Raw genomic sequence first — 57,671 nt, forward strand, 5'->3', positions numbered from 1 at the left:
CACCACCATGAAAAGGGGGGATGTTCAATGAACATTACACTCGAAAGAATTCCGTTAGAGAAGAAGCCTGTGCTCAGGCAGATGCTTGAGCTGTACCGCTACGACTTCAGCGAGTTTGATGGTTCGGATCTCAACAAAGAAGGCCGATATGGCTATACCTATCTGGATGCATACTGGGAAGAAGAGGGCCGTTATCCGTTCTTTATTAAAGCGGATGAACATTATGCAGGCTTTATCCTGGTCCGCAAAAACCAGGGCATCTACCACATGTCCGAATTCTTCATCCTGAAGAAATACCGCAAACAAGGACTCGGGAAAGCGGCGGCATTTGCCGTATTTTATCAGTTCCCAGGGGACTGGGACATCGCCCAGATTCCCCGGAACAAACCGGCGCAGGCCTTTTGGACAAGCATCATCCATGATTACACCAACGGCCATTTTACCGATCAGTTTTCAGATAAAGACAATGTGCGTTTTCAAACATTTACGTCAGTCCCGCAACAAACACGAATAAAGGAGGCAACACAATGAACGCGAAAGAACTTTTGCTGAACCAGCTTGATGCTTTTCAGAACAATCACTGGTTTGTTTCACTGGAAAACTCGCTCGTCGGCTTGACCGATGAACAGGCTGCCTGGAAAGAAACGCAGGAAAGCAACTCCATCCGTGAGATCGTCAACCATCTGATCTATTGGAATCAGCGCTACCTGGACCGTTTTACCGGAGCAAGTCCATCTACGGCCAAAGCAGAAAACGATCAAACGTTTGAGGACATGAACGGAGAATGGGACTGGAAGAAGACGGTCGACCGGTTAAAAGAGGTCATGGCCCAGTGGCGTAATGCAATTGAAGAAAGTGAAGAAGAACGCTTTGATGAAGGCGCTTATGAAGACAGGCATGAAGAGTGGGGAAGCGTCATCGCCAACCTCACGATCCATACCGCCTATCATACGGGCCAGATCCTTTACGCACGGAAAAAGCAAGGCAGCTGGAATGTGGAGAACGGCGTCCACTAAAAACGAAACTTTTTACGAAGTGTTATCGTATATAGAGTAAACGAAAACATAAGGAGAGTAAGAGGATATGTTAAAACGCTTAGCTTCAGATGCACTCGGATTAAGTGATGTAGGGAGCGTCATCAAGCCTGCAGACTATGACAAGGTGGATGCCGACGATTACGTGTTCCATGAAGATAACGAGAAAATCTACTTTCTTATTAAATCGAAAACCGATGAGTACTGCTTTACGAACCGTGCGCTGATCCATTTGGATGGAACGAGCGCGATCAGCAAAAAGCGCATGCTGCACCGATACAGCTACAGCGAGAACACCATTTCCAACGTTTCATTGGAAACCGCAGGAACCGTGGATCTCGATGTGGAAATCAAGTTTGTCATCGGCTCTGTACCTTTTTCCATCGATGTTCACAAAAAGCATATCGAGGAGCTGAAGGATCTCTACAAGTCTCTTAGCAAAATCGCTGAGATTGCTCACGAGAACGAATTCGCCCTGCAGTATGCCCAGCAGAGCATCAACCTTGCTTCGACCACACTCAGCCGTATCACAAGCAAGGAAGACCAGCTCGTGGATAACTTCAACCAGTTGAACGATGCTGCCTTCACATGGCTCATGGAAAGCAGAAAAGAGTATCATGTAAAAGATTATGGCAATGTTTTTGAGAAGTATATTAATAATTAATAGACCACTAAAGACAGGCTGCACCTTGCAGCCTGTCCTTTCTATGAAAAAAGACATAAAATATTTCAAAAATATGTTTTTTTTATTGTCAGAAGTGTGGATCTGATCTCGATGTTTTCGAAAAAACCTATTGACACTCCCTCAATAATTCAATAAAATGAAAACGATATTGATAATCATTTTCAATTATGTCGCTTATCAGCTTTATATAAATTGATTAAATGTTTAAAAGGAGGGTGAATGATGTCCAGGCTGTATGCTGAGAATTTGAAGATTGCTTATGGTGAGCGAGACATCGTCAAAAATCTGAACATCTCCATTCCGGATGGGAAAATTACGACGATTATCGGTCCAAATGGCTGCGGAAAATCAACGGTTTTGAAAACGTTGTCGCGTATATTGAATCCGAAATCCGGCGTTGTTTATCTTGATGGTAAAGGCATCAGTAAAGAATCAACGAAGAAAATCGCTCAAAAGATGGCAATTTTGCCGCAGTCTCCAGATTCACCAGAAGGACTTACGGTTGGTGAGCTCGTTTCTTACGGAAGATTTCCTTACCAAAAGGGTCTTGGAAAACTTACGAAAAGAGATTTTGAGGTGATCGACTGGGCTCTTGAGGTTACAGGAATTTATAAGTTTAAGGATCGCCCGGTAGATGCACTCTCAGGCGGCCAGCGCCAGCGTGTATGGATTGCAATGGCATTAGCCCAAGAAACAGATATTATTTTGCTGGATGAGCCGACTACATATTTGGATCTGTCACATCAGTTAGAGGTACTCGAGCTGTTAGAGCAGCTGAATCGTGATGAAAAGAGAACCATTGTGATGGTCATTCATGATTTGAATCATGCTGCACGGTTTGCTCACCATATGGTTGCGATGAAAGACGGTGCTATCCTAAAAGAGGGAACTGCTGAAGATGTAATGACACGTCAGGTCCTTCGAAATGTTTTTAATATCGATGCGGAGATTGGTGTGGATCCGAGAACAAGGAAGCCCGTATGTCTAACGTATGATCTCATCAAAAGTGTTCAATTAGTAGAGAATTTGGCGTAATGGATCGCCTTTCTTTTTTACAGTTAATTGAGAATGATTTTTATTGTCAAATATAGGGGGATACAAAATTGAATCAACATACAAAGAAACTTTTAGTTAGCTTTATGACAATGCTTTTAGTATTTGCACTTGCCGCATGTGGTAATAAATCAGAAGAAGCGAGCTCTGGAGAAAAAGATTCGAAAAAAGAAACAAGGATTTATAAAGGCGAAAAAGGTGACGTTGAAGTTCCTGCAAAGCCAAAACGCGTTGCAATGATGGCTGCCACCTATGCAGGTAACTTGCTGGAGTTAGGGATTACACCAATAGCAGTAAATGAATATCCGAAACAAAATAAATTTTACGGCAACAAACTGGACAAAGCAGAAGTTGTTACGGCTGATTCTTATGAAAAGCTTCTAGAACTAAATCCTGACCTGATCATTACATATTCTGATGATAAGAACATTAAGAAATATAAAGAAATTGCTCCAACTGTTACCATGACTTACGACAAGTACGACTACTTGGAACAGCATGTTGAAATCGGAAAAATGGTTGGGAAAGAAAAAGAAGCAAAAGCATGGGTAGAAGAGTGGAAGAAAAAAGCTGCAGATGCACGTGAAAAAGTTAAATCCGCTATCGGAGAAGACAAAACGTTTATGGTTATGGAAGCTTACGGTAAAGATATGTATGTCTATGGCAAAAACTGGGGTCGTGGAACAGAAGTCATCTACCAGGCTCTTCAACTAAAAGCGCCTGCGAAATTAGAAAAGGATGTTTTCGGACCTGGCTGGAAAGCGATCTCTACTGAAGTGATCCCAACATACGCTGGAGACTATATTTTTGTCGGAACAGGTGCAGGCAACCCGGACAACTCATTCATGAAGTCAAATGTATGGAAAGAGCTTCCAGCGGTTAAAAACGGTCATGCGATTAAGTTCGATTCTGAATCATTCTACTTCAATGACCCGATTTCTCTTGAAAAAGAACTGGACTTTATTGTTAACGAGTTAACGAAAAAGAAATAAGAAAGCTTTTATAAAAAAGGAAATCCGCCATGTTCAAAACAAAAATCAAGCAGATAAAAGATAATAAAGTGTATTCGAGGCCGGCAGTGGGTACAGCCATTTTACTTATGGGATTCGCTCTTCTGATGGTGAGTATTGGTCTTGCGATTTCAGTTGGTGCCGCTAAAATTAATTTTCTTACCGTATGGAATTCTATATTAAACTATGATCCTGGCAGGGAAGCTGATCGCATTATTGTCAGTCTCCGGTTACCAAGAGAGCTGGGTGCAGCTGTTGTTGGTGCGGCATTTGCTGTCAGCGGAGCAATCATGCAGGGGATGACACGAAATCCCCTTGCAGATCCTGGTTTATTGGGTTTGAACGCTGGTGCAAGCTTAGCTCTTGCTTGTGTGTTTGCTTTCGGCACAGGTGCAAACTATGTAACAGTGATGATTATTTCCTTTATCGGTGCGGGAATTGGTGCAGGACTTGTGTTCGGATTAGGCTCCATGAGCAGAGGGGGGCTATCCCCAATCCGAATTACGCTGGCAGGTGCCGCTGTTTCTGCACTGCTTTCTTCGTTAGGAGAAGGCATAGCTCTATACTTTAAGCTTTCTCAAGATCTTGCTTTTTGGACAGCAGGCGGGGTTTCAGGAACAAATTGGACTCAGCTGAAAATCATCGTACCGGTCGTCATAATTGGTATTGTGGTTGCTGTTATGTTTTCAAGGCAGTTAACCATTCTGAGCTTTGGTGAAGAAGTGGCGAGGGGTCTTGGACAGCGTACGCTGGTAACGAAGGTTGTACTGATGACTGTTGTACTGATCCTTGCTGGTGCAGCAGTATCGCTTGTAGGAGCAATAGCATTTGTCGGTTTGATGGTTCCACACATTGTACGCTTCTTGGTTGGAACGGATTATCGCTGGATCATACCATGCTCAGCAATATTTGGAAGTGTGCTGATGGTTTTGGCAGATACATTGGGCCGAACGGTAAATGCTCCATATGAAACGCCAGTTGGGGCGATCGTTGCTATGGTCGGCGTACCGTTCTTCCTTTACCTTGCGAGAAGGGGAGGAAGAAAGCTTTCATGATGAACGCGAGACAGATCAAGAAGATAAGAATGACGACGATTGCAGCGATTGTTTTATTAATAGCCATGTTTATCATCAGTGTCGCTTCAGGATTTGCGTCATTAACTCCTGCTGAACTCTTTCGGACAATCATCGGACAAGGTACACCGAGGGAGAACCTTATTTTGTTTGAGTTCAGGCTGCCGCGAATAGTTGTTGCTATCCTTGCGGGGATGGGACTCGCGGTGTCTGGTGCTATTCTGCAAAGTATTACAAAGAACCCGCTTTCAGATCCTGGTATCTTGGGTATTAATGCTGGTGCCGGTCTGATGGTCGTTGTCTATATCATGTTCTTTACGGTGGAAACATCGAGTTCCCTGTACATACTGCCTCTTTTTGCATTGGCGGGTGGAATGGCAACAGCAGCTGTCATCTATAGTATGTCTTACATAAAAGGTGAGGGCGTTGAACCAACAAGGCTAGTATTAGTGGGGGTTGGTTTGGCTGCGGCCCTTTATGGTGCGACGTTGACACTGTCGACGCGATTGGATATGGAAGACTACTCGTTCATGGCCAATTGGATGGCCGGCAGAATATGGGGTGATGATTGGACGTTTGTACTGTCATTACTGCCGTGGATTCTGATTCTCATTCCTCTCACGATGTATAAATCCAATGTGCTGAACATGCTGAACTTTCATGAGAATGTTTCAATTGGCGTTGGAGTTAACACGGGCAGAGAACGAATTGTCCTAATCTTGGTTGCTGTTTCGCTTGCTTCGGCATCCGTGGCTGTCAGCGGGGGAATTGCCTTTGTTGGGCTTTTGGCTCCTCATATTGCAAGATCACTCGTCGGGCCTCGCCATCAAGCCTTTCTTCCGGTTGCGGCATTGATCGGATCAATCTTGCTTCTTACGGCAGACACAATTGGCCGAGTAATACTGGATCCAAGTGGTATTCCAGCTGGAATTATCGTAACCATTATCGGTGCCCCATATTTCATGTATTTATTGGCGAAAAAATAGTAATAGGAGTATTGAAATAAAAAAGGAGCCTTGCTGGGCTCCTTTTTTAATGGATCATCTGTTTGACTAAATCACGGTTGCGTTTTTTGAATACTTCATTATGAGAAGAAACCATCGCCACTTTTTGAGCTTCAGGTTCGATGAATTGTTTTGCTTTGTTCACAGCGTTAGCTGCGTCTTGAAAGGCTCCGGAAATCAGGTTCAATTTACCGTCATGTTTGAGTATATCTCCAGCAGCATACAACCCCGGGACTGAGGATTCGCTGTTTGAATTGCCAGCGATATAAAAGTTTTCTTCAAGTTCAATATTCAGGCTGCTATTTCCAAGAAGTGATGTATCCTGTTCATAGCCATGATTGATGACCACTTCATCTATGGGCAGATAGGTAACTTCACCAGTTTCATGGTTTGTTAACTCGATCTGTTCAATTACTTCATGGTTCGGGCATGCGAATAGTTTAGAGATTGATGTGTTAAAGATGCAGTCTGCACAACTGTTCATAAGCTGTGTCACTTGAGCTTCATGGCCGGCAAGTGTTCCTTTTCTATACGTTAAGTATACTTTTTTAGCGATGTTCACTAATTCATTCGCCCAATCGATCGCTGTATTTCCTCCGCCAGAAATAATCACCGTTTTATCCTTAAAATGCTGAAGTGACTTCACCGTGTAGTTTAAGTTAGACACTTCAAATCTCTCGGCACCCTCAATCTCCAGCTTCTGCGGGTTTAAGATACCGCTCCCAACAGCAACGATTACCGTTTTGGAATAATGCACTGCACCATTAGCGCCTTTCAGGATAAAGATACCATCTTCATTCCGCGTAATCGATTCTACTTTTTCATTCAAAACGACTTCAGGGTCGAACGTCAGTCCTTGCTCAACAAGTTTTTCGATAAGCTTTGCTCCTGGAAGTGGTGTGTGGCCGCCTACATCCCAGATCATCTTCTCAGGATACACATGAATTTTTCCGCCTAACTGGGGCTGGAATTCAATGATCTTTGTCTTCATTTCCCGAAGTCCGCTATAAAAGGCAGAGTAAAGCCCTGCTGGCCCACCGCCAATAATCGTTACATCATAAATTTCTTTTTCCACATGCGTTCTCTCCTCAGAAAGAAATTAATATTGATTATCATTCTCAATTAAAATATATATCGAATCGCCCATTTTTACAATAAGTATTTTTCCTGAAGAAAGTAAAAAATTTTAAAATGCATGTTCTCAAGTTATAGGGTATTATGATTTCAGACCCATATACGAATCCTTGGAGGAGAGTATGATGAAGAACGATATACAGCTGCTAGGGGAATTATTGATTAAACGAAGACATAAGATTGCCGAATCGGTTCACGCTGATCGAATGGAAGGCGTGGCCATGACTCAAGCGGAGAAAAATGAATTCCAGAAAATTGAGCCGCGAATCATGGAAATACGAGCTGAATTTATCACCCTGTTTGGAGAAGCATTAACTGAGCACGATAATCGAAATAAAACCATTGAAAAGATGAAGCAATGGGGAAAAGAAACGGGTGACTATTTCTTTAAACTGGGAGCCCCCCTTGATGAGGCATTAAAAGATACAAGCTATTATCGTGATTACATTTGGAAATCCATCAAAGAAGAGGCGACCATTCAGGGAATGTCCGCTGAAACGATTTTTGATGTTATTGAGATCATCGATCCTCTGCTGGATCATGCAGTATATTATTTCAGTCTGACCTATGTTCAATCTCATCAAAATATGCTTGAACAGGCAAAATCGGCCTTTTTGGAGTTATCGGTTCCTATCGTTCCCTTGATTAAAGGGACAGGGGTGTTGCCGTTAATCGGGAACATTGATACAGAAAGAGCTCATTTACTAATGGAAGAAACATTGAGTCAGGCCGTAAAATTAAAATTGGAGCACTTAATCATGGATGTTTCAGGTGTAATGATAGTCGATACGATGGTGGCCGACCAGTTATTTAAAGTGATCGATGCTTTAACCTTGTTAGGAGTGACGACGATCCTTACAGGCATTCGCCCTGAGGTGGCACAAACGATGGTTGCCCTGGGATTAGACCTCGATAAAATAAAAGTTAAAGGTAATTTGCATCAAGCCTTTATGGATATACAAGCGTTGTAGATGAAAAGGGGCTGTCCAAGAAGTCTGTAAGCTGTTGATTTCCGTTCCAGGCTGCTCGCTTTCCGCGGGGCGTGCGGTGAGCCTCTTGGTGCAAGCACCGGCGCGAGTCTCACCTGTCACGCTAGTCCCGCAGGAGTCTCGCATCTTCCACTTCAATTAACTTTTCATTGAAGATTTTTCAAGCCAAGGGGCTGCCTGAAGGTCAATTTTCGACTTTCTGGACAGCCCCTTTTCTTGCTTATGAATCACATAGTGATGACAACTTTTCCTTGGGAGTGTCCTTCTGCAAAATACCTGAATGCTTCGGGAACTTCACTCAGCTTATAACTTCTATCAATAACTGGTTTTACTTTGCCGGACTCAAGAAGTTCTTTCATAAAAACCAGATCCTTTTGGTTTTGCCTTTGTAAGATGTTACCCATTTTCTTACTTCCGGCCATTGAAATCCAAGGCCCAAATGCCATGGCTTGGAACATTTGAGCACCGGAACCTCCAACCATAACATAATTTCCATTGGGACTTAATAAACGCTTATAAGCTGAAATCGGCTGATATCCGTTAGCGGCAAGAATCAGGTCATAACTTTCCGCTTTCCGGGTAAAATCCTCCTTTGTATAATCAATGGCATGGTCTGCGCCAATCGACCGGACAATCGTTAGATTTCTTGTACTGCACACAGCCGTTACCTCAGCCCCGAACGATTTGGCGATCTGTACTGCGAAAGTCCCCACACCACCAGAGGCACCATTAATCAAAATCTTTTGCCCCGGCTGAATCTTGCCTTTATCCCGCAGAGCCTGCAGGGCCGTTACTGCCGCCATAGGCACCGCAGCCGCTTCCTCGAAAGATAGATTGGCTGGTTTTAGTGCCAATGCATTTTCGGGAACAGAAACATATTCGGCAAAACCACCCCAGCCACAACGGGATAGATCACCGAACACCTCATCGCCAGGTTGAAACTGCTTAACATCTTTGCCAACCGCTTCAACCCGGCCTGCTATGTCACCACCGGGTATGGAGTATTTAGGTTTTAGAAGACCGAAAGCAAAGCGGGCCAAGAACGGCTCCCCTTTCAAAAGAACCAGGTTCCCATAATTCACAGACGCAGCATGAATTTTCACCAGTACTTGGTTGTCCTCAGGAATAGGCTTTTCCACCTCTGTTAATTCAAGAACATCCGGCGGACCATATTTGTGATAAACAATAGCTTTCATAACATTCCTCCCTACTAAACTTTGATTTGTTCATTTTTTCTCATGAATAAATAAAAATATCGCTTAAAAAACCTACAAAAGACCCATTAATCTAAAGATATTCGAACTAAGAAGAAGGCAGTCATGCGTGCCAAATTCTTTTGAGGTAAAATAAAAACGATTGTATGAAAAAAATTCAACGTTGTATTAAGTATAATCCTGAAAAATCGGTATTGAAGTACAATGCCGGAGATGCCATTCATTTAAATGAAAAAGATTTCGAATTATTATCGAAGGCTTTTTTTGCTGAAATGGAAAGTGCCTTTATTAATTAATGGACCAAAAATCAAGGAGTGTTCTTTTTCATGGAGATCAAAGCAGATAATCTAACAGGACCTGAAATAGCCAGATTAATAGGGGAGCATCTTCAGGGGATGGAGCTTCATTCTCCGCCAGAAAGCAGGCATGCCCTTAACCTTGAAGGACTAAGGAAACCGGATATTACGTTCTGGAGTGCTTGGGAGGATGGAGAATTATTGGGCTGCGGGGCACTGAAAGAACTAGACCGCCAGCATGGAGAGATCAAATCCATGAGAACTTCGTCTTTGCATCTAAGGAAGGGTGTTGCGAGGCGGATGCTGGAGCACATCCAGGAGGAAGCGAAGCAGCGCGGCTATCGGAGGCTCAGTCTGGAAACGGGCTCCATGGAAGCCTTCGAACCGGCCAGGAGGCTTTATGCCAGTTTCGGGTTTCAAACCTGTAAGCCGTTTGCAGAATACATAGAGGATCCCAATAGTGTATTTATGACAAAGGATCTATAAAACCATATCGTTTCTTAACGTTTGCTTCAATAAGGATTTATAAAGTCTCTTTATACTTTAAACGTAAACCAATTTAAAGTTTTGAGGAGATGAGCAAATGAAAAGGAAAAAGAAGAAGGCATTACTTGCTGCGATTGCAGCTGTCATAGTAAGCTCACTGAGTTTAGGGAATGGACCATCCGCTTCTGCAGCAGAACAAAATGCAAACCACTTTGGTCCAAAGGATTTTGATCTGCAGGCTCACCGCGGGGGAATGGGACTTACTGTTGAATCGACGATCGCATCGTTTTCCCATGCACTTGAGCTGGGAGTCAGCACACTTGAACTGGATGTCCAAATTACGCAGGATCATAAAGCGGTTGTTACGCATGACCGTAAAATTTCAAGCGGGAACTGTAAGGATACCAAGCCTGCGTATCCAGGAGATCCGGAGTATCCTTATGTCGGCAAATACATAAAAGATCTGACGCTCAAACAGATTCGTACCCTTGATTGCGGCTCAACCACCAAGCCGCAGTTTCCAGGGCAGGTGACAAGTCCGGGAGCGAAGATGCCATTGCTGACGGAAATCTTCGACCTGGTCAAACGCTATAAAGCAGATAACGTTTGGATGAACATCGAAACAAAGGTGGAGGCCGGTGCTCCCGAGGAGACCGCACCCCGCGAAGAATTTGTCCAAACGGTAGCCCGCCAAGTTCGTGAGGCAGGCATGCTGAATCGGGTATCGATCCAAAGCTTTGACTGGGGTTCACTCATGCGCATGCGTGAAATAGAGCCGAGATTGCCTTTAGTGGCACTTACCAATGGACCGCAGTTTCTTCAGCCTGGACAGCCGGGTGCCTCTCCGTGGTTAGGAGGAATCGACATTGACGACTTTAACGGAGATTTGGTTGCAGCTGCCCACTCTTTCGGTGCAAACGCAATATCTCCAGTACATGGCTTCCCGCAGGATGGCAAAGTAACCGATGACAACTATGAGCCTTACGTAACAAAACAAATGGTTGAAAAGGCACATAAAGCAGGGATGAAAGTTATTCCTTGGACGGTTGATGACAAGCCAACCATGAACAAACTCATGGACGATGGCGTTGACGGAATGATTACCGATTATCCGGACCGCCTGCGTGAAGTGATGGCAGAGCATGGCTTGGAGCTGCCTAAGCAATATCCTGCACCAACCAAATAGTTTGCTAGAAAGAAAGAGCGGCACTGCTGAAAAAGTATGCCGCTTTTTTGTTATGATCAAAAAGCCCATAGGGAGCTTGTATCGTTCTTACTTTAAGTTGAAAATACCCTTCCCAGTTTCCATATTTATTGGCAATGATGAATGTTCATGTGTGATGGTCCAGGATTCGTTTTCTTTTCTTAAACCGAATGTGAATCGATTTGTCAGCTGACGAAGTTTCTCTCCAGATTCGTTGTGAGCAGCGAACGTAACAGCACAATGAACGAAAGCGAGATTCGTATTTTCTTCAACTACTAAATCATTAAAATCTATTTTGAGTACAACACCTTCCTCACGTAAACTATTAAACCAGCCATTCACCATTTCCTTCCATTGGGAAATGCCGATACTCTCCCAGTTTTCCCAACAATCATACACATGTATGTCAGAATCGTATGCAGATAAAAATCTCTCAACATCTTTCTCATATACTGCAGACCGGTAATTTTCCAGAACGTCCTGAACTTTATTAAAACTTGCCCTCATGAATTCATCTCCTTTATAAATTTAAGTTTATTTATAACCATTACTATATTCGATATCCCCAACATTCTTCCTTCTTCAACGATCGAAGGACGCCATTCCCCCACATACTCTTTTACGTACATTCCTTTCAGTTTCTTTAATCCCCTGTAACTTGATTTTTACAATCAAAGAGTAACGTTGAATTGGTGCGGATTATGCATTAACGAGACTTAACAACAAAGGAAGGTATGTTTTTAAATGAATAGATTCATTGAAGGAACGATGAAACGGTCTATCCTTATTTTAACTTGTGTGGTCCTTATATTAGTGTGGGGCGGATTCTCCGCCTTTCAAATGCAGCGCGATTACCTTCCGCCGATAAACAATACAGCACTGATGGTCACCATCCAGGCAGATCACTATCAGGCCGATCAGGTCAAGCCTATTACGGGAAAAGTGGAAAAAGCCGTCCATTCCGTGGATGATCTGGATTACATGGAGATGAACTCGTTTGACGGAGGATTGATGGGAAGCTTTTATTTTCCCGGCCACACCGATATGGAAAAGGCAGAAAACGAAGTAAAGGCGGCTGTTGATAAAATCAGCCTGCCAGCAGGTGTAAAAACACCTTTGGTGACACGGGTCAGCACGAACTCCTTTCCTGTGATGCGATTAAGTTTGACCAGCGCTTCAAAAAACATCGATGAAAATGAGCTCCGTTCTTCGATTCAGAAAAAAGTAGCGACTGAAATTGAACGGATTCCAGGTGTTCGTGAAGTGCGTGTAACAGGTGGTGGAAACGATGGCTACATGCTGACGCTGAAACAAGGTGCCCTCGAAAAATACGGTGTAACTGCAAAAGATATCAAACAAGCTCTTTCTTCCATCCATCCCGTATGGCCACAAGGAACGATCGAACAAAACAATGGGGCAAACCGGCAAGTAACGATGGCCATCAGAGTAACAGATTGGACGATTGATAAGAGGGACCTCAGCAGCATAAAAATTCCTACAAAAGGGGGCAAGACGGTTGCCTTGCAGGAAGTGGCTAAGATCGATAAAGGCATTGTCGATCAGCAGTCCCTTTCCCGGACGAAAGGGGACCCCAGTGTCCTTCTGGACGTTTTGAAAACCCCTTCGTCCAACATTACCGATATAACACAACGAATAAACAGTCGGATGGGAACCATTCCGGAAATACAGTCCAAAAAGGCTCATCTCACCGTTTTATCCGATCAGGGGAAAGAGATTGACTCCGCCTTGCAAGGATTGATCAAAGAAGGACTGTTAGGCATTCTATTTACGGTTTTATGTGTCTTCTTCTTTTTCAGGAATGTCCGGTCCACATTGATCATCGCATTGTCATTGCCAATCTGTCTTCTTACCGCTACAGCTATATTGAAAGCCATGGGCATCAGTTTGAATCTTTTAACGATATCCGGTTTGATTGTTGCGATGGGCCGTGTGGTCGATGATTCGATCGTTGTCATCGATAATATGTACCGAAAACAGATGAAAAAGAACGGACAACCGTTACGGACCACACAACTGGCGAGCGGTGTGGTGGAAATGATTCCGGCCATCGTGTCGTCCACGGCGACAACCGTTGCTGTGTTCATTCCCATCTCCATTATCGGGGGAATGATCAGTTCTGCCTTTTCAGGATTCGCATGGTCGGTCGTTATTGCCCTTATCACATCACTTGCAGTGTCCATCCTGGTCGTTCCAGCCCTAGCTCATATGCTATGGAGCAAACAGGACATGGGCAAGACACCTGAGATCGAAAGGCCGGCACGTAACATTCTGCAATGGGCCTTTCATAAGAAAAAATGGGTGGTGAGCGCAGCACTTGTTCTCTTAAGCATTACCATTGCCGTTGCTGCCTTCCTTCCTGTCAACTTTTTTCCTAGAGGAAATTCGAAGGACGTGGCGATCCAGATTGAACTTCCCGAGGACGCACAGCTTACTGATGTTGACGCAGAGGTAAAAAATGTTGAATCGATCTTAAAGAACAACTCAAACGTAGAAACGTATTCTTCAACCCTTGGATCGAACTTTACACCCATGTTTGATGATGTATTTGATGAAGGCGGAGGGTGGATGCAAAAACATAACATCGCCAATGTTACTGTTGGAATTAAGCCGGAAACCGATCCAGATGCTTTCATAAAGCAATTGCGGCAGCAGTTTACTTTGTTATCAACATCTGCCGTTTATACCGTTTCCAATCAGGCCATTTCGGGGGATGATTCGAGATTAAAGGTCATCTTAACTGGTGCTGATCACAAGGATTTGAATAAAGCGGCGATTCTGGTGCGAAACAAACTCCAGATGATTCCAGGTCTGAGCGTGGAAGGAACGACGAGTGATTCAGATGAATCGATGAAATATCAGCTGTCACTGAATCAGGCAAAAATCGAGCAGCTGGGCATCAACGTTGACAATGTCCTGAACCGGATCAATCAATATCTCCCGCAGGACGATAAGGTGACCTTGTCAGCAGGCGATAAGAAAATACCGATTGAGATTCATTCCAGTGCTGAAGAAATCCCGATACAAAAGAACGATCCGGATCCGCAAAAAACGATTCTTTCCAAAATTGGCCATGAAATGTTCACGGCAAAAGACGGTTCAAAGGTATCCCTTGCGGAAATCACCACCTTGAAAATGGACACCCAGTCGGTGATCAGCGAAAAGGATGGACGCCCATTCACTGCGGTTTCCGGAAATATCGTGACGAGAGACATCGGCAGTGTCACGAAGCAGGTAAAAGAAACCATGAACAGTCTCGATCTTCCTGCAGGAATGGAGTATTCGATCGGGGGAATCTCTAAACAGGTGAAGCAAATGATAGTGGAGATGGGAATGGCATTATCTCTTTCTGTCCTCCTCGTCCTGCTGATCGTAAGTGCCGTTTTCCGCGGCTGGTACGCGCCGGCTGCTGTGATCCTATGTATCCCGCTGGCGCTGATCGGTTCGGTTTGGAGCATGGTCATATTTAAGCTTGAATGGAACCTTGCTGCATTGATCGGCATGCTCATGCTCGGAGGGATCGTCGTCACAAACGGAATTGTGCTCGTCGATAAAATTGAACGAAACCTTGCAGAAGGGTTGGAGACGAAACAAGCCATTCTGCAAGGAACGGCAACAAGAGTAAGGCCGGTGTTGATGACGGCGGGAGCGACCATATTCACTCTTCTCCCATTGGCACTTTCTGGCGGCGGCAATGTCATTATTTCAAAAACGCTGGGAGCCGTCGTCATCGGCGGGATGATCAGTTCAACGCTCATCAGCCTTCTGGTTATACCTATCATGTATCAATGGCTCTTTTCGAAAGCGAAAAAAACAAAAATGGACCAACGAAAGAAACTGCCGGCATAATACTGAACAGAAAAAAGAGCTGTCCAACAAGCAAAGAGGGACAGCTCTTTTTTTACGTGCTTTTATTAGTTTTGAGGCTTTACGGTTGGATAATATCCTTTAATCTTCTTCCAGTTTTCCTTGTTCAGGCGCTGCCTGTCCACGGTATCTGGCTTCGAGAAGTCCATATCTTTCGGATAAAGGCTTTCTCCTGAAGTTGAAGCAGTACTTGCAGTGCCCGTGTTTTTCAACTGGCCATCTGAAGTCCAATACTTCGTTTCCTGAAAGTTATATGGAGCGAAATTTGGGCGCGATGTAAAGGAATTGAACATCGGGATCGCGGCCGATTCGTTTTGTGTCATCGGCTGTAAGCCAAGGATCAGCTCCATCGTTCGGAGTACGGCCGGTGTGTCATAGAATGTGCTGTCCACTTTTCCGAGCTGCGTATACGGGCTTATCGCAAGTGCAACACTTCGATGGGCATCCACATGGTCAACACCGCCCTGGGCATCATCTTCAACCACAAAAATCGCCGTGTCTTTCCAATACTTCGAATGGCTGATAGTGTCAACCAGCTTTCCTAGGGCATGGTCATTCTGGGCAACGATTTCCTGAGGGCCCCACTTCGATCCGCCCGTGTGGTCATTCGGCAAATAGACGGTTTCAAAATTAGGGAGATTACCTTTCTGTTCATATTGTTTGAATTCCTTATTCCATTCGTCGTAACGCGTAATATCCGAAATGTCCAGATCCCAGCTCGGATAGTGCGGATCGTAGTTCCCTCCGAAATCGGTCGTATCCGGATTGTTCGGCAAATAGGTTTTCGTCTCGGGATCGTACCGGTAGGCGAACTCGCCGTAGTTTCTAAACGACTTACCTGCTTTCATGGCCACATCCCAAATATAACCTTCTTTTGAACGGGTATAAGGAGCTTCATCCAATTGGCTGCCACCGCCGCCGCCATCAAAGTCGTAATCGCGGTTTTTGCCGGAGTAGTTGGCCAGCCAGTTTTTTTGTACATAATCATTGGCTTTTCCTTGCGTCGTCCAGTTGTGGCCGTCAGCACTTACCTCCGCATCCGCATAAAAATTGTCCAGCGTCACAAACTGTTTCGCAAGCTTATGGTGGTTTGGCGTCACATCCTTGCCATAGATCGCCAAGCTTGGATCGCCATTGGTATTCTCTGCGTCTCCAAATACCTGATCGTATGTTTGATTCTCTTTAATAACATATATGACATGCTTGATCGGAGATTTTCCTTCCCCCGGATAGCGGGGAATAGGGAAGGCTTCGCTATTATCCTTATTCATATCCCACCAGCTGTTTTGGGATGCCTGAGGAACATTGTTGTTTTTGTTCGTCTGATCGGTATACTTCTTCAACTGCTCCTGATCCGGAACGTCCAGGATGGACAGCGATCCATTAATCATATTTCCGAGCCATTGTTTTGATTTGTTATTTGGTCCGGCTCCGAGTCCCTTTGCATTGATTGCGTAAATCTCCCTATCATCCTTGCCCAGGTAAACACCTGTTGGATACCAGCCTGTTGGAATCAAGCCTTTGACCCGAGCGTCATCCTGTTTTTCCACATCGATTACGGCAACATCATTGTTTCCTGCGTTCGCGGCGAGCAGTGTTTTTCCGTCTTTGCTAACTGTTAAGGCATCAGGCTGGCTCCCGGTCGGTGCACCTTTATACGGAGCGAGGGCGACCTTATTCGTTACCTTTAACTGTTTTGGATCAATGATGGAAATGTCATCGCTGTCTGAATTCGCGGCATAAATAGAGCCGTTCACGGGGTTCACGGCGATCGCATTCGGATGGAGTCCTACCGGAATGGTCTTTTTAACCGACAAATCCTTCGTATTCAACGCTGTAATGCTGCTTTCTCCCCAATTACTCACATAGAGCGTGCTTCCGTCTTTGCTCAACTCAGCGGCATAGGGGCTCTTACCAACAGCAGCAGTGGCCGTGATCTGGTTGTTTGCAAGATTGATTCGGGATACAGAGTGATTCACATTATTCGCAACATAAAGAGACTTGCCATCAGGTGATACCGATATTCCCGCAGGATAAAATTCCGAGTTTTTATCATCATTCATAAGAATCGGATCTTTTTCCGCCAATTTGCCGCTGTTGAAATCAAACACACGCACTTTGTTGTTGCCGCCGGCAGATGCGTACATTTTTTTGCCGTCAGGACTGAAGGCTACACCAAAATACAAAGCTTCAGACCCTTCATACGGGATTGTCTGTACCACTGTTTTAGTTGCGGTATCAATCACCTGGAGGGACTGTGTTCCCGCACCGGCATTCAATACGACGAGATGTTTTCCATCTGGAGAAAGGGCGCCCCCTATTGGGAAACTCCCCAAATTCACCTGTTTTCCCGCCGGAGTCAGCTTCCATCCACTAGGTGTAACAGAAGTGCCGTCAGCTTTTGGTCCAGCCAAAAGGGTATAGGCTGCAGATGCGCTCGACCCGATAAAAAGAGAAGCTAACGCCACACCGGCGATCGTTTTCTTGTATTTTCCTATCAACTTCATACAGATTTCGCTCCTATCATGGAATTTGCAATCATATAGAAGCATAGCTTTTTCAAATAAAGTTACCGTATTAGAGAAGTGAAGAATTTGTTAAGGGTTCATAAAGTTCCACGTTAACCAAGCATGATTTATATTGTAATTCTATGTAAGGTTCAGCTATGGTTTTATTGTTATAATTTACCTGAAACTACTCTTTCATGATGGAGGGTATTCAATTGATAAATTATGAGAAGAAAAGGTGTGAAGAAAGAAATGAAATTTTATATCGCCTCGAGCTTTAAAAATATACCCAGTGTGACTTATGTTAGTGAAAAGCTGAAAAGCAAGGGCTTTATACAAACCTATGATTGGACGAAAGAAAGAGCCTCAACGATTGAAGATTTAAAGGATATCGGGCAAAAGGAAAGGGAGGCTGTGATCGAAGCTGATTTTTTAGTCGTGCTGCTCCCCGCAGGAAAAGGAAGCCATATCGAACTTGGAATTGCACTGGGCACAGGCAAAAAAGTATACCTTTATTCACCAAATGAAGCAATCTATAACTTTGAAACAACCAGTACGTTTTATCACTTGCCTGAAGTGGAGCATGTAATGGGGACGCTCGATGATTTAGTTTATATTCTTACAGGTTCTTCTTAAAAATCGGGGGGTCATTCGATGTTTTTTGTGCAAATGTCAGGTTTTCCGGGTTCCGGCAAGTCCACACTTGCTCGAGAAATAGCAAAAAGATCGGGAGCAGTCATTATTGATCATGACATCGTAAAGTCTGCTTTATTGTATAGTATGGAAGAAATCCAAATAGATTCTAGGGCAGCAGGCAGGGTTTCCTATGAAATTGAATGGGCGTTGATTGACTTTCACTTATCCCAAGGACATGCTGTTATATTGGATAGTCCTTGCTTGTATGATGAAATGGTTGATAAGGGAACAGCACTTGCTGAAAAATATCATGTGAAATACAAGTACGTGGAGTGCTGCCTTGATGATCTAAGTAAAATAAACGCCAGGCTGAAAAACCGTAAACAAATGATCAGCCAAATTAAAGATATTAAGTCTGAAGCTGCCTTTGAAGAAACGATGGGAAACAGCAAAAAACCAGCCAATCATCAGTGTCTTGTTGTTGACACTGGACAGCCTTTAGAAAGTTACATTGCCGAGGTTATGAACTACATTAACGAGTGAAAAAGGAGATGGAAATAGAAGCGGCTCGGTTGTTCGGGAGAAAATTCGATCAGTTCTACATGTAATTTTGAAGCAATATATGTACCATCCACCCAAGTTTAAGAACTCTACAAAAATAGTAGATTTACTCGTGAAAATATGGAGCACCTAGTGATTTAATGATCAAGTGGCCTTTTTGGCGACCCTCAAATGGCTTGTGCAGAACCGTTACTTGCGGTTCGACACATGTTACTTGTGAAAATGATGAGTCTACTTGCGAGATTTGGGACTTTACTTGCAGAAATCCTCCATTTACTTGCGAAAACCCAGCTTTTACTTGCAGAACGCATCATTTTCATAAAAAATCGATCTGCCATACGCGTGGACCCATTGCGAGAGCGAGGCTAAACAGTATAGGACTTAGATTACGAAAACTAATTCGAAGGACCTGGGGGCGGAGGATTGTTTTATTAATATTGACGCTAAGGATCAGCTGCATGCTTGTTTAGAGAGTATGTATTGTCTTCAAAGAGAACTCAAAATTCAAAGGTATTCATTGCCCATACAAGATAGACATATACTGAATGGATACTTGTGATCGGATGAGAAAGGAGCTATCACCTTTGACAAAATATCGGATCATGACCTTTGATGGAGGCGGTACCCTAGGTGCTTTAAGTTTACAGCTTTTGAACAGACTGGCTCAGCAAAATCCAAAATTAATTAGTCGGACCCATGTTTTCGCGGGAAATTCAATCGGTTCATTTACTGCCCTTGCGTTGGCAAGTGGGAGATCACCGAAGGAGACTTTCCAGTTCTTTAAGGAAAAAATCCTGCCGGCATTCAGCATTTCCCGACCAGGTGGACCTGTGTTTAATCAACAATTGCCATATTCTGGTTTCATTAAAGCGGTACGAACATTTTTTCCATCAGATCTTCGTCTCAAAGACTTAAAAAGACGAATTGTTGTCCCTTCATTTCAATTATTCTCACCGGAGCTGAATCGTTGGACTCCTGTGCTATTCCACAACTTCCCTGGCTCTCCCTATTTAAATGAAAAAGCGAGTGATGTGATACTGCGGAGCAGCGGTGCTCCCGCAACGCAACGAGCCTATCAAAACTACGTGGATGGGTATACAGTAGCAACCAACCCCAGTACAGCCAGTATCGCGTTTGCAGTGGGTAAAGCCAAAGTGCCGTTGGATCAAATTGCGGTATTATCCATTGGAACAGGTGAAGCCCCGACTCAGTTAAGAAGAGATACGAAGGGGTGGGGAATGGTGAGTGCAGATAACATACGCCCCGAAAATCTGAAGAACCTTCCTCCAAATTGGGGAGTCCTTTTGGACCGATCGCCCAATGAACCCTTACTGCCATTTCTTCAGATTGTCGCGGGTGGAAATGGTTACTATGAATCCATGGTCAGTTCTAATCTTCTGGGAAATCGTTTTTTTCGGTTAGATCCACGGATTCCTAACTTCTCCAAAACGGACCCTACCGTGGTTCCGGCTGTCATTGAAATTGCGAACAAAACCAATTTACAGCCTGCCATTCAATTTATAGAGAAAAACTGGAACTAATAGTACTTACATCTCCTTAACTTTCAACTTTCCCCCACGAAAAACAGCTAAAAGAAGTGTGATTTCACCTGCGAAATCCACTTCTTTTAGCTGTTTTTATGCAATACCTACTGCGGGAGCCTGGCTTTTTCAGTTAAAACGAAATAACGCCGTATCCCATCATTACAATGACGACGAGCAGGATGATCAATACAATCCACATCGCAGGCATCGGGCTGCCTTTGCGTTTGCGGGCAACGAGCATTTCCATAACACCGATCAAGACGATCGCGAGTACGCCTTTTAGGACGTAAGTTAGCGGGAAGTGAAGGATGGATAGCATCCATACCCCGGTAACGATCATGATGAGGTAGAACAGACGCTGAAGCATGAGCGTGATCTTTTGGCTCTTTGTAAAGTAGGTGATCAGGAACAAGATGACCATAATCGCCCATGAACCCGAGTGAGTATGTAATAGCGCATTAAACATTGGTTTTCCTCCTTTTAAACGTAATAACCGTATAAGTGCATATGAAACAATTCACATATTTATAGTATCGGTTCCCATCTGTTAAAACAAGGGAAAGCCATCAACGTCCCAAAAATGTTCAAATGTGGTGCCAGGCACCTTTACAATAGCAGACTCCCCGCGATAAGCGCTCCAACTGCAAGCGGAATCTGCAGCACCATTCCGGCCGCTAAATATTTGGCTAACTTCACGCCATGAACTTTATTCATCGATCTCCATACCCAGATCGAATAAGGAAAAATGATGAGAACAGCCGTGGCCACCCCGGGGGTATAGCCTCTAAAGTACAGTGCTTGTAGCACATGCGTCACACCGTTCATAAAAAGCGTCGAAGCCAACAGCAGAAAAAGCGGCTGGCCCGAGTGGCGGTTTTTCGTAATATACGAACACAACCCCACAATAACAAGCAGGATGAGCAGGACGCTCACCCCAAACGTACCCTTGGTCATCTGGCTGATCGGCAGACTGCTAAACGGTGGCTCATGCCGATGGGCGTTTAGGAAGGATTTGACGGTTAACGTCTCCTCGGCATCATGAACGATAAAAGCAACAGGAAAGAGCCAGATCAGCTTCATTGAAATCGTGGATTTGGTACCCGCCTGTTTCTGTTGATTCAGTTCTGCCCTAGTTATCCAGCATTTTATACATCATGATGTCATCCACATATTTGCCATCGATATAAAATTCATTCACCAGCAGACCTTGTTTGATAAAGCCGTACTTTTCATAAAAACGAACGGCTTTCGGGTTTGTCGCCATCACCCGGAGTGACAGCTTCTTTTTGCCGAGGCGCTTCATCCAGTCTTCGCCGGACTTCATTAATTTCTGAGCGACACCTTGACCCTGAAAATCAGGATGGATGGCCAATGCCAGCTCAGCGACATGCTTGTTGCTGTCGAGCGGGGTAGGGATACGGTAGGAAAAATAGCCGCAGATCCGGTCACCGGAAAGGGCCAGGAGCTGGCTGCCTTCCGGACAGTGCTGGGCATATTCTTCAGTCGAATGCCAATAGATTTCAGCCGGAGCGGTATTTGTATTCCATACAAGGTTCTCCAGTTCAACCAGCTGCGGAAAGTCAAAGCGGCTGGACAGACGAAAGGTAAGATTGGTGATAGTCATCATATTCTCTCCTTCAAAGATTTCCACCCTTCTACTTCGTGCTTTTCATCATAAAACCCTTCTTCTTTTGACAAGTGAAGAAGAGTGTGAGATGGTTTACCTAACGAACATTAGTTAGGTGATGAGATATGACAGCAGATAAAATTAAAGCAGCAGCACTTGCCCATTTTGCGAACCACGGCTACAGCGGGGCATCTCTATCGGGAATTGCATCTGACGTTGGAATTAAAACACCATCGATCTACGCCCATTTTAAAAACAAGGATGAATTGTTTTTAGCGGTGACAGAAGAGGCGATCGCACACGAATGGGAAAACGCAACCGCCTATTTTAACGACAGCAGCCTTTCGTTAAAAGAGAAGCTGTACGGATTTTTACAGCTGCAAATGGAAAACTACGAGCAGGATGAGCGGGCAAAATTTTGGCTGCGCACGTCGTTTTTTCCCCCAGAACATTTGGAGGAACAACTGATGGATCATGTGTACAGCTATCTGGATAAAATGGAGAGTCTGCTGCTTCAGGAATTTAAAGAAGCGAAAGAACCCGGGCTTCAGGACTTAAACATCAAGCAGGCGGCTAAAGCGTACATCGCGCTTCTGGACGGCGTGTTTGTGGAGATGCTCTATGGCGGAGAGGGAAGCGCGGAAGAACGCCTTGAAGCATCATGGTATATGTACGAACGCGCGTTATTCAACTAAGAGGTGAACAGAAATGAATCGATATTGGACATTGGTCATCATGGGAGGCATTCTGGAGGTGTTGTGGGTCAGCGGACTGAAGCATGCGGATTCTGCTCTGGGATGGATCGGAACCGGACTTGTGATCGTCGTCAGCTTTTTCCTGATGATCCCATGCCTGGGTAAACTGCCGGTCGGTACGGTGTATGCCGTCTTTACCGGAATCGGAACCGCAGGAACCGTGCTGGCGGAGATGCTGTTCTATGACGAACCGGTCAGCTGGGCGAAAATTTCACTGATCGCGCTCTTGCTCGTCGGAGTCATGGGACTAAAAGCCGTAACGGGAGAACCGAAAGAGAAAGGGAGTGAAGCGTAATGGGCTGGCTATATGTGGTGCTTGCCGGTGGCTTTGAAGTGTTGGGGGTCATTGGACTGAACAAGGTGAGCCAGAAGAAAAGCTTTATGACGTTCCTTTTTCTCATACTCGGATTCGCCTGCAGCTTCTCGCTTCTGTCCCTCGCCATGGAAACCCTGTCCATGGGAACCGCCTATGCGGTATGGACGGGAATCGGTACGGTCGGCGGTGTGCTTGTCGGCATGCTCGTGTACGGGGAATCGCGGGACTGGAAACGGATTTTATTTATGGCGATGGTGCTGAGCGCGGCCATTGGTCTGAAGGTAATTTCATAAAAATTCCCTTTTTGAGTTTTGCTTTTTTTATGGGGAATCACTATAATAAGAGTTGGTAATAAACAGTCCAAATTCGGGCTGTTTTTTCTGGTTAGAGCGTATAAATGTTTATAAGCAAACCAATAGAAAATAAATCAGGTGAAAAGTATGAAACGAGCACGATTAATATACAATCCAACATCAGGAAGAGAAGCGATCAAGAAGCAGCTTCCTTATATTTTAGAGCGGCTTGAAATTGCAGGCTACGAAACGTCCACCCATGCGACGACACCGGAGGAAGGCAGTGCGACCCGTGCAGCCAGGCTTGCCGGTGAACGCGGCTTTGACCTCGTCATCGCTGCCGGTGGTGACGGGACGATCTATGAGGTGGTCAACGGTCTTGCTGATCTTGAACACCGTCCGAAGCTCGGACTCATTCCGGCGGGAACAACGAACGACTTTGCCCGTGCCCTTGGCGTGCCACGAACGATTGAAGGCGCGTGTGATGTTCTTTGTCAGGGAGCGGATATGCCGGTCGACATCGGAAAAGTGAACGATAAGTTCTTCATCAACATTGCAGGCGGAGGCCGTATTACTGAGCTGACGTATGAAGTGCCGAGCAAGCTGAAGACGATGATCGGGCAGCTCGCCTATTTCCTCAAAGGCATCGAGATGCTTCCGTCCATCCGTCCGACGTACGTTGAGATCGAGTATGACGGCAAGCTGTTCCAGGGCGAGATCATGCTGTTCCTCGTGGCCAACACGAACTCCATCGGCGGTTTTGAAAAACTCGCGCCGACGTCCGAGTTCAACGACGGCATGTTTGACCTTATTATATTGAAGAAAACGAATCTTGCTGAATTTGTCCGTATCGCGTCCATGGCGCTAAAAGGCGATCATATCAATGATGATCATATCATCTACACGAAAGCGAACCGCGTCAAAGTACGGCCAACCGATAAAATGCAGCTCAACCTGGACGGTGAATTCGGCGGACTCTTGCCGGGCGAATTTGTGAACCTTCGCCACCACTTCCAGATGCTCGTACCAAAAGAGCGCGTGAAACTAACAGAGGATGAGGCTTAAAGATGAGCCCCATCTTTTCTTTTTGCCCGTTAGCGGGAGAATGATGTGGGTATACTCTTGCTAGAGCGGAAGGGATTTGCGGGTATGGAATGGGTGACCAGCTTGGAGTTGTGATCCTTTAACTAAGCGAGCTTAGTTACGGTTCACAACTCGGCTGGTCATTTGCTTCACAAATCTCCTGGCTCATGCTTCACCAGGGTCCCATTCCAGTCTTTTTTGGAGTAAAAGATTTGAGGGTCTATTTCTTGCATCAGTTAGCGATGTGTAGATGACAGTAGACTCAAAGTAAAGATTTAAACGAGTGTTTAACGATAGAAGAGTTATGAATGGGTGACCTGTCTTTAGGTGAAAACCGCTAAATAAGCAAGCTTTATGGTTTTCACCCCGGCTGTTCATTTGTTTCACAAACCTCCTGGCTCATTCTTCGCCAGGGTCCCATTCCAAACTATTTAGAAGTAAAAGATTTGAGGGTCTCTTTTAGGCATCAGTTTGCGATGTGTGATAGAAAGAGGAATCAAACTAATGTTTAAATTAAACGACTGTTTAATTAAACGATCGTTTAACAAGAGAAGAGTTGTGCTACAATCAGGAAAGAACAGAACATAAAGGAACGATGTCTAATGACGAAGGCAAATGTGCCGGTTTCAAAAAATGAAATCATAGATGTGGAATTCTTGGATCTGACCCATGATGGAGCCGGAGTGGCTAAGGTCGATGGATTTCCGCTGTTTGTACCGAACGGCCTGCCAGGCGAGAAAGCCAAGATAAAGGTCGTTAACGTGAAAAAAGGATACGGCTTTGGCCGATTGATGGAACTAACCGAAGAAAGCGGGCAGCGGGTCGAACCGCCATGCCCGATCTATAAATGGTGCGGAGGCTGCCAGCTTCAGCATTTATCATATGATGGCCAGCTTGAGTTCAAACGCAAGCAGGTCGAGGACGTGCTGCAGCGGATTGGAAAACTGGAAAACGTTCCGGTGCTTCCAACGCTTGGCATGGGAGACGAGCCTTGGCGCTACCGCAACAAAGCCCAGGTGCCGGTCGGTGAACGTGAGGGCCGACTCATTACCGGTTTTTATCAAAAGCGAAGCCATGAGATCGTGGAGATGGACAGCTGCATCATTACAGGAGATACGGCCGATGAAGCAATCCAGGCGGTCAAGGACATCCTGAACAAGTACGGCATTTCTCCGTATGAAGAAAAGCGCCACAAAGGAATCATCCGCCACATTATCGCCCGCTTTGGCAAAACAACGAACGAGCTGATGATCGTCCTGGTCACAAACGGAAAAGAACTGCCGAACCGCAAAAAGATTGTGGATGATATCGTATCGATCATTCCACAGATTAAATCGGTCGTGCAAAACGTGAACACACGGCGTACAAACGTGATCTTCGGAGACGAAACGAAAGTCCTCTGGGGCTCTGAATATATTTACGATTACATCGGCGACATCAAGTTCGCCATCTCCGCCCGCTCGTTCTACCAGATCAACCCGCAGCAAACGAAGGTCTTGTACGACCAGGCCCTGAAATATGCGGAGCTGACAGGAGATGAAACGGTGATCGACGCCTATTGCGGCATCGGAACGATCTCGCTCTTCCTCGCGCAAAAAGCGAAGAAGGTATACGGCGTAGAAATCGTACCTGAAGCCATTGAAGACGCCCGCCGAAACGCCGAACTGAACGGCATGGACAACGCCGAGTTTGCGGTAGGAGAATCCGAGGTCGTCATTCCAAAATGGAAAGAACAAGGCATCACTCCAGACGTCATCGTCGTCGACCCGCCGCGTAAAGGCTGTGACGAAGCCCTACTTCAAACGATTATTGAAATGAAGCCAAAGCGAGTAGTCTATGTTAGCTGCAACCCATCCACGCTGGCAAGGGATTTAAGAATCCTGGAAGATGGTGGTTTTAAAACTACTGAAGTCCAGCCGGTCGATATGTTTCCGCAGACGACGCATGTGGAGTGCGTAGCGCAGATGATTTTAAAAGAAGAAGCAGGCTCCCGTTAAGGGGGAACCTGCTTCTATTTCATATCATCTTTAATACTGTAAAGCTAATGTAGCTTATTTAAAAGCTGCGTTTCGCTGCCCATGCTCCCTGCATTTTACTAAGGAATACAATTTGCCCAATATGATATGCGCTGTGCATTGCTAAACTCTTCAGTTCGAGCACTAATGGATGATCTTCTCCTGGGACCTGTCTATACAAATCTTCATGTTCTGATTTTGCTAGTATTTTTTCAAGTTCACGATGAACATAGAAATATTCTTGTTTTGTTTCCTCCCAATTTTCTAACGTCTCAGTTGGTAATCGAAATGTAGCATCATTATTATCTGCCTGTGGTTCATTCGCTGTTTCACCAAGAAATCGCATCAGATATCTCTTTTCATAGAAAAGTAAATGACTAACTAATTCCCAAATGGAATTCAATTCCTCATCAGCTGGTTTCCAAAGTGCCTGTTCAAAAGTGATTTTCTCCAGCACTTTTTCAAGTGGTGGAAACCATTCTTCTTTATCTAAGCAGCTTGCCCATTGTTGCAGCAAAAACGTCTTCACATCCATTTTCTATTCCCTCCCATTTATCTCTTTAATAGATAATTCCTATCTTACAATTTCAAGGTGAACCATCTCATTACCTTCTTTAAGAATCGTCATGCTTTTCATTACCGCCATACTTGTATTTCTTTTTTTCTCTTGACTCATGCTGCACTCTCATATAAACATTAAGATAGAGCAGGTATCTGCATATGCATAACGATTTAAGACCAGCAACAATTTCGGATTAGAGTATGGTTCTCGTACCAGGCAAAACTGTCCCAATGGAGCCCGTAACCACATAATAAAAGTCAGAAGAATGAAAGACACACAAGAAAGAGGAGATGTGTTATGAAATTACTTCTTACATCTGGGGGCATCAGTAACAAAAGCATTCATGATGCTCTTGTTGACATGCTGGACAAGCCGATTGCCGATTCTAGCGCTCTCTGTATACCAACTGCGGTGTACGCCATTCCCGGTGGTGCAAGGAACGCGTGGAAGTTCTTGAATGGGCAATCCGGCGCACCGATGTGTGAGCTGGGCTGGAAGACTATGGGGGTGCTGGAACTCACTGCGCTGCCGAGCCTTAATAAAGAGCATTGGCTTCCTATGGTCAAGGAGACTGACGTTCTGTTAGTGGATGGCGGTGACCCATTGTATCTGAGTTACTGGATGCGGCAGTCCGGACTGGCAGACCTCTTGCCGTCGCTGGATTCAGTCTATGTAGGATTGAGTGCTGGGAGCATGGTGATGGCACCGAACATCGGGGAATTCTTTGTTAACTGGACTCCACCCAGCGGCGGTGATGAAACGCTGAATCTGGTCGATTTTTCCATGTTCCCTCATCTGGAACACGAGATGCTGCCTTATAACACGATGGTTAACGCAGAGAAATGGGCAGCCGGGATGAAGGGTTCGGCGTATGCTATGGATGATCAGACTGCCATCAAAGTGATCGATGGAGAGGTCGAAGTGGTATCTGAAGGGCAGTGGAAACTGTTTACGCCATGATCATACTCTGTTTGATATATCACTTAGTGTGGTCCATAAACTTCTCTTATAACTATCTATAATTTTTTCAATATTTAAACATATTTGATAAAACCATATAATGAAGGAAATAGGTTAGAAGAAGGAGAAGGTTATGGAACCGATCATGAAGGCATTTATGAATATACCTACCACCTGTATTTCAGATTGTATGAATGGTCTCAACAATATGGATCCAGCGATCAAACCTCTTGAAGAAGGCTATAAGATGGCGGGAAGGGCACTAACCGTGAAGATTCCTGTGGGGGATAACCTGGTACTTCTCAAAGCAATCCGTGAAGCTAAATCTGGGGATGTGCTTGTCATTGATACAAAAGGAAATCAATATCGTGCCATTGCGGGCGATTTTATTATTGGGATGGCGCAAACTCTCGGCGCACATGCTTTCGTGGTCGACGGTGTGATTCGGGACATTGTTGACATCAAGAAGCTGAATTTCCCTGTGTTCGCAAGAGGCGCAGCCGTCGCATCGAGCGCAAAAGTTGGAGCCGGGGAGATCAATGTTTCAATTTCCTGCGGTGGAACAGCTGTGAATCCTGGCGATATCATCGTTGGGGATGCAAATGGAGTTGTCGTCATCCCCCAGGCTTTAGAACAAGAAATTCTCGAAAAAGCACTGGCAAAAATGAAAAAAGATGAGAAGAGAGAAAAAGAAGTGTCGGGGAATGTAGAGGCGATTAAGAAGTATATTGATGATATGCTTACGAAATAAGCAGGTAAGAAGGCCACTCCGAGAATCGAGAGTGGCCTTCATTGTATCTAGGACCGATTCCGACCTCGTTAAAAAGTTGAGGTCTTTTTTGGGAAAAACTTTATTTTAACTCAAAAAGTGGAATAATGGTTGATAGAGGCAGACAAATCCGTTTGATAATAAGTGTTTAAGCATGGTATAAATGTAAAGGAAGCAGGGACATCTTGCTTTTTAATTTTGGGATAGGGTTCATTAAGTATCCCATCATGAGAGGATATGGATTACAACATGAAAGACAATTTTTGGCGTGATTTACCACGGCCATTTTTTATATTGGCACCAATGGAAGAAGTGACGGATGTTGTTTTCCGTCATGTCGTAAGTGAAGCAGCGAGGCCCGATGTGTTTTTTACAGAGTTCACAAACAGTGATAGTTATTGTCATCCTGAAGGAATTCGAAGTGTTAAAGGGCGTTTGACGTTTACTGAAGACGAACAGCCACTGGTCGCTCATATATGGGGAGATAATCCTGAAAACTTCCGTAAAATGAGTATCGGTATGGCGGAAATGGGCTTTCAGGGGATCGATATCAATATGGGCTGTCCTGTACCGAATGTGACACAGAATGGGAAGGGAAGCGGCCTTATCCTTCGTCCGGAAGTTGCGGCAGAGTTAATTCAAGCAGCCAAAGCAGGAGGATTGCCCGTAAGTGTAAAGACAAGGCTTGGTTTCACGGAAGTAGACGAATGGAAAGAGTGGCTGAAACACATCTTGAAACAAGATATTGTCAATCTATCCATTCATTTGCGAACAAGAAAAGAAATGAGCAAAGTAGATGCTCATTGGGAGCTGATACCGGAGATTAAGAAGCTTCGTGACGAAGTGGCACCCGATACCCTTCTAACGATCAATGGGGATATTCCTGACCGTCAAACGGGCTTGAAGCTCGCAGAACAATATGGTGTCGATGGGGTGATGATCGGACGCGGCATCTTCCATAATCCATTTGCCTTTGAAAAGGAGCCGAAAGATCACAGCAGTAAGGAATTGCTTGGTCTCTTACGACTGCATCTGGACCTTTATGATAAATACTCACACTTGGAGCTGCGCCCGTTCACCGCTCTGCATCGCTTCTTTAAAATCTACGTCAAAGGATTCCGAGGGGCAGGCGAATTGAGAAATCAATTAATGAGCACAAAGTCCACAGAAGAAGTGCGTACATTGCTCGATGACTATGAATCAAAGATCGAACTGTAGAAGTATTCCCATGAAATATTGCTAACGGAATCAGGTGATACTGGTTCCGTTAGTATTTTTGTGAAATCACCAACATCTCATGTGTCACAGATGACTTTAAACCAAGGGGCTGTCCAGAAAGTCGAAAATTGACCTTCAGGCAGCCCCTTTTTGGCTTGAAAAATCTTCAATGAAAAGTTAATTGAAGTGGAAGATGCGAGACTCCTGCGGGACTAGCGTGACAGGTGAGACTCCCGCCGGTGCTTGCACCAAGAGGCTCACCGCACGCCCCGCGGAAAGCGAGCAGCGTGGAACGGAAATCAACAGCTTACAGACTTCTTGGACAGCCCCTTTTTTATATGTTGCTAAAAATCCCGCCAGATAGAAGAATTGATTGATAACAAATTAAAACTCACACGAATTACCAACTAATGGTAAAATGGGAATATTCGTTTTTTCTACTTAGATAGCTTGCAGGTGGACAAATCATGAAACATAAGATTGCATTGCTGGCAGATGTCCACGGGAACGCCAGTGCTTTAAAAGCAGTGATCGAAGACTGCATCAAAGATGGTGTCACTGACTACTGGTTTTTAGGTGATTTAATCATGCCAGGGCCAGGAGGAAATAACTTATTTGAACTATTAGACAGTGTGAATGTTACTACATTCGTAAAAGGCAATTGGGAAGACTGCTTCCTTGACGTATTGGATAAGGACATTGATTTAGAAAACGCTACTGATATTTATGTTTCCAGGCTGGTTCAATACCTGTGTGAAAATTTGGATGATCATCATATACAATTTATTAAGAAGTTGCCTTTACACCTTACAAAACAAGTGAATGGCCTTTCCATCAGCATTAGCCATAATTTACATAGTAAAAATTATGGTGGAGATTTGTGGCCCACTAATAGCCAGGAAAACTTTGATCAGTTATTTGTAAATGAAGATGATGATATTGCGATTTATGCTCATACCCACCAGCAAATTTTACGCTATAGCAGCAATGGCCAATTAATTATTAATCCAGGATCTGTCGGACAGCCTTTTAATAAATGGAACAAGTTTCGTCCTGACCTGCGTGCTCAGTATGCGGTTCTTGAAATGGATAAAACGGGAGTTGCGGAAGTCAAATTTAAAAAAGTTGCCTATGATGTTGAAAATGAAATAAAGAACGCAATTGACAATAACCTTCCCTATTTAGATTTATATCAGGAAATGCGTGAGACAGGAAAAACGTATACACATGACATTGACCTATTACAAAAAATCAATGACAGACTTAATTACAAACGGGAAATCATTAATTATTTTGGGCTTTAAAGTGTTCAATAGGAGAGAGCTTAATAAGGAACCTGTCGACTCTCAAGGATATTGAAAAAGGGGCTGTCCTGAAAGTCGAAAATTGACCTTCAGGCAGCTCCTTTGACGTGAAAAATCTTCAATGAAAAGTTGATTGGAGTGCAAGGTGCGAGACTCCTGCGGGACTAGCGTGACAGGTGAGACTCCCGCAGGCGCTTGCGCCAAGAGGCTCACCGCACGCCCCGCGGAAAGCGAGCAGCCTGGAGCGGAGATCAACACCTACCAGACTTCTTGGACAGCCCCTTTTTCATATTAATTGATTTTCTCCGCCAGCTCTATGATAATTCCCTCTGGTCCGCGGATGTAGCATAATTTATAAATGTTCTCATAGTTTTGTATCTCGCCAAAGAGTTCTCCGCCTTTCTTTTTCAATTTGGCGACAATGGCTTCAATATCTTCAACCGCAAATGCAATATGCTGGATCCCCAGGGTGTTTGCAAAAGAGGGCTGAATCCCTTTTTCATCTAACGGAGTATGGAATTTGACCAGCTCCAGCGTTGCCTCGCCATCCGGTGTCCCCAGCATGGCAACCGTCTCTCTAACATCAGTAAGCCCAATGATCTGCTCCACCCACTTGCCTTCCACTTCTGCTTCACCCAGGACCTTTAATCCAAGTTCAACAAAAAACGCTTTCGCAGCAGCAAGGTCCTCTACAATGATACCCACATGATCAATTCTACGAATCTTCATGTCTACCTCCCATGTTCCGAAGTTTAATCCGGTATGTCTCTAAAGGAACTTCTCGATGGCTTATCGTTTTCCTCTAATAACCAAACAGGTTTGATCCCCATAAACAAAGCACTGCTCATGGCCCGTATATACCTAACCTTTCTTCAATACCTTCCAAAACCTCTTCTGGCATTTCCCTGACCTTAATATCTTCCCCCAGAAACAGCAGCCAGTTGGTGATTTCGATCAATTCTTCCGGCTTATCCACATCGATAAAAGTCTTTAATAAAGCCGTGGTTTGATAAGGATTCGTATAGGAAATCGAAACTTTTAAAGGATGGTATTTTTTGAACTGGGCGATGGCTTTTGGACCTAGTTCAACGACAAGATTGATGGCTTCCTCCTGTTTGCTTATCTTTTCCAGGATCTTTTTCTTGCTCATTCTTTTTTTCTCCGGGTAGGGCTTAACATCGGTAAGATGGTCAACAGGAATGATTTTCTTCTTTTCTTCTTTTAAGTCAAAGCCTTCAATCAGCCAGGCGCTTTTTTCACGGTAAAGGTGCAAGATATAAATGGAATAAGACTTATTTATTTTTTCTTCCTTGATAGTAATCGATAAATAGCGGTCCACAAGCAGGGTTTGGATGAGTGTTTCTAACATGGGGTGGGGAAGGTCAGAGAGATCAAGCAAATCAGGATTATGCGGATTGGTTCCTTCAAAAAGTAAGATCTGATTTAAAAGAACAAGGTCATCCTGCTGGTTTTCAGAGATCAGACCCAATAATTTTTCTGCTAAAGACTGACGGCTCTTCAGGTAGGGGAGCTGTTGGTTTCGTGTCGCCATAAAAGCAATAAAGAGAGCTTTGACTTCATGATGCGTAAAGCGGACATCGGGCAGGACGGAGTTGTGCATCACAAAATAACCTCCATCCCTTCCAACCTCAGCCACAAGCGGCATCCCCATGGCTTCAATTTCCCTGATATCCCGAATGGCTGTCGAACGGGAGATATTAAATTCCCGCATGATTTCAGAAATGGTAAATTGGGCGCGGTTGTTGATATACCGCATGATGATATTGATCCGCTCAACTTTTTTCATGGGGGCTCCTAAACAGTATCATTTTTTGACATGATTTAAGGATATGATATACCTATCAAGCGATGAATACAAATCATTAAAAAATTTGAGAAGAGAGGTATTGAACATGGCGAATTATACGCTGGAAGAAAAAGAAGGCTTTACCGTGATCGGTCTTGGAACAGAGCTTAAGAGCGATTACACAGATTATGCAGGCATTCACAAGGAAAAGGCAGACTTTTGGGAGGCGGTCAGCCAAGATGGAAGGCTCGATACGTTAAAAAGAATGGCGTCCAATGACTACGTTTTTGCCGTGAATGAAGCGGTGAACAACAAGATGATGCATTATGCAGGCGTGATGACAGGGGAAAAGGCACCGGAAGAAGCAAGAGTGATCCAGTTTCCTAAAGGAGAATACGTCGTGGTGAAGGGCGAAGGAACGTCGGCTGATGATCTGAACAACAAGCTTGCCGGGATTGCCTTTGGCCAGGTCTTGCAGGAAGCTTCGAAAGTAGCCTATGTTGGCGGTCCGAATGCATCAGTTGAGCTGGGGCAGCGCGACGGCCTGATCTATGGTGAGATGTGGATTCCGGTTGTCAGGAAATAAGAAATAAAAAGGAGAGATGGAAATGTCCAGCTGGATTAGAGTCTTCACCGGTTGTAGAAGCGCTTGCTGGGCTGCGTGCGAATGAAGCCCGTTACTTTATGAACAAATATAAGCACGAATTTACGGTTGTACCAGCGAGCGAAAGCCAGGAAACACTTGATTATGTGAACGAGATTTTAAAAGAACGTGATATTGAGTTTGCAGCCAAACCGCTGGAAACATCAAGGTTTCAAGTGGAAAATATCAAATTTGCCTACGTCTTTTATGAGGACGGTCTTGCGGTCAACGTCATGTATACGGTGGATAACCCCAAGAAGCGGGCAGTCGGTTTCAAGCTTTCAGATGGGATGGAGATCCCAAAGGAGCTGGAAGGCAAGTTTAAGTTTGCGAGGCAGAAGTCTAAACTGGCCGGAACCATTCGGGGCTCGTTCTTTGTCATTAAAGGAGAATATTAAAGTAAGCGCAGTACTCAAGCATGGCTTACCCCTTAAATTAGGCAGAAACCGATGAAGAATAAATGAAGGCAACAGACACTTTGTGCTCTGTTGCTTTTTTAATGCTTATGAATGTTCCAACACAAACTTCTTAAATTTCTGTGTGGCGGGTGAGACATATCTTCCATCTACCCAAGCAATCCCGATCGTCCGTTGGCACTGCGGATTTTTAATGGGGATTTTTGCGATTTTGCTTTGGTCTGTCCCTTTTAAATTCGGGAGTATGGAAATGCCGAGGCCTGCGGCAACAAGCGCTGCCACGGTATCTGCTTCTTCTCCTTCAAAGGTGATATTAGGTGTGAGACCCGCTTCATGAAACAATTGCTCGACGGTGATGCGAAGAGAGAATCCTTCTTTTAAATGGATAAAAGATTCATCCGCGATTTCTTCCAGAGTAATGCTCATCTTATCTGCGTATTTATGTTCTTTCGGGACAATGACATAAAGCTCCTCGTTCCATAGCGGGCTCCAGACAATGGGGGATTTGCTCTCCATCGGGGCTATGAGGCAGAGGTCAAATTCCCCCGCCATCAGCTGGGAAATCAGCTGATGGGAAGGCCCTTGCCCAAGCCGGAAATTAACCTTGGGATATGACTGGCGAAAAGAAGAGAGCAGATCGGGAATACGGCCTGTACTCAGGGTGTGTAAAAATCCGATTGACACTTCCCCCTGCTCGGGATCAAGGAGGTCCTGAATTTCCTGTTTTCCTTCTTCAAATTCTTTCATGATGTTGTCCACGCGCTGTAAAAAGAGCTGTCCATATTTATTCAGTCGAATGGATCGCCCCTGACGTTCAAACAACGGTACCCCAATTTCCTCCTCAAACCTGGTAATCGAACGGCTGAGGGCGGGCTGGGTAATGGACAGGGCTTCTGCCGCACGTGTGACATGCTGCATGCGTGCCAGCGTCCTGAAATATTCAAACTGCTGCCATTCCAATCGATAACACCACGTTTCTTTCAGATTATATATTACATAAATGCATTAAAAATATGATTATAATGAATTATACATCATAAGAGGATGATGCTACTATAGAAATATGGAAAATAAAAATTTAAAGGGATGATAGAGATGCAACAAGATGAATGTCACACCAATGAGATGATAGCCGTATGAGCTACATTCAACAGGGAACACCGCTTTTTCGAAAAACCAGCATGGCGTTTTTTGCCGCTGGTTTTAATACATTTGCGATTCTTTACTGCGTACAGCCGTTAATGCCCGAGTTCACAAAGGAGTTCAGCATTACCCCCACAACAGCAAGCCTGTCTCTTTCTGTAACCACGATCGTACTTGCTGTCAGCATGCTGATTTTTGGTTCATTGTCCGAAGTTTGGGGGCGAAAACCGATCATGGTCATTTCGATGCTTGCGGCATCTGTGTTTTGTATTCTCACGGCATTCAGTCCTAATTTTCACTTTCTGCTGATTTTACGTACGCTGGAAGGAATTTCACTGGCCGGGCTTCCTTCCATTGCCATGGCGTTCCTTGGGGAGGAAATCGAACCCAAAAGCCTTGGAACAGCGATGGGTCTATATATATGCGGCAATTCAATCGGAGCGGTGTTTGGAAGAGTATTCTCAGGGTTGTTGAGCGACCTCGTTAGCTGGCATGCAGCGATAGGTGGAATCGGGATCATAAGCTTAGTGGCTACCCTCATTTTTTGGAAGAGCCTGCCGTCTTCACAGCATTTCAAAGCACGTCCATTCCAGGTTGGGAAGTTAGGAAAATCACTTGTTGACCATCTGAAAGATCCCGGTCTCGTTTGCCTATTTTTTATGGGATTTTTACTTTTGGGGAGCAACGTCGCGTTATTTAACTACATCGCTTATGTGCTGCTCGGAAAGCCTTATTCGCTAAGCCAAACCATTGTCGGCTGGATTTTTTTAATCATGGTTATTGGAATGTTCAGCTCGGTCTGGACCGGGAAATGGGTAGACCGCCACGGGAAGAAAAGAATACTATTCATTAACTTATTGCTTGCTTTAATCGGTGTTGGTTTGACGTTGGACACCTATTTATTCATTAAAATGCTGGGGCTCGGAATGTTTACCTATGGCTTCTTTGGCAGCCATTCCATTGCAAGCAGCTGGGTTGGCCAACGTGCGACACATGACAAAGCGCAAGCCTCTTCACTCTACTTATTTCTTTACTATACCGGCTCAAGTGTAGGGGGAACCCTGGCAGGGGTATTCTGGACCGATTTTGGATGGGGAGGCGTCATCAGCATGACGGCTGGCTTCCTCGTGATTGGTGTAATGCTTTGGGCTCTTGTTTCAAAAATTGCACAGAATGGAAAGAATGTTACTAAAGTAGCTTGAATCATGTGGAATGTACTGGTTATGTAAAAAAAAGTACACCCTACTCGGGTGTTATTTCAATATCAACGAGCTTTACCTGTCTCCCTTCATGAAATAGTTTAAAGGATTACGCTTGCAAATACATATTTGCAGCTAGACTTTAAGGTTTAATAGTTATGAATAATATAATGGAGATGAAAAGGCGCTAATTAATGAACTCGGGCAGTGAGTAGCCGAACAAAGGCAGATTCATCATCACCGGCGATACCGCCGATGAAGCGATACAGGCGGTAAAAGACATCCTGAATAAATACGGCATCTCTCTATATAAAGAGAAGCGCCATAAAGGCATCATCCGCCACATCATTGCCAACGAGCTAATGATCGTGTCGGTGACGAACGGAAAAGACCTGCGGAACCGCAAAAAGATCGTGGAAGACATCGTCGAGACCATTCCACAGATCAAATCGGTCGTGCAAAACGTGAACACCAAACGAACAGTCATTTTCGGCGACGAAACCAAAGTCCTCTGGGGCTCAGAATACATTTACGATTACATCGGCGACATCAAATTCGCCATTTCCGCCCGCTCGTTCTACCAAATTAACCCGCAACAAACGAAGGTTTTGTACGACCAGGCTCTTAAATATGTGGAGCCAACAGGAGACGAAACCGTCATCGATGCGTATTGCGGCATTGGAACGATCTCTTTATTTTTAGCGCAAAAAGCGAAGAAGGTATACGGTGTTGAGATTGTACCTGAAGCCATTGAGGATGCGAGACGAAACGCCGAACTGAACGGACTGGATAACGCGGAGTTTGCAGTAGGGGAATCTGAAGTCGTGATTCCCGGCTTGAAAGAGCAAGGCATCACACCAGACGTCATTGTCGTCGATCCACCAAGAAAAGGCTGTGACGAAGCGCTGCTTCAAACCATAATTGAAATGAAGCCTAAGCGTGTGGTGTATGTGAGCTGTAACCCGTCTACTCTTGCGAGGGATTTGAGGATCTTAGAAGATGGCGGCTTTAAAACGGTTGTAGTGCAGCCGGTGGATATGTTTCCGCAGACTACGCATGTGGAGTGCGTAGCAAATTTTGTTAGTAAAACCCCTCATTACATTAATGTAATGAGGGGTTTTTAAAATTCAACTAATGAAATCGTAACTAAAAGGTATTATTAATAATGACATTGCACGTGTTTATCTAGTGTCTCTTTAACCTGGAGTGATATAATACACGTTGAGTAAAGAATTACTAAATTGTTTGTACTAATGTACAACGTAAATCCATTGTTTTATGTAGTAGGAGGTTCTAGTGAAAAAACACATCCATGTCGTTGGAGCAGTAATTGTAGAAGAAAATAAAATATTATGTGCACAAAGAGGACCAGATAAGTCTTTACCATTAATGTGGGAATTTCCTGGCGGAAAAATTGAAGAAGGAGAGACACCTCAAGAAGCATTATTTCGTGAGATTAATGAAGAGATGCATTGTAAAGTTGAAATTGGCAAACAAATTGAACACACTGTATATGAATACGACTTTGGTATTGTTCATTTAACAACTTATTTTTGTAAGCTGGTTGAAGGAAGTCCTGTGTTAACAGAGCATGTATCAATTAAGTGGCTTTCAACCAACAAATTAACCAAGTTAAACTGGGCCCCGGCGGATATACCTGCAATAAAAAAGTTATCTAGTACATCGTTATAGTAGTAGAAAAGCTATTCACATTTAGTGGATAGCTTTTTAAATTTACGAAATGAATTGATCTTCCATACATTAGGGTATTAATATTAAGATAAAAATAATTGTAAATGATTGGTGATCAAATGGTGAACTTCATAAAAAATCTAGAAGCCTCGTTACAAATGGGATTTATTGATCAAACTTATAACAAATTTGGGAGTTACAAGCCTAAATTATTAGTAAATAATACTGGGAATAATGAAAACGTTTTAACAACATTGTTAGAAGAACTTGACCACTGTGAGTCTTTTGTTTTTTCTGTTGCCTTTATAACTGAAAGCGGTCTTGCTACCCTTAAATCTCATTTTCTTGACCTTAAAAGAAGAGGGGTTAAGGGCCGTATTTTGACCTCTACATTTTTAAATTTTAACCAGCCTAAGGTATTTAGTGAGTTGTTAAAAATTTCGAATGTTGATGTAAGGCTAACAAACTTAACAGGCTTTCATTCAAAAGGATATATATTTAATAATAAGACTCATTATTCATTAATTGTGGGTAGTTCTAATTTAACGGCGCATGCATTGAAAGTGAACTATGAATGGAATGTGAAATTAACTTCACATGAAAATGGAGAACTTGTCCATCACTTTAAAAACCAATTTGAAGAGGTTTGGACTGATGCTCAACCATTAACAGAAGATTGGATTGCTAGTTATGAAGAAAAGTATACTCAAATTATAGATAATAGAAAATTAGATCAAGTGGCTGAGTTTCCGGTTGATTACCAAAACAATGCCTTAGAAGAAGCATTAAAAATCAAACCGAATAAAATGCAACAAGCTGCATTGCAAGAAATTCAAGCTGTCCGTGATGCTGGTAAAAATAAAGGGTTAATTATATCAGCAACGGGAACAGGTAAGACCTACTTATCAGCATTTGATGTCCGCAGATTTAATCCAAGACGAATGCTATTTATCGTTCATAGAGAACAAATTTTACAAAAAGCAAAATCTGATTTTCAGCGAATACTCGGAGGAATTGATAAGGAGTTTGGTATTTTATCGGGTACAACTAAAGATATAGAAGCTAAATATTTATTTGCTACAATTCAAACTATTTCTAAAGAGGGGATTCTAAAGCAATTTAATCCTGAAGACTTTGACTATATTCTCATTGATGAAGTTCATAAAGCGGGTGCTAAGTCTTACAATAAAGTAATTGATTATTTCAGTCCTATATTTTTTATGGGAATGACGGCTACACCAGAGCGAACTGATGACTTCAATATTTTTGAACTGTTTGACTATAATATAGCGTATGAAATTAGGTTACAAGAAGCTCTTGAAGAAGACATGCTTTGTCCTTTTCATTATTTTGGTGTAACTGATATTGAGTTGAACGGAGAAATGATTGATGATACGACTGTTTTAGCAAAGCTGATAACAGAAGAAAGAGTTAATCACATGATTGAAAAGATCAGTTATTATGGTTTTTCAGGACCAAAAGTAAAAGGATTAATATTTTGTAGTCGAAAGGAAGAAGCAGAGAAACTTTCTATGGCAATGAATAATAAAGGATATAAAACAATTGCCTTAACGGGAAAGGACTCCCAAGAGGAAAGAGTTAAACAAGTAAATAGATTAGAGGAAGGGATTCTGGATTACATCATAACTGTTGATATTTTTAATGAAGGGATTGATATACCTAGTGTGAATCAAGTAGTAATGCTTAGACAAACACAATCGAGTATCATATTTATTCAGCAGCTAGGACGAGGACTGCGTAAACATAACTCAAAAGAATTTGTAACAATTATAGACTTTATAGGTAATTACAAAAATAATTATTTAATTCCTATCGCCCTTTCTGGAGATAAATCACAAAACAAAGATAACATACGCCGAAATATGAAAGATACTAGTTATATCAAGGGGGTTTCTACCGTTAACTTTGAAGAAATAGCTAAGAAGAATATTTTTAAAGCAATTAATAGTAGCAATCTTACAGATTTGAAAAAATTAAAGGATGTTTATGGTGAAGTAAAAAACCGAATTGGAAAAGTGCCTTATTTATATGATTTTATAGCACAAAATTCAATTGATCCAGTTGTTCTCGCAACTAAATTCTCAAACTATCAACAGTTCTTGCTAAAAGTAAAAGAAGGGGTACCAAAATTAAATGAGTATGAAGATAAAGTTTTAACAATGCTTTCTTTTGAAATGTTAAATGGAAAACGAAGGCATGAAATAATTCTTTTAGATTTACTAATAAAGCAAGACGTAATCCTACTTGATAACTTTATTAACCATTTGATGAATGCAAATTGCACAACTGACAAAGCAACAATAGAGTCGGTAGAACGTATCTTTAACTTATCATTCTTTACACAAACAGATAAGAAAAAGTATGGAGAAATGCCTCTTATTTCTTATAGCAAGGATCAACTATTTAAGTTTAATGATAAAATTCGCGAGAGCTTACATTGCAATCCTCATTTTAAAAAATTAATTATAGATATTATCCAGAGTGCAGAAGAAAAGAATAAAGAATATGAGTGTAATGAACCTCTGACACTATATCAAAAATATTCGAGAAGAGATGCCTGTAAGCTTTTGAATTGGCATAATGACGAAAGCTCAACTATGTATGGCTACAAAACCAAATATCAAACCTGTCCAATATTTGTTACATATCACAAAAATGAAGATGTCCAATCAAGTGTTGCGTATAGTGAGGAATTTGTTAATCAAGAAGTATTACAATGGTCTACTAGAAGTAATAGAACGATGCAATCAGAAGAGGTTAAAACCATAATTAACTCTAAAGAAAAGGATATTGATGTTCATATTTTTGTAAAAAAAGACGATGATGAAGGAAGGGATTTTTACTATTTGGGCAAAGCTACTCCTGATAAAACTACAGTTAAACAAACTGTTATGAAAGATAATAAGCCAGTTGTTCATATGAACTTGGTAATGGAGCAAAGTATTGATTATAAGATTTATCGATATATAAAGAGTGGAGATAATGACTTATAAAGAAAGTGCGGGAGTGAACCATTGGTTCGCTCCCGCATATTAAGATGACGATACTATCTTCATATCACTAAATTATGTGATACTTCGCCACATATGTTCTAAAGCTAATATATCAGATTCAAGTATTTCTTTTATTCCAACTAAAGATTTATTTTTTGTAATAAGTTTTCCCGATTTAACGTTATATATTGAATATTTATAATTATCATCATAGGATAAGGTATCTTCCATCAAAAAGAAGATTGTACTTAGTTTTCTTTTGTCTAAGACTGTGTCGGGTTTGCTCTTATCTTCTTTAAAATAGAGTTTAATAATATGAGGTTCATCTTTAATAACTAATCCTAATTCAGGGTTAACATTAATACTAGAGTTGCTGAAATGCCAATAATCTTTTTTAGGTTCAAACCATTGAAGATCCTTTTTCCCTATAAATTTTTTATAATAATTAACAGCATTTAAATAATTTTTTTTTCTTACCTCAGTGACATCATTAACTAAATTGTTTAAGTAGTCTTTAGAATAGTTATTCCTATGATATTTATCAATACCGTCTCTAAATTTTTTCCAATAATCTTTACCAGGGTGGTATACCTCTCTGTTTTTAATTTCTTTTATTTTAGTTAAACGGGAAGGGCCATTTTTAATACTAAAATCCACAAAATCTGAAAGAGTTATTTTTGTCTTTTCCATTCTTCCTCCTATTAAAGGTTATATTTTATACTTATTCCACAAAGAAACTGAATAGAAGCCTTTCTGATTTGTTTAATTTTACCATTTTTATTGTTGTATATGAATATTAATGGTATTTTAAGGAATGAATATAAGCTTTTAGCAAAGGTGATGCAGATGATTGTTTATGAGGCGACAAAACAAGAGTTTTTAAAAGATGTATTTGAAGATCAACTAGTTACAAATATCAGTACTAATTATAATGACTGAGAAAGCAGCTGATGAGATTATCCGAAATACGTACAGGACGTTAATGACTAGAGGACAAAAAGGATGTTTTGTTTATTGTACAGATAAGGAATTAGAAAAATACCTGAAAGATAGATTAAAAGAAGTTAGTTACAAATATGAACAGAATGAGTTTTTTAAATCAGATTCTGTTGTAGCAGAAGATAATAAGTTCTTTTTGGATGTTTACTGGGAAAAGGTGAGTAAAAATATATTTAAATATAAAGAGACTTAACCCTATATTTAAACTGGGTTAAGTCTCTTTTCTGTTAAGTGAAATTTTACCAAAAAACACTCGGAATTCGACATACTTCCTACAATTTCATTTACAATGAAAAGTAAGAATACTAAGTAATGCTAGGTGAAATGATGTACAATACTCCGATGAAAAAGGTGACGGAGGCGAGTTATTTAACGGCAGACAAGGCTTGGAGTTACCGGTCCATATTACGGTTTTTCTTTATCAGCATGAGAGGATGAGAGATGTTATTCATCCGGAGGAAATCTTTAAGCATGTGAAGGAGATTCCTGAGTTTTATAGTTATTCAGAGGAACAGCTCCACCTGGACCTTGCTCAACTGGTGAAGTGGAATAACTTAATTGCACGCTGAGAGCAAATTGAAGAAAGCGCATTCAAAAACTTCTTGCAATCTATCTTTCGTCATGCTAAATTATACCCAAGAACAAAAATCTAAACGTTTACATTATTGTTCAAACCGGACAACTAAGAATAACGCACAGAAATTCTATTTTTTTTCTGTAAAAATCTAAACGTTTACATTTTAGGAGTTATGTCCAATGGAAGGTAAAGCGAATATTCAGGATGTGGCGAAGCGGGCGAATGTGTCGATTGCGACGGTTTCCCGGGTGATCAATAACCAGGGCGGCGTGCGCAAGGTGACGGAGGAGAAGATCCTTAAGGCCATTGCTGAGCTCGGGTATATCCGCAATGCGGCGGCCCGGACGATGAAGAGCAAGGATACGAAGACTATTGGGGTCATTGTCCCTGACATCAGCAACCCGTTCTTTCCGCTCGTCATGGCCGGGATTGAACAGAAGGCCCGGGAAAAGGGATACTTTGCGATTTTGAGCAGTACGAATGAGTCGCCGGTCGTGGAGGAAGAGATTCTGAAGAATTTCATCGAGCGTGGGGTGGATGGTGTGATCATCACGACAGCCAACGAAAACGGCGACCATTTGAAGCAGCTTCATGAGCAGGGCATTCCGATGGTGGCGGTTGACCGCAGCATTCAAAGCTATGATGTCGATACGGTACTGGTCGATAACGTGAAGGGATCGTATCAGGCGGTGCAGCACATGATCCTTCAGGGGCATGAAAAGATCGCGATCATTTGCGGTCCGCAGAACACGACGCCGGGGCGTGAGCGTTTCATCGGATACAAAAAGGCGCTCGAGGATTACAACCTGAAACTGGACGAGCGGTATGTGTTTCAAGGGGACTTTGGAGAACGAAGCGGCTATCAGGCGGCTCACGAGTTTTACTCTCAGAATGACCGGCCGACCGCGATTTTTTCTTCCAACAACTTGATGACAACCGGGTGTGTAAAAGCCATCGGTGATCTGGACTGGAAGCTTGGGGAGGAAATCTCGTTTTTCGGCTTTGACGATGTGGATATTGCCACGTTCCTGAACCCGAAGCTCAGTGTTGTTTCACGTCCGATGAATGCGGTGGGGGAGATTGCATTTCAGCTCCTGCATGAACGGATTCATTTTAAGGGTGAGATGCCGAAGCGGGAGTACAATCTGTCACCGGAACTAATTATTCGTGATTCCTGCCGATTGCGTTTTCCGAAAGGTTCGAGCGCTGGACAATCTCTTAAAAAGTAAATGAGGCATGAGAGCTGGTCACTCTCAGCCTTCTTATTACAGGTTATATGTAAGCGCTTTAATAAAGGCTCTTTTCTCAAAGATTGTTGCTTTTGGAGTTTATTATATACTTCATTGCTAAGAGTTGATTGGAGTGCAAGGTGCGAGACTCCTGCGGGAGTAGCGTGACAGGTGAGACTACAGGCTCACCGCACGCCCCGCGGAAAGCGAGCAGCCTTGAACGGAAATCAACGGCCCACAAGTGCAACAAAGATTAAGAAAACAGCCTTAATAAACTAAAAGTTAGAAGAGGGGATGTTACACATGAAGAACAACCAACTGATTCAACTGCCGGACGGTTACTTGAACCGCACACCGATTTTTCAGTTTATCCTTGTATCACTGCTGTTTCCGTTATGGGCGGTAGCAGCAAGCTTGAACGATATTCTCATCGCACAATTTAAACATGTGTTTGAATTGAGTGATTTCGCAAGCGCTTTCGTACAGAGTGCGTTTTACGGAGGATACTTCCTTGTAGCGATTCCAGCGTCGATGGTCATCAAGAAAATGAGTTACAAGTTTGCGATTATGACTGGCCTTCTGTTTTATATCGTCGGCTGCTCGTTGTTTTATCCGGCGTCACACATGGGGACGTACACGATGTTCCTGGTTGCGATCTTCGCGATTGCGATTGGGCTAAGCTTTTTGGAAACAGCGGCCAATACGTACAGCTCGATGATCGGGCCGCGTCAATATAGCATCCTACGCTTGAACATTTCTCAAACGTTTTATCCGCTAGGTTCCATAGCAGGAATTTTACTAGGAAAGTACCTGGTTTTCCAGGAGGGGGCAAGCCTTGAATCACAGATGGCGAAAATGTCTCCGGCTGAAGCACAGGCATTTGGCTTGAAGATGCTGCAGCATACACTTGAACCATATAAATATATTATTTTCGTACTGATTGCCATGTTTGTCTTGTTTGCCTTGACGAAGTTCCCGATCTGTAAGCCGGTTGCGAATCGTGCAAAGAGCGCAGAAAAGGCACCAGGAATCGGTCAGACGCTCAAATATTTGGCAGGCAACAAACGCTTCAAAAAAGGGATTGCAGCACAGTTTTTATATGTAGGAATGCAGGTAGCCGTTTGGTCGTTCACGATCCGTCTGGCACTTGATCTGAACCCGGATTTCAATGAGAGAACGGCTTCCAACTTCATGGTCTATAGTTTTGCGGGCTTCTTTGTCGGCAAGTTCATCGCGAACTTCCTGATGGCACGCTTCTCATCTTCAAAGGTCTTGTTCGGTTATTCCATTCTTGGATCGGCGATGCTGGCATATGTCATTCTCGTGCCGAACATGACGGCAGTTTACGCGGCCATCGTAGTAAGCATGCTGTTTGGACCTTGCTGGGCAACCATTTATGCTGAGACGCTTGAAGTGGTAGATAAGAAGTACACGGAAACAGCAGGAGCGATCCTCGTAATGTCGATCGTCGGCGGCGCGGTGATCCCGGCACTTCAAGGGTACGCATCTGACGCATTTGGCTCCATGCAGACGGCGTTCCTCGTATCGATGGCGTGCTTCGTATATGTCGGCATTTACTTCTTTGGTGAAATGAAGAAGCAAAAATCTGGAGTGAAGAAGACTGACGAAACGATCGAAGTGGCTCAGTAAAAATAGAAAACCTGCGGGGCAGCCGTTGCTGGCTGCCTGGACGGGTTAATTTAGCAGGAAAGGGATGCTAGAGATGAGAGGAACCATTGAACTTCAGCGCGAATTTTTTAAAGAAAGCAAAAAAGTAATCTATCGAGATCATGAATTTACAGCAAGCCTATTCCGCTATCCGTCAGGGGTGGAGGCGATTGAGCTGACCAACTCACGGGGGCGAATGGTTGTGCTGCCGTATATGGGACAGATCATCTGGGATCTTGAGTTTGACGGTACAGATCTGAAGATGAAGAACATGTTCTCACAGCCGAAAAAGGTTAATGCGATCGTTGATACATACGGTTGCTTTGCGTTTCACTCCGGCTTGATCGCCAACGGATGTCCAGGACCTGACGATGACCATGAGCTGCACGGTGAAATGGCGTGTGCCAAGATGGACCGGGCATGGCTGGAAATCAGTGAAGAAGGAATCAGTGTTTGCGGTGAAACAGAGTATGTGAAAGGGTTTGGCCATCACTATTTAGCGTCCCCAAGTGTTAAAATGATGAAGGAAAACTCATTCATTGAGATGAATATGAAGGTGAAGAACCTGTCAGGGTCCGGCATGCCGCTTCAATACATGTGCCATACGAATTATGCGTATGTGGATGGTGCAGTCATGAAGCAGAACATTCCGGACGATTGCTTAGTGCTTCGGGAATCGATTCCAGCCCACGTGAAGCCGACCGAACAATGGCTGGCGTACAATAAAAAGCTGTTGAGCGGGGAAGAAACGCTGAACGTGCTGAACAAGCCGGAGATGTATGACCCCGAGATTGTCTTTTTTGCCGATAAGCTGGATGCCTACGGTGAGGAAGCAGAATTTGAGATGAAGTCACCGGATGGCACAGCATTTTTCACAAAGTTCTCAACTGCGGAATTGAACCATGCGACACGCTGGCTTTTGCATAACAGCGACCAGCAGGTAGGCGCATTCGTCCTGCCTGCGACATGCCGGCCGGAAGGATTTTTGGCCGCAGAAAAAGCAGGAACATTGATCACGTTAGGTGCCGGGGAAGAGCGTTCCTTTACGGTCGTGACCGGGAAGAAATAAGGAGGAAGAAACATGGATATTGCAGTGATCGGATCCAACATGGTGGATCTCATTTCATACATTGATAAGATGCCGAAAGAAGGAGAAACACTTGAAGCGCCGGACTTTGAAATCGGATGCGGCGGAAAAGGAGCGAACCAGGCAGTAGCGGCAGCGAAACTTGGCTCCAACGTCATGATGGTTACGAAAGTCGGAGATGATTTGTTTGCCGACAACACGATCAACAACCTGGAGAAGTACGGCATTGATACGGAATTTACCGTCAAGGTGCCTGGCACCTCAAGCGGGGTTGCGCCGATCTTTGTGGACCCTGAGTCCAAGAACCGCATCCTTATTATTAAAGGAGCGAACCAGCATCTTTCACCAGAAGATGTGGATGGGGCGGCAGAAAAGCTGAAACAGTGCTCCCTTATCGTCCTGCAGCTGGAGGTTCCGCTTCCTACCGTATACCGTGCGATTGAATTCGGTAATGAGCATAACATTCCGGTCATATTAAATCCTGCACCGGCCTCAAAGGAACTGGACTTTGAGTATGTGTGTAAAAGCGACTTCTTCATTCCGAATGAAAGCGAGCTTGAAATCTTAACGGAAATGCCGGTGGAAACGGACGAACAGATCCGGGTAGCTGCAATGACGTTGATCGAACGAGGCGTGAAAAACGTGATAGTGACGATGGGAAGCCGGGGAGTGATGTGGGTGACAAAGGATGATGTTCAAACGGTAGCTTCACATAAGGTAAATGCCATTGACACAACGGGCGCCGGCGATGCGTTCATCGGCTGCTTCTCTCATTATTTTGTTCAGAGCGGTGATGTGCTGGAGGCGATGAAAAAGGCAACAGCATTCGCGGCCTTAAGTGTGACGAAGCGCGGTACTCAGACTTCTTATCCAAGTGTGGAGGAAGTAGAAGCTTTTTTTCAAACGCTCGTTTAATAAATCAGCTGTTTTTATAGATGTTATTCAATTAACGGGTACATTACTTAAAGATCGAGCTGCCATATGGGCAGCTTTATCTTATTTAAGACCTGGAATCAATCAATAGGCGAGATTACCTTCAACTAGGACTAAATTTAATAAAGGACCCAGAGTCTCACTGGGTCCAGTTACTTAAAAGCCGCCTTCTAAAGGCTGAAAAGGAATTCGTAATCGATCTTCCACGATGCGCAGGCGTTGGTTTAATCGGTTTAACCGGCGTGAATGGACTGCAACAGTATTTTCAAGTTGGTTAACTTCCCGATTAAGCTGGCTAACTCGGTTTTCTAGCTGATTAACCCGCCTTTCAAGCTGTCTTATTGGAGGCTGTCTATCTGGGTCATGTTGCTGCTGAGGATAATAATCATACGACTGCTGTGAATAAGGGGCGTATTGTGGCTGCTGGACGTATGGTTGATAAGAACCGTATTGCTGCTGGACATAAGGTTGAGAACCGTTTGGATAAATAAAAAACCTCTCCTTTAATATTTTCAAAATAAACTCCCTTATAAGATATGTATCCAAGATGTAAGTGGACATATATAAATACCCATTATTCACAAAAAGAAATTCACAAAGGAGGAGAAAGCGAGAAAAAGTTGAAATATCTTATGGGTAATTGAATTTATTTCAATTTAATAGGAAAGTGTAAACGCGCTCAATGATTTTGGTTAATCTATCAAAATTAGGAGGGAATCATGGGAAGATTAGTACATTTTGAAATTCATGTAAGTGACATGGAACGAGCAAAGAAGTTTTATGGAGAGGTATTCGGATGGTCATTCCAGGATTGGAGTGAGTATGCTGGAATGCCTTACTTTGGAGCAGTAACTGGCGATGAGAGAGAACCTGGAATCAATGGTGCTTTGATGCAGCGGCAAAGTGCTTCTCCGGAAACCAACCAGGCGTTAAATGGATTTGCTTGTACAATGGGAGTGGAAGATTACGATTCCACGGAAGCTAAAATTATGGAGCATGGCGGCAAGGTGGCAATGCCCAAATATGCTTTGCCTGGAATGGCGTGGCAAGGATACTATATTGATACAGAAGGAAATATATTCGGAATTCATCAACCCGATGAGAATGCAAAATAGAATCCAATATCAGTGAATAAAAACATGAAACCAGTAACGCGGAGGCATTCATGAAACACCATCTCATGAGTTGCCATATTCACTCTTGGCATATAGAAATTTGCTTTATAAAAAGGAGTTCATTCGATTGAACTCCTTTTTATCTTTGTTCTAATAACCAATGTTAATTCTATTAAAGATATGGCTAAACTAATTTATATTAAAATCGAAAATGGGGGTGTTCGTATTGAAGTGGTTCATCTTCACACTAATGTCGATCCTTTTGATTTCTGGTTGTTCCCAGGAAAATAAAAATACATCCGAAAAGAACGAAAAGGATGCAAAAGAAGTACTTGCAAGACAAGCTGAGGTGATCGCAACTGATTTAGAAATCCCTTGGAATATTAACAAACAGGATAATACCTTTTATATGAGTCAACGGCCAGGTTATATCATTCAAGTTAATGGGGATAGCGGTTCGAAAACGGTTCAGAATGTAGAAGTTACGAAGAAGGTTCTGCATGAGGGTGAAGGAGGATTGCTAGGTTTCATACTTGCTCCTGACTTTAAGACTTCCCAAGAAGCGATTGCGTACCATACCTATCAACAGGATGGTACTGTTCTTAACCGCATTATCGTTCTTAAACTTAACGGCAATACATGGACGGAAAGAAGGATTATTCTGGAGAGGATCCCGGGAGGAACCATTCATAACGGCGGACGAATGAAAATTGGACCCGATGGAAAGTTGTATGCTACCGCAGGTGATGCGGGGAACCCGGAAAATGCTCAAAACATTCAAAGTCTTGGTGGCAAAATTTTGCGAATGCAACTAGATGGTAGAGTACCAAACGATAACCCATTTAAAAATTCTTATGTTCATTCCTATGGGCATCGAAATCCACAAGGATTAGCCTGGGATGATGAAGGAAAACTATATAGCTCTGAGCATGGTCAAGCGGCTCATGATGAAATTAACTTGATTGAACCCGGAAAGAACTATGGTTGGCCGATCATTGAGGGTAATCAACAAGCTCCTAATATGATATCGCCATTATATCAATCAGGGGATGACACATGGGCTCCATCAGGAATTGCTATTAAGAACAATAAAATGTATGTTGCCAATTTACGTGGTGAAAGTATTCAAGTGTTTGATTTGACTGACAAAACCGTAATTATTTTTTTTGAAAACGCTGGGAGAATGCGGGATGTGCTGATTGAAGGCAATACATTATATACGATTACGAATAATCGTGACGGGAGAGGCAATCCACGAGAAGGCGATGATAAATTATTCAAACTTCCTTTAGAGTAATAGGCAAGTGCTGCTATTCTAATTAAAACACCCACGTGACAATGAGAGACAATGCCCCGAATGAGTTTAGACCCTTCATTGATAACATAATCCAATGGCAGCAACAATCAGAACAAAGTTTATCTTCAGCTAAACAGCTTTTATAAGAGAATATGTTTATTAAATTAGGTACCTAGCTAATTACCAAGGTCAACATATAGTGTTGGCTTTTTATTATTTATGGAATAAGTTTGGTAGAAATTGGTGTGCTTGATGCGATGAAAAAAGCGACCGCATTTGCGGCACTGAGTGTGATAAAGCTCGGTACTCAAACTTCCTATCCAAGTGTGGAGGAAGTAGAAGCGTTTTTTCAAACGATCGTTTAATAGTAAATAAAACAAAGAAGCAGGTCCATTTGGATCCTGCTTCATCTTATTTATTATTCTATTGTACAGCTGCTTTCAGTTCCTGTTCTACAGCTGAAGTATTGCTGCTGAAGCTGAATCTAGGTGTATCCTCTTGTTTTTCAATTTGATGGTAGATTGTTCCATTTGTATCAATTAAACTAACGTTTTCAATAATATTTTTTATCTCTTCTAATTCATCTATTGAATAAATGGTAGGGTAACCGTCTAATTGCCTCACGAAGAATTTGTAGAGGGTTTGTTTATCGTCAAACACATAAGGGATTTTATTTTGTGAATGATTAATGAGTTTGTTTGCATGAAAATAAAGGATGGGTGTTATAGAACTATAATGGAAATGTTTTTCAAGTAATTGATTCAATATATTGACTCCGGCCATAACTTGTTTTGACGGATCATCAACCGAAATGACATTCAATTCTTTTGAATCATTATTTTTATTAACAAATACGATTGTTTTTTCAGTTTCATTTTCCTCAGAAGGAAAAAGATGATCGAGAATGAACGAAAATTGCTTTGTTTTTTCTTTTGTAATTCCAAACAATATATCCCCATGAAACTCATTCGTGTCAATGATATAAATTCCAGTTTTCATCAAAATGATATGATCGATTTTTATTGAAAGTATTTCCCCATCAGCTTTCTTCATTGGAACAAATACATTAGCCAGGATCTTCATTTCAAAAGGTTGGATCGTACCTTCTAAGACTAATTTTTTCTTTATCTCGGTTAATATATTATGAGTATTGACTTCACTAGCAGTTTTAGATATCTTTTCCACGGTGCGAACATATTCTTTAAAATCACTGATTTTGCTCTCATAATCTTCCTTAAGCTTATCCACCAATTCTTCTTTTTCCTGTTGAAGCTCTTTTTCCAATTTAGAAAAATTTTCCACGGCTTCCGTTTGAAATTCTTCAAACATTTCATCATAATGTTTATTTTTTTTCTTTAAAATTAATAATACCCCAAGGACAATACAAATTAATACGACAATAACTGCCAGCAATATATTAATATCCATAACTTATTTATTTTCTTTTTTATACAATTCGAGATACCTGGAAGGTACGATTAAGTGACCAAGTCTTTTTCAAGCCACAAATTCCTTAAAACTATCCGTAAATTGCTTCTCGTTAATATAATTGGATAAGAAAAGCGTCTTTATGTGGGTCAAATTTCTATCCCGACGATAGGACCGTCCCTGAAACTCCCTGTTTTCTAAAGAAAAAACGGTAATTTGTCCAGCCAGCAAATTACCTTGTTTGTGCCTTCCATTCTAGTATAGGGCTCTGGTGTTCAAGCTAAGTATTATGGTCTGTAATTCTATCGTAAAAAAATGTTTTAGTAAGTTTTTTGTCAGACTAGATGAAGGCCGGATAAACCCATAGGTGTCCTTGATTAATCTATTTTTTTCAACCTTTTATCCTGAAGTGCGGGCCATTTGAGGGAGGACAATAGACGGTCAAAAATAAATCTGTATTCCGAAAATTAACCGATAAGGACTTCAGGATTGGGGGCGAGACTTTTTTTGTCCTGCGTCGCCAAATCTTCAAACAGGCGATAATAACCGATCTAGGAGGAACAGCACTTGAAGAAACTAGGTACTCTATCAGGGATAGCAGTTTTGGGAGTTACTTTATCGGGAGGAAGCTTTGCGGAAGCCCATACTGTAAAACATGGTGAATCATTGTGGCAAATCGGACAGTCCTATGATGTTTCGTATGAACAAATTAAACAAGCAAATGGATTAAGCAGCGACATTCTCTTGCCAGGCCAGGAATTGGCGATACCGGATGCAAAAAAAATTCAAGCGACGGATGAAGAACGAAGGCTATTGGCTTCACTTGTGGAATCTGAAGCGGAGGGAGAAGAGTTTGCAGGTAAAGTGGCAGTTGCAGCAGTTGTTTTAAATCGTGTACAAGATTCCAGCTTTCCGGATTCAATTAAGGGGGTTATTTACGATCCTGGCCAATTTCAACCGGTTATGGAAGGAACGTTGAAAAGTCCATCTGCGGAATCCCTGCAAGCCGTTGATCAAGCATTAGCGGGCTATGATAATACCAATGGAGCTTTATTTTTCTACAATCCAGAAACGGCGGTTAGCCAATGGCTTGACACGAAGCCAGTATTAGAAACCATCGGCAATCATACTTTTTCACGTTAATATCATTTTACTTACTAACGAGAAGCAGGGCCATTTTTTTGGATCCTGCTTCTTCTTTTTAATAGGAACGACTAGCACCTGTTACTTGAATAAGACATATTATGTAGCAAACCCATGCTGACAAACAAGCATGGGTCTTTGGATAAGTTTAACTATCAGCAAATAAAGCTGGTGATAGGTGGACTTAGTAGGAAATAAAAAGAAAATATGTTTTCTTATTTGTTTCCGCTTAACGATTTAAATATATCATCACCTGGAGCAACAGGGGAAGAACAAGGAGCATCACCCTGCATAACACCAAACTCTGTTATTTCACAAATACTTATTATTAATTCAGTAAATGATATATAACCTGCCTGAAAACAACAACTCATCTTATCTGCATTCTTAAGGATAAGAACCGAATCGCACTTTACATCTTTTATAGTGCCTCGAGCTATATCGCCATTTCTTTCATAAACAACAACGAAGTCTCCTCTTCTTTTTTCTAGTTGTTCTGCCAGTTCTTCCACACAGTCACATTGACAATCTGATTTTTTATGGCTGCTTGACAAATTACCCAACTCTCCCTTCAAGAGTTATCTAAATGAAATTTCTATATTCAGGATTCTTGCTTTTTGTTTCTATGTTTAGTAGTTTAAAAGAAATTTCTATTTAAGATATTCAAGATTCATAGTTTTTGTTTGTATGCTTGTCTACTAAAACCAAAATCATTTAATAGATTCTAAAGAAAAATTGTAAAAAATGCCCATGATAAATTGAAACTTGCAAATAGAAAACATCCAAAAAAAGAGTGAAGGGCTGTAGGCCCATCACTTTTTGGGGGGATTTGGTGAGATTGAACGCTCGTTTTTTCCCGGCTTTTTCTCCGAGCGTGGAGGATGCAGAAGAGTTTAATCAAACGATTGTTTAATAAATAGTAAACCCTGTAAAGCGAACAGAATCATTCGGGCTTTACAGGGCTTGAAGAATTTCATCTAGTATAGGTAACCGCATCAGCCATGCAGGCTTCCCTGTAATCTGGGATGTGGGCTGAAGCAGCCCAAAGGGATTTGGAGCAGGCTGGTTTTTCCTTTTTCACTCAGTTTATAGAGGTCATCATAGGATTGGACATCAAATCCGAGAAGGGGATGCCCGCCCATATTTAATGCCGAAGCTGCCAGAAGCAGGTGCTGAGACAGAATTCCAGCTTCCATGTGCTGAATACGGTGTCCCCTGTATCCATAAGCGTTCTTGTAATGATCCTTATGGCCAGAGATCGTGAAGGAAAGTGGAACTTGAGTCATGTTTACAGTATCAGCAAGCAGTCCGTCTTGCAGCTGGCATCGGAAATCACCCTCCTGAATAGGTTGTAACGCATGATTGGATTCATCATAAGAATAGGAGCCATTGGGTACACCTTTTATGTTATACATACAACAATAGAGTGAAACACGGTAAGGAGGTTTCTGAAAAGCATGGTCTAGATCATTTCGGTAAGAAAAAGTGGAGAAAGCTTCGAATAGAAGGGCTGATAAGGTTTGTTGGTTTATGGGTTTCTGAACAAAGTCCATTCCAGGCGAATATCGATTTCGGCAGGCGGAAGAGAAATCATAAGATAACCGGTCCACACGAGGCAGCAGGTGAAACGGATGTGCTGACTCTTCTTTCTTTTCTTTTTCCATTTGCTCATGAGTTGGGAACGAGTCCAGCATGCACGCTTCATTCATCTTAATCAGCATGGGATATTCGCTAATTTTCTTGGAACGGACGTAATGCTGATGGTCAAGTGGTTTCAGTTCACCGCATAACGAAGCAGCATTGGAGGGTTCCTCTGTTTCATCACTCGTAAACCAGTTCATGGCTGGATCAACGGAAAGAGGAATCACCGCATATACACTTTCTTCTTGCTCGGATAGTCCTAAAAGATGATGAATAGCACGGTCAAGAAAATGGTAATACACCCCCGTCTCAAAACCCATGCGTCTTCCTGTTTCCAGCAGCTGACCGATCACAAAGCCGGTATCCAGCCCTTGCAGACGGTAAGAAAAGTTATGGTATTTGAAAAAATTCTTCCAAAAAAACGTGGAGCTAAATACGGTACCAAAAGTGGAGGACATGTCACAGCGATTGCCCAGAGCTCTGTTCAAGTAGCTGTCAAAATTCCCTTCCCTTAAACAAACTAAACGATGGTGTGCAGCATCATAGTGATAAATGCCTTCAGGGAGATCCTCGATTTTCAAATAGATGTAAAGTTCGGTTGGATACAGTGCACCGCCGGATGGAGCAAAGCGCCGGTATGCTGTCCATTCTTCTGTTTGATCAGCAAAAGGATGCGTTTGGCTAACTTGTGTAAGCCCGAAGGTATATTTAAGAAAGTGACTCATTTCTTGGAGATTCGGTTTTGAGTTTCTGTTCTTCTTTTGTTCGAGATGGAGCGGTATATTTGCGGATAATTCCACTACAGGCAACCCCCGGTAAAGCTTATAGGGAAGGGGGGCGTCATCCCAATTCGCCTCCCAGTCCCGGGGTTTTATTTTGTCAGATTCATAATGCAGGTTATGCAAAAATTCATCGAGGTTCATTCCTTTTCCCCCTTTGGGACTGCTATGGAAATGGATGAGGATACGGGTTAAGGCTGCTATAAGTCAGCGGCTCTCTCGTATATCCGAGTTTCGCTGGTATGTTCAACACCCGATCCAATCCCTTTAGCCGGGTAAGGTGATGTCCAAATGTCATGGGCAGCATCCCGGGTATCACTACTTTTACACAATGTAACCCGTTTCGTTTCAGTTCAGGGCTTGTTTGGTCCACAACAATGACCTCCAGCTGAAGCTGCCGAAAAACTTCCAGGATCTCCACAACATCATCCAATAAATCAGCGGATTTATGAACCGGATGAAATTCCTGTTGAAAGCTCCTTTTCGGGCGCTGATCGAGAAGGAAGAATAAACGTTCCTCCGCTTCTTTTAACCCGTATAGCATCGAATGGTCTTCCATATGATGAACGAGTAACGAATCATCATACATCTGCCTATATTTCTCCCGTTCTTTTTCCAGCTTATCGTCCATGGTGAGAAGCATGCCTGAGAGTTCTTGAACGGCTCCTTTTACGGCTCTTAATGGATCAATGTGGGCTCCAGCGGCACATAAAAGATTCATGCCCGTTTGCTTCGTATTTTTGGCAAGCGCCCAAATGCTAGGAATTCCGTTCTCGGTCGTCGAATTAAACAAATGCACTTCATATCCGGTCACTGCATGTATGCGCTGGATCATGAGCTGAAGCTCCCGGTCGTCTATGGAAGACAGATCCAGACGAGGAATAGGGAGTTGGCCGTACCATGTCATTAAAAATGAATCCCGCTCAACTATTTCGAAAATACCGTAAAGAATCGCTTCCTCCATGCTTCCGCCGAGTGCACAGCCGTTAGAGGTTTCATAAACAAAGCCTTCCCCGCCTCCCAAGCTGTAATAGGCAAACGTCTCTGGTACCAGGATGGGCCGGTTCTGTGATAAAGAATAGCCCCAAACCCAATGAATGGGCCGCTCGGAGTCCAATGGCTTGAAAGGAAAGCCGGGCATGTCATATTGTTCCTTTGTATGAAGTCCTATTGATCGTGGGTTAAGGGCATGCTTTTCCACCTTGGAATACGGTCCATAAACCATTGTCCGTTTACCCATTGGGGCATAGCCGCAGTATCTCTCCAGTCCTTCTAAAATGGCGGATTGTTCACTTTGAGCATACGAATGGGTTCGCCCACCCGTTAACTCATCGCCTGATAGTAGAGGAAGATTGACAATCGTATCGGCAAAAGGGGAAATGAAGTCATATCGTTTATGATTAAGAAGGCCCGTTCTGCTATCTAAGTAATCCTTGCCCAGAACCTTCTCCATGTCTTCCAGCGAGCGGCAGCGATAGCTATCGATTGATGTCTTCGGGCTTTGTTTCAGTATGATCTCTGCGGTATCCGCTGTATCCTCTGGAAGATCGCCGCACACAGGGCAGTATGGGTCAGGCAAAAAGAAATGATAGGATAGCCGGAGCGTATTTAACTGCAGAAGAAATACATGTTCATACGTGCGGGCTTTTTCTCCTTTTAACAATCTATGGACCTCTTCTTGAATGAGATAGGAAGTTTGCAATAATCCTGAAGCGGAAGCCCAAGGATCTTGCTCGATACCAGGTTGATCCATCTTGTATTCTTTCATTTGGAATTGTTCTCTCCGGTCAGATCCCGCCATAAAACGTCGCCTATCCGCGCACTGAGAACACCCCTGTTTGTCTGGAAGAACAAGCGGTCCAATGTTGGCTTCACCAAATGATACGAATCCCCGAAGCCAAGGGATGCCAAAGAACGAAAAGGCCTCATCGGCTTCTAGGTGTTCAGCCGGAACCCAGGAATCGTGGAGCACTAATGCCAGATTTCCTTGATTCGGAACGGCTTCTTTTACAGTGGCCCAGCGTGTAATGGAATAGAGCCCGCTCAATTGTTCGCTTACGGTGTCAGCTAACATTCCGTTTCCGATGATGATGATGGAGTGGCTCATGGAAGTTCCTCCCCGCTTAACGCAATCCCATAAATGCCAGCCGTATTCTCTTTAAAAATCGCTTCCAGATGAAGTTCAAAGATGTTTGCTTGTTTTTTATTCTGCCTTAATCGATTTATTGCAGAATGGAAGGTTTCGTCTAACGGCTTTTCTTCAAAAGAAGGAACCGGAACCTTCTGTTGAGCATCCTTTTGCGATGTAATGGAGGAAACCACAACCCCATAGGGATAATGTGAGGTTTCTCGATTTTGAGAATCCATCACAGCCGTTTGTAATGCTCTGCTTAAAGCCATCTGCATATTCAATCCAACGCTTCCATACAACTTGCCGTTTGATTCAACCCAAACGACAGGAAAACCCAGTACTTCACGGCCACATAAAAATTCTGGTTCAGACTTCTTGGTTCTCAGAGCCTGCAGAAAAAATTGGCAGCGATGATCATTGACAAGGCTTAAATCCAATGTGGCTTTAGTGACACCGTGATCTGCTTGCTTCACAAATTCTTCATGAAGTGCGTTTTGCAGTGCTCTGCATAAA

The 57,671-nt window shown here is 43.0% G+C and carries 55 protein-coding genes and 2 pseudogenes (1 of these 57 running past the window's edge); 39 read left to right on the top strand and 18 right to left on the bottom strand.

The genetic code is table 11. From position 1 onward, the window contains the following. Positions 1-27 precede the first annotated feature (27 nt). The 7 genes from M1K46_RS21310 (at position 28) to M1K46_RS21340 (ending at position 5,841) form a co-directional block, all read left to right on the top strand. Complete coding sequence (locus tag M1K46_RS21310) at positions 28-531, top strand: GNAT family N-acetyltransferase (protein ID WP_256227610.1); 504 nt, start codon at positions 28-30, stop codon at positions 529-531. Then, positions 528-1,016, top strand: coding sequence for a DinB family protein (locus M1K46_RS21315; RefSeq protein ID WP_248251233.1), 489 nt, complete (start codon positions 528-530; stop codon positions 1,014-1,016). Before M1K46_RS21310 ends, M1K46_RS21315 begins: the two co-directional genes overlap by 4 nt. A 67-nt stretch (positions 1,017-1,083) precedes the next feature. After that, positions 1,084-1,698 carry a PH domain-containing protein gene (locus M1K46_RS21320; protein WP_248251234.1) on the top strand — a complete coding sequence of 205 codons (615 nt, stop codon included), beginning with the start codon at positions 1,084-1,086 and terminating at the stop codon, positions 1,696-1,698. A 243-nt stretch (positions 1,699-1,941) separates the two neighbouring features. Further along, positions 1,942-2,754 carry an ABC transporter ATP-binding protein gene (locus tag M1K46_RS21325; RefSeq protein WP_256227611.1) on the top strand — a complete coding sequence of 271 codons (813 nt, stop codon included), beginning with the start codon at positions 1,942-1,944 and terminating at the stop codon, positions 2,752-2,754. A 68-nt stretch (positions 2,755-2,822) separates the two neighbouring features. Beyond that, on the top strand, positions 2,823-3,764 hold the full coding sequence (locus M1K46_RS21330; RefSeq protein ID WP_256227612.1) for an iron-hydroxamate ABC transporter substrate-binding protein: 942 nt from the start codon (positions 2,823-2,825) through the stop codon (positions 3,762-3,764). Between the two features lie 29 nt (positions 3,765-3,793). Beyond that, positions 3,794-4,837, top strand: a complete 1,044-nt coding sequence (locus M1K46_RS21335; RefSeq protein WP_053355971.1) for a FecCD family ABC transporter permease — start codon at positions 3,794-3,796, stop codon at positions 4,835-4,837. Beyond that, positions 4,834-5,841 (top strand): FecCD family ABC transporter permease, encoded by a 1,008-nt coding sequence (locus M1K46_RS21340; RefSeq protein WP_256227613.1) that lies wholly within the window; start codon positions 4,834-4,836, stop codon positions 5,839-5,841. The genes M1K46_RS21335 and M1K46_RS21340 overlap by 4 nt, the downstream gene beginning before the upstream one ends. A gap of 46 nt (positions 5,842-5,887) precedes the next feature. Here M1K46_RS21340 and M1K46_RS21345 read toward each other — a convergent pair whose 3' ends face one another. Then, a complete protein-coding gene (locus tag M1K46_RS21345; protein WP_256227614.1) occupies positions 5,888-6,934 on the bottom strand; it encodes an NAD(P)/FAD-dependent oxidoreductase in 1,047 nt (348 codons plus the stop codon). A 184-nt stretch (positions 6,935-7,118) separates the two neighbouring features. Here M1K46_RS21345 and M1K46_RS21350 point away from each other — a divergent pair, with 184 nt between their 5' ends. Next, positions 7,119-7,964: an STAS domain-containing protein gene (locus M1K46_RS21350; protein WP_256227615.1), complete on the top strand. Its 846-nt coding sequence runs from the start codon at positions 7,119-7,121 to the stop codon at positions 7,962-7,964. Between the two features lie 245 nt (positions 7,965-8,209). Here M1K46_RS21350 and M1K46_RS21355 read toward each other — a convergent pair whose 3' ends face one another. Next, positions 8,210-9,178, bottom strand: a complete 969-nt coding sequence (locus M1K46_RS21355; protein ID WP_062239109.1) for an NAD(P)-dependent alcohol dehydrogenase — start codon at positions 9,176-9,178, stop codon at positions 8,210-8,212. A gap of 344 nt (positions 9,179-9,522) precedes the next feature. On the opposite strand from M1K46_RS21355, the gene M1K46_RS21360 reads away from it, so the two are divergent. Together M1K46_RS21360 and M1K46_RS21365 are read left to right on the top strand one after the other, a co-directional pair. After that, on the top strand, positions 9,523-9,978 hold the full coding sequence (locus M1K46_RS21360; RefSeq protein WP_256227616.1) for a GNAT family N-acetyltransferase: 456 nt from the start codon (positions 9,523-9,525) through the stop codon (positions 9,976-9,978). 97 nt (positions 9,979-10,075) lie between these two features. Next, on the top strand, positions 10,076-11,164 hold the full coding sequence (locus M1K46_RS21365; protein ID WP_256227617.1) for a glycerophosphodiester phosphodiesterase: 1,089 nt from the start codon (positions 10,076-10,078) through the stop codon (positions 11,162-11,164). 87 nt (positions 11,165-11,251) lie between these two features. On the opposite strand, the gene M1K46_RS21370 is transcribed toward M1K46_RS21365, so the two are convergent. Beyond that, complete coding sequence (locus tag M1K46_RS21370) at positions 11,252-11,689, bottom strand: YybH family protein (RefSeq protein ID WP_256227618.1); 438 nt, start codon at positions 11,687-11,689, stop codon at positions 11,252-11,254. A 237-nt stretch (positions 11,690-11,926) separates the two neighbouring features. On the opposite strand from M1K46_RS21370, the gene M1K46_RS21375 reads away from it, so the two are divergent. Then, entirely contained in the window at positions 11,927-15,049 is a 3,123-nt protein-coding gene (locus M1K46_RS21375; RefSeq protein WP_256227619.1) for an efflux RND transporter permease subunit, read from the top strand. 65 nt (positions 15,050-15,114) lie between these two features. Here the strand turns inward: M1K46_RS21375 and M1K46_RS21380 are convergent, their stop codons facing one another. Beyond that, positions 15,115-17,574, bottom strand: coding sequence for a bifunctional YncE family protein/alkaline phosphatase family protein (locus M1K46_RS21380; protein WP_256227620.1), 2,460 nt, complete (start codon positions 17,572-17,574; stop codon positions 15,115-15,117). 252 nt (positions 17,575-17,826) lie between these two features. Between M1K46_RS21380 and M1K46_RS21385 the strand changes: the two genes are divergently transcribed. The 3 genes from M1K46_RS21385 (at position 17,827) to M1K46_RS21395 (ending at position 20,312) form a co-directional block, all read left to right on the top strand. Next, positions 17,827-18,210: a nucleoside 2-deoxyribosyltransferase gene (locus M1K46_RS21385; protein WP_256227621.1), complete on the top strand. Its 384-nt coding sequence runs from the start codon at positions 17,827-17,829 to the stop codon at positions 18,208-18,210. A gap of 18 nt (positions 18,211-18,228) precedes the next feature. Further along, positions 18,229-18,753 (top strand): AAA family ATPase, encoded by a 525-nt coding sequence (locus tag M1K46_RS21390; RefSeq protein WP_053355960.1) that lies wholly within the window; start codon positions 18,229-18,231, stop codon positions 18,751-18,753. A 602-nt stretch (positions 18,754-19,355) separates the two neighbouring features. After that, entirely contained in the window at positions 19,356-20,312 is a 957-nt protein-coding gene (locus tag M1K46_RS21395) for a patatin-like phospholipase family protein (RefSeq protein WP_256227622.1), read from the top strand. A gap of 133 nt (positions 20,313-20,445) precedes the next feature. Here M1K46_RS21395 and M1K46_RS21400 read toward each other — a convergent pair whose 3' ends face one another. The 3 genes from M1K46_RS21400 to M1K46_RS21410 all read right to left on the bottom strand — a co-directional run bounded on the left by M1K46_RS21400 (position 20,446) and on the right by M1K46_RS21410 (position 21,939). Beyond that, a complete protein-coding gene (locus tag M1K46_RS21400) occupies positions 20,446-20,781 on the bottom strand; it encodes a DUF1516 family protein (RefSeq protein WP_053355958.1) in 336 nt (111 codons plus the stop codon). A 140-nt stretch (positions 20,782-20,921) separates the two neighbouring features. Further along, the gene (locus M1K46_RS21405; RefSeq protein ID WP_256227623.1) at positions 20,922-21,395 is read right to left on the bottom strand and encodes an HXXEE domain-containing protein; all 474 of its coding nucleotides are present in this window, start codon (positions 21,393-21,395) and stop codon (positions 20,922-20,924) included. A gap of 49 nt (positions 21,396-21,444) precedes the next feature. After that, positions 21,445-21,939 (bottom strand): GNAT family N-acetyltransferase, encoded by a 495-nt coding sequence (locus tag M1K46_RS21410; protein ID WP_256227624.1) that lies wholly within the window; start codon positions 21,937-21,939, stop codon positions 21,445-21,447. A 128-nt stretch (positions 21,940-22,067) separates the two neighbouring features. Here M1K46_RS21410 and M1K46_RS21415 point away from each other — a divergent pair, with 128 nt between their 5' ends. The 5 genes from M1K46_RS21415 to rlmD (M1K46_RS21435) all read left to right on the top strand — a co-directional run bounded on the left by M1K46_RS21415 (position 22,068) and on the right by rlmD (M1K46_RS21435) (position 26,386). After that, positions 22,068-22,637, top strand: coding sequence for a TetR/AcrR family transcriptional regulator (locus M1K46_RS21415; protein ID WP_256227625.1), 570 nt, complete (start codon positions 22,068-22,070; stop codon positions 22,635-22,637). Between the two features lie 13 nt (positions 22,638-22,650). Continuing rightward, positions 22,651-22,992 (top strand): DMT family transporter, encoded by a 342-nt coding sequence (locus M1K46_RS21420; RefSeq protein ID WP_256227626.1) that lies wholly within the window; start codon positions 22,651-22,653, stop codon positions 22,990-22,992. Further along, positions 22,992-23,306 carry a DMT family transporter gene (locus M1K46_RS21425; protein WP_053355953.1) on the top strand — a complete coding sequence of 105 codons (315 nt, stop codon included), beginning with the start codon at positions 22,992-22,994 and terminating at the stop codon, positions 23,304-23,306. Before M1K46_RS21420 ends, M1K46_RS21425 begins: the two co-directional genes overlap by 1 nt. A gap of 147 nt (positions 23,307-23,453) precedes the next feature. Further along, positions 23,454-24,371 (top strand): diacylglycerol kinase, encoded by a 918-nt coding sequence (locus M1K46_RS21430; RefSeq protein WP_256227627.1) that lies wholly within the window; start codon positions 23,454-23,456, stop codon positions 24,369-24,371. A 620-nt stretch (positions 24,372-24,991) separates the two neighbouring features. Beyond that, positions 24,992-26,386 carry a 23S rRNA (uracil(1939)-C(5))-methyltransferase RlmD gene (gene rlmD / locus M1K46_RS21435; RefSeq protein ID WP_256227628.1) on the top strand — a complete coding sequence of 465 codons (1,395 nt, stop codon included), beginning with the start codon at positions 24,992-24,994 and terminating at the stop codon, positions 26,384-26,386. A 58-nt stretch (positions 26,387-26,444) separates the two neighbouring features. Here the strand turns inward: rlmD (M1K46_RS21435) and M1K46_RS21440 are convergent, their stop codons facing one another. Continuing rightward, complete coding sequence (locus M1K46_RS21440; RefSeq protein ID WP_256227629.1) at positions 26,445-26,939, bottom strand: DinB family protein; 495 nt, start codon at positions 26,937-26,939, stop codon at positions 26,445-26,447. 324 nt (positions 26,940-27,263) lie between these two features. On the opposite strand from M1K46_RS21440, the gene M1K46_RS21445 reads away from it, so the two are divergent. The 4 genes from M1K46_RS21445 to M1K46_RS21460 all read left to right on the top strand — a co-directional run bounded on the left by M1K46_RS21445 (position 27,264) and on the right by M1K46_RS21460 (position 31,217). Then, the gene (locus tag M1K46_RS21445) at positions 27,264-27,926 is read left to right on the top strand and encodes a Type 1 glutamine amidotransferase-like domain-containing protein (protein WP_256227630.1); all 663 of its coding nucleotides are present in this window, start codon (positions 27,264-27,266) and stop codon (positions 27,924-27,926) included. A 133-nt stretch (positions 27,927-28,059) separates the two neighbouring features. Further along, positions 28,060-28,677: an RraA family protein gene (locus tag M1K46_RS21450; protein WP_256227631.1), complete on the top strand. Its 618-nt coding sequence runs from the start codon at positions 28,060-28,062 to the stop codon at positions 28,675-28,677. 267 nt (positions 28,678-28,944) lie between these two features. After that, the gene (locus M1K46_RS21455) at positions 28,945-29,913 is read left to right on the top strand and encodes a tRNA dihydrouridine synthase (RefSeq protein WP_256227632.1); all 969 of its coding nucleotides are present in this window, start codon (positions 28,945-28,947) and stop codon (positions 29,911-29,913) included. Between the two features lie 467 nt (positions 29,914-30,380). Continuing rightward, positions 30,381-31,217, top strand: a complete 837-nt coding sequence (locus tag M1K46_RS21460; RefSeq protein WP_256227633.1) for a metallophosphoesterase family protein — start codon at positions 30,381-30,383, stop codon at positions 31,215-31,217. A gap of 291 nt (positions 31,218-31,508) precedes the next feature. On the opposite strand, the gene M1K46_RS21465 is transcribed toward M1K46_RS21460, so the two are convergent. After that, positions 31,509-31,946, bottom strand: coding sequence for a VOC family protein (locus M1K46_RS21465; RefSeq protein ID WP_256227634.1), 438 nt, complete (start codon positions 31,944-31,946; stop codon positions 31,509-31,511). 115 nt (positions 31,947-32,061) lie between these two features. Then, positions 32,062-33,024: a helix-turn-helix transcriptional regulator gene (locus M1K46_RS21470; protein ID WP_256227635.1), complete on the bottom strand. Its 963-nt coding sequence runs from the start codon at positions 33,022-33,024 to the stop codon at positions 32,062-32,064. Between the two features lie 106 nt (positions 33,025-33,130). Between M1K46_RS21470 and M1K46_RS21475 the strand changes: the two genes are divergently transcribed. Continuing rightward, entirely contained in the window at positions 33,131-33,610 is a 480-nt protein-coding gene (locus M1K46_RS21475; protein WP_256227636.1) for a GyrI-like domain-containing protein, read from the top strand. Next, entirely contained in the window at positions 33,607-34,065 is a 459-nt protein-coding gene (locus tag M1K46_RS21480) for a phage tail protein (RefSeq protein WP_256227673.1), read from the top strand. Before M1K46_RS21475 ends, M1K46_RS21480 begins: the two co-directional genes overlap by 4 nt. Positions 34,066-34,170: 105 nt before the next feature. Here the strand turns inward: M1K46_RS21480 and M1K46_RS21485 are convergent, their stop codons facing one another. Then, positions 34,171-35,043, bottom strand: coding sequence for a LysR family transcriptional regulator (locus tag M1K46_RS21485; protein ID WP_256227637.1), 873 nt, complete (start codon positions 35,041-35,043; stop codon positions 34,171-34,173). 176 nt (positions 35,044-35,219) lie between these two features. On the opposite strand from M1K46_RS21485, the gene M1K46_RS21490 reads away from it, so the two are divergent. The 4 genes and pseudogenes from M1K46_RS21490 (at position 35,220) to M1K46_RS21505 (ending at position 41,131) form a co-directional block, all read left to right on the top strand. Next, positions 35,220-36,428, top strand: a complete 1,209-nt coding sequence (locus M1K46_RS21490) for an MFS transporter (protein ID WP_256227638.1) — start codon at positions 35,220-35,222, stop codon at positions 36,426-36,428. A gap of 251 nt (positions 36,429-36,679) precedes the next feature. Beyond that, positions 36,680-37,549 (top strand): annotated as a pseudogene (gene rlmD / locus M1K46_RS21495) (23S rRNA (uracil(1939)-C(5))-methyltransferase RlmD); the annotation flags it as partial. Positions 37,550-37,721: 172 nt separating this feature from the next. Next, positions 37,722-38,117 (top strand): (deoxy)nucleoside triphosphate pyrophosphohydrolase, encoded by a 396-nt coding sequence (locus tag M1K46_RS21500; RefSeq protein ID WP_256227639.1) that lies wholly within the window; start codon positions 37,722-37,724, stop codon positions 38,115-38,117. Positions 38,118-38,236: 119 nt separating this feature from the next. Next, positions 38,237-41,131 carry a DUF3427 domain-containing protein gene (locus M1K46_RS21505; RefSeq protein ID WP_256227674.1) on the top strand — a complete coding sequence of 965 codons (2,895 nt, stop codon included), beginning with the start codon at positions 38,237-38,239 and terminating at the stop codon, positions 41,129-41,131. Positions 41,132-41,203: 72 nt separating this feature from the next. Here M1K46_RS21505 and M1K46_RS21510 read toward each other — a convergent pair whose 3' ends face one another. Beyond that, entirely contained in the window at positions 41,204-41,821 is a 618-nt protein-coding gene (locus M1K46_RS21510; protein WP_256227640.1) for a hypothetical protein, read from the bottom strand. A 247-nt stretch (positions 41,822-42,068) separates the two neighbouring features. Between M1K46_RS21510 and M1K46_RS21515 the strand changes: the two are divergent. From M1K46_RS21515 to rbsK, 6 genes and pseudogenes are all read left to right on the top strand, one after another. Continuing rightward, positions 42,069-42,323: pseudogene (locus M1K46_RS21515) on the top strand (DNA/RNA helicase domain-containing protein); the annotation flags it as partial. 193 nt (positions 42,324-42,516) lie between these two features. Further along, positions 42,517-42,699 (top strand): DUF2397 family protein, encoded by a 183-nt coding sequence (locus M1K46_RS21520; protein WP_256227641.1) that lies wholly within the window; start codon positions 42,517-42,519, stop codon positions 42,697-42,699. Positions 42,700-42,886: 187 nt separating this feature from the next. Next, on the top strand, positions 42,887-43,936 hold the full coding sequence (locus M1K46_RS21525) for a LacI family DNA-binding transcriptional regulator (protein WP_256227642.1): 1,050 nt from the start codon (positions 42,887-42,889) through the stop codon (positions 43,934-43,936). A gap of 303 nt (positions 43,937-44,239) precedes the next feature. Next, the gene (fucP, locus tag M1K46_RS21530; RefSeq protein WP_256227643.1) at positions 44,240-45,586 is read left to right on the top strand and encodes an L-fucose:H+ symporter permease; all 1,347 of its coding nucleotides are present in this window, start codon (positions 44,240-44,242) and stop codon (positions 45,584-45,586) included. Positions 45,587-45,650: 64 nt separating this feature from the next. Continuing rightward, the gene (locus M1K46_RS21535; protein WP_256227644.1) at positions 45,651-46,673 is read left to right on the top strand and encodes an aldose 1-epimerase family protein; all 1,023 of its coding nucleotides are present in this window, start codon (positions 45,651-45,653) and stop codon (positions 46,671-46,673) included. A gap of 12 nt (positions 46,674-46,685) precedes the next feature. Next, a complete protein-coding gene (gene rbsK / locus M1K46_RS21540; RefSeq protein ID WP_256227645.1) occupies positions 46,686-47,606 on the top strand; it encodes a ribokinase in 921 nt (306 codons plus the stop codon). A gap of 174 nt (positions 47,607-47,780) precedes the next feature. Here the strand turns inward: rbsK and M1K46_RS21545 are convergent, their stop codons facing one another. Next, positions 47,781-48,140, bottom strand: a complete 360-nt coding sequence (locus M1K46_RS21545) for a hypothetical protein (protein WP_305586173.1) — start codon at positions 48,138-48,140, stop codon at positions 47,781-47,783. A 203-nt stretch (positions 48,141-48,343) separates the two neighbouring features. Between M1K46_RS21545 and M1K46_RS21550 the strand changes: the two genes are divergently transcribed. The 3 genes from M1K46_RS21550 (at position 48,344) to M1K46_RS21560 (ending at position 50,401) form a co-directional block, all read left to right on the top strand. Then, positions 48,344-48,739, top strand: coding sequence for a VOC family protein (locus M1K46_RS21550; protein WP_062238987.1), 396 nt, complete (start codon positions 48,344-48,346; stop codon positions 48,737-48,739). A gap of 217 nt (positions 48,740-48,956) precedes the next feature. Beyond that, the gene (locus tag M1K46_RS21555) at positions 48,957-50,036 is read left to right on the top strand and encodes a PQQ-dependent sugar dehydrogenase (RefSeq protein ID WP_256227646.1); all 1,080 of its coding nucleotides are present in this window, start codon (positions 48,957-48,959) and stop codon (positions 50,034-50,036) included. A gap of 230 nt (positions 50,037-50,266) precedes the next feature. Next, positions 50,267-50,401 carry a hypothetical protein gene (locus tag M1K46_RS21560; RefSeq protein WP_256227647.1) on the top strand — a complete coding sequence of 45 codons (135 nt, stop codon included), beginning with the start codon at positions 50,267-50,269 and terminating at the stop codon, positions 50,399-50,401. Positions 50,402-50,459: 58 nt separating this feature from the next. Here M1K46_RS21560 and M1K46_RS21565 read toward each other — a convergent pair whose 3' ends face one another. After that, positions 50,460-51,449, bottom strand: coding sequence for a nuclease-related domain-containing protein (locus M1K46_RS21565; protein WP_256227648.1), 990 nt, complete (start codon positions 51,447-51,449; stop codon positions 50,460-50,462). 582 nt (positions 51,450-52,031) lie between these two features. On the opposite strand from M1K46_RS21565, the gene M1K46_RS21570 reads away from it, so the two are divergent. Further along, the gene (locus M1K46_RS21570) at positions 52,032-52,607 is read left to right on the top strand and encodes a cell wall hydrolase (protein WP_256227649.1); all 576 of its coding nucleotides are present in this window, start codon (positions 52,032-52,034) and stop codon (positions 52,605-52,607) included. Positions 52,608-52,822: 215 nt separating this feature from the next. Here M1K46_RS21570 and M1K46_RS21575 read toward each other — a convergent pair whose 3' ends face one another. From M1K46_RS21575 to M1K46_RS21590, 4 genes are all read right to left on the bottom strand, one after another. Continuing rightward, entirely contained in the window at positions 52,823-53,161 is a 339-nt protein-coding gene (locus M1K46_RS21575; protein WP_256227650.1) for a hypothetical protein, read from the bottom strand. Positions 53,162-53,602: 441 nt separating this feature from the next. Then, positions 53,603-55,171: a SagB family peptide dehydrogenase gene (locus M1K46_RS21580; protein WP_256227651.1), complete on the bottom strand. Its 1,569-nt coding sequence runs from the start codon at positions 55,169-55,171 to the stop codon at positions 53,603-53,605. A gap of 22 nt (positions 55,172-55,193) precedes the next feature. Then, positions 55,194-57,134 carry a TOMM precursor leader peptide-binding protein gene (locus tag M1K46_RS21585; protein ID WP_256227652.1) on the bottom strand — a complete coding sequence of 647 codons (1,941 nt, stop codon included), beginning with the start codon at positions 57,132-57,134 and terminating at the stop codon, positions 55,194-55,196. Then, a protein-coding gene (locus tag M1K46_RS21590) for a putative thiazole-containing bacteriocin maturation protein (RefSeq protein WP_256227653.1) crosses the window boundary here: on the bottom strand, positions 57,131-57,671 show its 3' end. 1,367 nt of this gene lie beyond the right edge of the window; only the last 541 of its 1,908 coding nucleotides appear in the window; its start codon lies off the right edge, out of view; the stop codon is at positions 57,131-57,133. The genes M1K46_RS21585 and M1K46_RS21590 overlap by 4 nt, the downstream gene beginning before the upstream one ends.

Origin of the sequence: Fictibacillus sp. WQ 8-8 (assembly GCF_024494405.1) — a bacterium.
In the GTDB taxonomy this organism is placed as follows: domain Bacteria; phylum Bacillota; class Bacilli; order Bacillales; family Fictibacillaceae; genus Fictibacillus_C; species Fictibacillus_C marinisediminis.

Bases quoted from the DNA above. Each gene is read 5' to 3' on its own strand.
- M1K46_RS21460 (WP_256227633.1), top strand. From the start codon at position 30,381: ATGAAACATAAGATTGCATTGCTGGCAGATGTCCACGGGAACGCCAGT.
- M1K46_RS21315 (WP_248251233.1), top strand. From the start codon at position 528: ATGAACGCGAAAGAACTTTTGCTGAACCAGCTTGATGCTTTTCAGAAC.
- M1K46_RS21430 (WP_256227627.1), top strand. From the start codon at position 23,454: ATGAAACGAGCACGATTAATATACAATCCAACATCAGGAAGAGAAGCG.
- M1K46_RS21400 (WP_053355958.1), bottom strand. From the start codon at position 20,781: ATGTTTAATGCGCTATTACATACTCACTCGGGTTCATGGGCGATTATG.
- M1K46_RS21505 (WP_256227674.1), top strand. From the start codon at position 38,237: ATGGTGAACTTCATAAAAAATCTAGAAGCCTCGTTACAAATGGGATTT.
- rlmD (WP_256227628.1), top strand. From the start codon at position 24,992: ATGACGAAGGCAAATGTGCCGGTTTCAAAAAATGAAATCATAGATGTG.
- M1K46_RS21455 (WP_256227632.1), top strand. From the start codon at position 28,945: ATGAAAGACAATTTTTGGCGTGATTTACCACGGCCATTTTTTATATTG.
- M1K46_RS21310 (WP_256227610.1), top strand. From the start codon at position 28: ATGAACATTACACTCGAAAGAATTCCGTTAGAGAAGAAGCCTGTGCTC.
- M1K46_RS21510 (WP_256227640.1), bottom strand. From the start codon at position 41,821: ATGGAAAAGACAAAAATAACTCTTTCAGATTTTGTGGATTTTAGTATT.
- M1K46_RS21415 (WP_256227625.1), top strand. From the start codon at position 22,068: ATGACAGCAGATAAAATTAAAGCAGCAGCACTTGCCCATTTTGCGAAC.
- M1K46_RS21355 (WP_062239109.1), bottom strand. From the start codon at position 9,178: ATGAAAGCTATTGTTTATCACAAATATGGTCCGCCGGATGTTCTTGAA.
- M1K46_RS21490 (WP_256227638.1), top strand. From the start codon at position 35,220: ATGAGCTACATTCAACAGGGAACACCGCTTTTTCGAAAAACCAGCATG.
- M1K46_RS21420 (WP_256227626.1), top strand. From the start codon at position 22,651: ATGAATCGATATTGGACATTGGTCATCATGGGAGGCATTCTGGAGGTG.
- M1K46_RS21445 (WP_256227630.1), top strand. From the start codon at position 27,264: ATGAAATTACTTCTTACATCTGGGGGCATCAGTAACAAAAGCATTCAT.
- M1K46_RS21385 (WP_256227621.1), top strand. From the start codon at position 17,827: ATGAAATTTTATATCGCCTCGAGCTTTAAAAATATACCCAGTGTGACT.
- M1K46_RS21380 (WP_256227620.1), bottom strand. From the start codon at position 17,574: ATGAAGTTGATAGGAAAATACAAGAAAACGATCGCCGGTGTGGCGTTA.
- M1K46_RS21405 (WP_256227623.1), bottom strand. From the start codon at position 21,395: ATGAAGCTGATCTGGCTCTTTCCTGTTGCTTTTATCGTTCATGATGCC.
- M1K46_RS21360 (WP_256227616.1), top strand. From the start codon at position 9,523: ATGGAGATCAAAGCAGATAATCTAACAGGACCTGAAATAGCCAGATTA.
- M1K46_RS21425 (WP_053355953.1), top strand. From the start codon at position 22,992: ATGGGCTGGCTATATGTGGTGCTTGCCGGTGGCTTTGAAGTGTTGGGG.
- M1K46_RS21335 (WP_053355971.1), top strand. From the start codon at position 3,794: ATGTTCAAAACAAAAATCAAGCAGATAAAAGATAATAAAGTGTATTCG.
- M1K46_RS21365 (WP_256227617.1), top strand. From the start codon at position 10,076: ATGAAAAGGAAAAAGAAGAAGGCATTACTTGCTGCGATTGCAGCTGTC.
- M1K46_RS21535 (WP_256227644.1), top strand. From the start codon at position 45,651: ATGCTAGAGATGAGAGGAACCATTGAACTTCAGCGCGAATTTTTTAAA.
- rbsK (WP_256227645.1), top strand. From the start codon at position 46,686: ATGGATATTGCAGTGATCGGATCCAACATGGTGGATCTCATTTCATAC.
- M1K46_RS21470 (WP_256227635.1), bottom strand. From the start codon at position 33,024: ATGAAAAAAGTTGAGCGGATCAATATCATCATGCGGTATATCAACAAC.
- M1K46_RS21550 (WP_062238987.1), top strand. From the start codon at position 48,344: ATGGGAAGATTAGTACATTTTGAAATTCATGTAAGTGACATGGAACGA.
- M1K46_RS21440 (WP_256227629.1), bottom strand. From the start codon at position 26,939: ATGGATGTGAAGACGTTTTTGCTGCAACAATGGGCAAGCTGCTTAGAT.
- M1K46_RS21410 (WP_256227624.1), bottom strand. From the start codon at position 21,939: ATGACTATCACCAATCTTACCTTTCGTCTGTCCAGCCGCTTTGACTTT.
- M1K46_RS21585 (WP_256227652.1), bottom strand. From the start codon at position 57,134: ATGAGCCACTCCATCATCATCATCGGAAACGGAATGTTAGCTGACACC.
- M1K46_RS21475 (WP_256227636.1), top strand. From the start codon at position 33,131: ATGGCGAATTATACGCTGGAAGAAAAAGAAGGCTTTACCGTGATCGGT.
- fucP (WP_256227643.1), top strand. From the start codon at position 44,240: ATGAAGAACAACCAACTGATTCAACTGCCGGACGGTTACTTGAACCGC.
- M1K46_RS21450 (WP_256227631.1), top strand. From the start codon at position 28,060: ATGGAACCGATCATGAAGGCATTTATGAATATACCTACCACCTGTATT.
- M1K46_RS21390 (WP_053355960.1), top strand. From the start codon at position 18,229: ATGTTTTTTGTGCAAATGTCAGGTTTTCCGGGTTCCGGCAAGTCCACA.
- M1K46_RS21350 (WP_256227615.1), top strand. From the start codon at position 7,119: ATGAAGAACGATATACAGCTGCTAGGGGAATTATTGATTAAACGAAGA.
- M1K46_RS21340 (WP_256227613.1), top strand. From the start codon at position 4,834: ATGATGAACGCGAGACAGATCAAGAAGATAAGAATGACGACGATTGCA.
- M1K46_RS21465 (WP_256227634.1), bottom strand. From the start codon at position 31,946: ATGAAGATTCGTAGAATTGATCATGTGGGTATCATTGTAGAGGACCTT.
- M1K46_RS21375 (WP_256227619.1), top strand. From the start codon at position 11,927: ATGAATAGATTCATTGAAGGAACGATGAAACGGTCTATCCTTATTTTA.
- M1K46_RS21370 (WP_256227618.1), bottom strand. From the start codon at position 11,689: ATGAGGGCAAGTTTTAATAAAGTTCAGGACGTTCTGGAAAATTACCGG.
- M1K46_RS21580 (WP_256227651.1), bottom strand. From the start codon at position 55,171: ATGAACCTCGATGAATTTTTGCATAACCTGCATTATGAATCTGACAAA.
- M1K46_RS21325 (WP_256227611.1), top strand. From the start codon at position 1,942: ATGTCCAGGCTGTATGCTGAGAATTTGAAGATTGCTTATGGTGAGCGA.
- M1K46_RS21525 (WP_256227642.1), top strand. From the start codon at position 42,887: ATGGAAGGTAAAGCGAATATTCAGGATGTGGCGAAGCGGGCGAATGTG.
- M1K46_RS21320 (WP_248251234.1), top strand. From the start codon at position 1,084: ATGTTAAAACGCTTAGCTTCAGATGCACTCGGATTAAGTGATGTAGGG.